The 57,471-nt window shown below is 58.0% G+C and carries 40 protein-coding genes and 1 pseudogene (1 of these 41 cut by a window edge); 26 read left to right on the top strand and 15 right to left on the bottom strand.

Annotated features, from left to right (window positions below):
* Window positions 1–8 precede the first annotated feature (8 nt).
* The 3 genes from CA85_RS20845 to CA85_RS20835 all read left to right on the top strand — a co-directional run bounded on the left by CA85_RS20845 (window position 9) and on the right by CA85_RS20835 (window position 3,233).
* Window positions 9–1,127, top strand: a complete 1,119-nt coding sequence (locus CA85_RS20845; protein ID WP_246113032.1) for an ISAs1 family transposase — start codon at window positions 9–11, stop codon at window positions 1,125–1,127.
* Window positions 1,128–1,342: 215 nt separating this feature from the next.
* Window positions 1,343–1,996, top strand: a complete 654-nt coding sequence (locus CA85_RS20840) for a hypothetical protein (protein WP_186775096.1) — start codon at window positions 1,343–1,345, stop codon at window positions 1,994–1,996.
* Between the two features lie 109 nt (window positions 1,997–2,105).
* Complete coding sequence (locus CA85_RS20835; protein ID WP_246113030.1) at window positions 2,106–3,233, top strand: glycosyltransferase family 4 protein; 1,128 nt, start codon at window positions 2,106–2,108, stop codon at window positions 3,231–3,233.
* Window positions 3,234–3,509: 276 nt separating this feature from the next.
* Here the strand turns inward: CA85_RS20835 and CA85_RS20830 are convergent, their stop codons facing one another.
* A complete protein-coding gene (locus CA85_RS20830) occupies window positions 3,510–4,163 on the bottom strand; it encodes a hypothetical protein (protein ID WP_146393288.1) in 654 nt (217 codons plus the stop codon).
* A gap of 96 nt (window positions 4,164–4,259) precedes the next feature.
* On the opposite strand from CA85_RS20830, the gene CA85_RS20825 reads away from it, so the two are divergent.
* The 3 genes from CA85_RS20825 (at window position 4,260) to CA85_RS20815 (ending at window position 6,606) form a co-directional block, all read left to right on the top strand.
* A complete protein-coding gene (locus CA85_RS20825; protein ID WP_146393287.1) occupies window positions 4,260–4,994 on the top strand; it encodes a hypothetical protein in 735 nt (244 codons plus the stop codon).
* A gap of 318 nt (window positions 4,995–5,312) precedes the next feature.
* Entirely contained in the window at window positions 5,313–5,651 is a 339-nt protein-coding gene (locus tag CA85_RS20820; protein ID WP_146393286.1) for a hypothetical protein, read from the top strand.
* 64 nt (window positions 5,652–5,715) lie between these two features.
* Window positions 5,716–6,606: a PEP-CTERM sorting domain-containing protein gene (locus CA85_RS20815; protein ID WP_146393285.1), complete on the top strand. Its 891-nt coding sequence runs from the start codon at window positions 5,716–5,718 to the stop codon at window positions 6,604–6,606.
* Window positions 6,607–6,747: 141 nt separating this feature from the next.
* Here CA85_RS20815 and CA85_RS20810 read toward each other — a convergent pair whose 3' ends face one another.
* The 5 genes and pseudogenes from CA85_RS20810 to CA85_RS20795 all read right to left on the bottom strand — a co-directional run bounded on the left by CA85_RS20810 (window position 6,748) and on the right by CA85_RS20795 (window position 12,161).
* Window positions 6,748–8,328, bottom strand: a complete 1,581-nt coding sequence (locus CA85_RS20810) for an ISKra4 family transposase (RefSeq protein WP_146393284.1) — start codon at window positions 8,326–8,328, stop codon at window positions 6,748–6,750.
* A 127-nt stretch (window positions 8,329–8,455) separates the two neighbouring features.
* The gene (locus CA85_RS20805) at window positions 8,456–9,316 is read right to left on the bottom strand and encodes a class I SAM-dependent methyltransferase (RefSeq protein WP_146393283.1); all 861 of its coding nucleotides are present in this window, start codon (window positions 9,314–9,316) and stop codon (window positions 8,456–8,458) included.
* Entirely contained in the window at window positions 9,313–10,452 is a 1,140-nt protein-coding gene (locus CA85_RS20800; protein ID WP_246113029.1) for an FAD-binding oxidoreductase, read from the bottom strand. Before CA85_RS20800 ends, CA85_RS20805 begins: the two co-directional genes overlap by 4 nt.
* Window positions 10,453–10,467: 15 nt before the next feature.
* Window positions 10,468–10,935 (bottom strand): annotated as a pseudogene (locus CA85_RS26190) (FAD-binding protein); the annotation flags it as partial.
* A gap of 350 nt (window positions 10,936–11,285) precedes the next feature.
* Window positions 11,286–12,161, bottom strand: coding sequence for an N-acyl amino acid synthase FeeM domain-containing protein (locus CA85_RS20795; RefSeq protein ID WP_146393281.1), 876 nt, complete (start codon window positions 12,159–12,161; stop codon window positions 11,286–11,288).
* A gap of 1,439 nt (window positions 12,162–13,600) precedes the next feature.
* Between CA85_RS20795 and CA85_RS20790 the strand changes: the two genes are divergently transcribed.
* From CA85_RS20790 to gltX, 3 genes are all read left to right on the top strand, one after another.
* The gene (locus CA85_RS20790; protein WP_146393280.1) at window positions 13,601–14,932 is read left to right on the top strand and encodes a nucleotide sugar dehydrogenase; all 1,332 of its coding nucleotides are present in this window, start codon (window positions 13,601–13,603) and stop codon (window positions 14,930–14,932) included.
* Between the two features lie 204 nt (window positions 14,933–15,136).
* A complete protein-coding gene (locus tag CA85_RS20785) occupies window positions 15,137–15,706 on the top strand; it encodes a hypothetical protein (RefSeq protein ID WP_246113028.1) in 570 nt (189 codons plus the stop codon).
* Between the two features lie 651 nt (window positions 15,707–16,357).
* Window positions 16,358–17,902 (top strand): glutamate--tRNA ligase, encoded by a 1,545-nt coding sequence (gltX, locus tag CA85_RS20780; RefSeq protein WP_146393301.1) that lies wholly within the window; start codon window positions 16,358–16,360, stop codon window positions 17,900–17,902.
* Between the two features lie 689 nt (window positions 17,903–18,591).
* Here gltX and CA85_RS20775 read toward each other — a convergent pair.
* Together CA85_RS20775 and CA85_RS20770 are read right to left on the bottom strand one after the other, a co-directional pair.
* Window positions 18,592–19,461, bottom strand: a complete 870-nt coding sequence (locus tag CA85_RS20775) for a hypothetical protein (RefSeq protein ID WP_146393279.1) — start codon at window positions 19,459–19,461, stop codon at window positions 18,592–18,594.
* Window positions 19,462–19,594: 133 nt separating this feature from the next.
* Window positions 19,595–21,379 carry an NADPH-dependent assimilatory sulfite reductase hemoprotein subunit gene (locus CA85_RS20770; RefSeq protein ID WP_146393278.1) on the bottom strand — a complete coding sequence of 595 codons (1,785 nt, stop codon included), beginning with the start codon at window positions 21,377–21,379 and terminating at the stop codon, window positions 19,595–19,597.
* A 235-nt stretch (window positions 21,380–21,614) separates the two neighbouring features.
* On the opposite strand from CA85_RS20770, the gene metH reads away from it, so the two are divergent.
* Window positions 21,615–25,301, top strand: coding sequence for a methionine synthase (metH, locus tag CA85_RS20765; protein ID WP_146393277.1), 3,687 nt, complete (start codon window positions 21,615–21,617; stop codon window positions 25,299–25,301).
* Between the two features lie 50 nt (window positions 25,302–25,351).
* Here the strand turns inward: metH and CA85_RS20760 are convergent, their stop codons facing one another.
* Window positions 25,352–25,828 (bottom strand): hypothetical protein, encoded by a 477-nt coding sequence (locus CA85_RS20760; RefSeq protein WP_246113027.1) that lies wholly within the window; start codon window positions 25,826–25,828, stop codon window positions 25,352–25,354.
* 360 nt (window positions 25,829–26,188) lie between these two features.
* On the opposite strand from CA85_RS20760, the gene CA85_RS20755 reads away from it, so the two are divergent.
* A complete protein-coding gene (locus tag CA85_RS20755) occupies window positions 26,189–29,596 on the top strand; it encodes a WD40 repeat domain-containing serine/threonine protein kinase (RefSeq protein ID WP_146393276.1) in 3,408 nt (1,135 codons plus the stop codon).
* A gap of 39 nt (window positions 29,597–29,635) precedes the next feature.
* Here CA85_RS20755 and CA85_RS20750 read toward each other — a convergent pair whose 3' ends face one another.
* Window positions 29,636–30,004, bottom strand: a complete 369-nt coding sequence (locus CA85_RS20750; protein ID WP_146393275.1) for a hypothetical protein — start codon at window positions 30,002–30,004, stop codon at window positions 29,636–29,638.
* Between the two features lie 112 nt (window positions 30,005–30,116).
* Here CA85_RS20750 and CA85_RS20745 point away from each other — a divergent pair, with 112 nt between their 5' ends.
* Window positions 30,117–31,169 (top strand): L-threonylcarbamoyladenylate synthase, encoded by a 1,053-nt coding sequence (locus CA85_RS20745; protein ID WP_246113026.1) that lies wholly within the window; start codon window positions 30,117–30,119, stop codon window positions 31,167–31,169.
* On the opposite strand, the gene CA85_RS20740 is transcribed toward CA85_RS20745, so the two are convergent.
* Window positions 31,135–32,913 (bottom strand): potassium/proton antiporter, encoded by a 1,779-nt coding sequence (locus tag CA85_RS20740; protein WP_146393274.1) that lies wholly within the window; start codon window positions 32,911–32,913, stop codon window positions 31,135–31,137. The two genes, CA85_RS20745 and CA85_RS20740, sit on opposite strands and share 35 nt — an antisense overlap.
* A 161-nt stretch (window positions 32,914–33,074) precedes the next feature.
* Here CA85_RS20740 and CA85_RS20735 point away from each other — a divergent pair, with 161 nt between their 5' ends.
* The 3 genes from CA85_RS20735 (at window position 33,075) to CA85_RS20725 (ending at window position 35,357) form a co-directional block, all read left to right on the top strand.
* The gene (locus tag CA85_RS20735) at window positions 33,075–34,115 is read left to right on the top strand and encodes a FemAB family XrtA/PEP-CTERM system-associated protein (protein ID WP_315852726.1); all 1,041 of its coding nucleotides are present in this window, start codon (window positions 33,075–33,077) and stop codon (window positions 34,113–34,115) included.
* A gap of 133 nt (window positions 34,116–34,248) precedes the next feature.
* Window positions 34,249–34,830, top strand: a complete 582-nt coding sequence (locus tag CA85_RS20730; protein WP_246113025.1) for a YdcF family protein — start codon at window positions 34,249–34,251, stop codon at window positions 34,828–34,830.
* Window positions 34,831–34,865: 35 nt separating this feature from the next.
* Window positions 34,866–35,357: a hypothetical protein gene (locus CA85_RS20725; protein WP_146393273.1), complete on the top strand. Its 492-nt coding sequence runs from the start codon at window positions 34,866–34,868 to the stop codon at window positions 35,355–35,357.
* A 440-nt stretch (window positions 35,358–35,797) separates the two neighbouring features.
* Here CA85_RS20725 and CA85_RS20715 read toward each other — a convergent pair whose 3' ends face one another.
* Entirely contained in the window at window positions 35,798–36,832 is a 1,035-nt protein-coding gene (locus CA85_RS20715; RefSeq protein ID WP_146393271.1) for a hypothetical protein, read from the bottom strand.
* Between the two features lie 416 nt (window positions 36,833–37,248).
* Here CA85_RS20715 and CA85_RS20710 point away from each other — a divergent pair, with 416 nt between their 5' ends.
* From CA85_RS20710 to CA85_RS20700, 3 genes are all read left to right on the top strand, one after another.
* Window positions 37,249–38,268: an exosortase/archaeosortase family protein gene (locus CA85_RS20710; RefSeq protein WP_246113024.1), complete on the top strand. Its 1,020-nt coding sequence runs from the start codon at window positions 37,249–37,251 to the stop codon at window positions 38,266–38,268.
* 85 nt (window positions 38,269–38,353) lie between these two features.
* On the top strand, window positions 38,354–40,702 hold the full coding sequence (locus CA85_RS20705) for a polysaccharide biosynthesis tyrosine autokinase (RefSeq protein WP_246113023.1): 2,349 nt from the start codon (window positions 38,354–38,356) through the stop codon (window positions 40,700–40,702).
* Window positions 40,703–40,928: 226 nt separating this feature from the next.
* On the top strand, window positions 40,929–45,944 hold the full coding sequence (locus CA85_RS20700; protein ID WP_146393270.1) for a tetratricopeptide repeat protein: 5,016 nt from the start codon (window positions 40,929–40,931) through the stop codon (window positions 45,942–45,944).
* A 223-nt stretch (window positions 45,945–46,167) separates the two neighbouring features.
* Here CA85_RS20700 and CA85_RS25850 read toward each other — a convergent pair whose 3' ends face one another.
* Entirely contained in the window at window positions 46,168–46,872 is a 705-nt protein-coding gene (locus CA85_RS25850) for a hypothetical protein (protein ID WP_246113022.1), read from the bottom strand.
* A 128-nt stretch (window positions 46,873–47,000) separates the two neighbouring features.
* On the opposite strand from CA85_RS25850, the gene CA85_RS20690 reads away from it, so the two are divergent.
* On the top strand, window positions 47,001–47,372 hold the full coding sequence (locus CA85_RS20690; protein WP_146393269.1) for a SpoIIAA family protein: 372 nt from the start codon (window positions 47,001–47,003) through the stop codon (window positions 47,370–47,372).
* 81 nt (window positions 47,373–47,453) lie between these two features.
* Window positions 47,454–47,933: a universal stress protein gene (locus CA85_RS20685; RefSeq protein ID WP_146393268.1), complete on the top strand. Its 480-nt coding sequence runs from the start codon at window positions 47,454–47,456 to the stop codon at window positions 47,931–47,933.
* Window positions 47,934–48,256: 323 nt separating this feature from the next.
* On the opposite strand, the gene CA85_RS20680 is transcribed toward CA85_RS20685, so the two are convergent.
* Window positions 48,257–48,628: a SpoIIAA family protein gene (locus tag CA85_RS20680; RefSeq protein ID WP_146393267.1), complete on the bottom strand. Its 372-nt coding sequence runs from the start codon at window positions 48,626–48,628 to the stop codon at window positions 48,257–48,259.
* Between the two features lie 218 nt (window positions 48,629–48,846).
* Here CA85_RS20680 and CA85_RS20675 point away from each other — a divergent pair, with 218 nt between their 5' ends.
* The 6 genes from CA85_RS20675 (at window position 48,847) to CA85_RS25130 (ending at window position 54,527) form a co-directional block, all read left to right on the top strand.
* Entirely contained in the window at window positions 48,847–49,119 is a 273-nt protein-coding gene (locus CA85_RS20675; protein ID WP_146393266.1) for a FliM/FliN family flagellar motor switch protein, read from the top strand.
* Between the two features lie 99 nt (window positions 49,120–49,218).
* Window positions 49,219–50,208, top strand: coding sequence for an adenosine kinase (locus tag CA85_RS20670; RefSeq protein ID WP_146393265.1), 990 nt, complete (start codon window positions 49,219–49,221; stop codon window positions 50,206–50,208).
* Window positions 50,209–50,211: 3 nt separating this feature from the next.
* Entirely contained in the window at window positions 50,212–50,595 is a 384-nt protein-coding gene (locus tag CA85_RS20665) for a response regulator (RefSeq protein WP_146393264.1), read from the top strand.
* Window positions 50,580–52,205 carry a TrkH family potassium uptake protein gene (locus CA85_RS20660; RefSeq protein ID WP_146393263.1) on the top strand — a complete coding sequence of 542 codons (1,626 nt, stop codon included), beginning with the start codon at window positions 50,580–50,582 and terminating at the stop codon, window positions 52,203–52,205. The genes CA85_RS20665 and CA85_RS20660 overlap by 16 nt, the downstream gene beginning before the upstream one ends.
* A gap of 1 nt (window position 52,206) precedes the next feature.
* The gene (locus CA85_RS20655; protein ID WP_146393262.1) at window positions 52,207–53,715 is read left to right on the top strand and encodes an NfeD family protein; all 1,509 of its coding nucleotides are present in this window, start codon (window positions 52,207–52,209) and stop codon (window positions 53,713–53,715) included.
* 650 nt (window positions 53,716–54,365) lie between these two features.
* On the top strand, window positions 54,366–54,527 hold the full coding sequence (locus tag CA85_RS25130; protein WP_186775094.1) for a hypothetical protein: 162 nt from the start codon (window positions 54,366–54,368) through the stop codon (window positions 54,525–54,527).
* On the opposite strand, the gene CA85_RS20650 is transcribed toward CA85_RS25130, so the two are convergent.
* A protein-coding gene (locus CA85_RS20650) for a family 16 glycoside hydrolase (RefSeq protein WP_146393261.1) crosses the window boundary here: on the bottom strand, window positions 54,515–57,471 show its 3' portion. Its footprint extends 832 nt past the window's final position; the window shows 2,957 of its 3,789 coding nt (coding positions 833–3,789); the start codon falls outside the window, past its right edge; it ends in the stop codon at window positions 54,515–54,517. The two genes, CA85_RS25130 and CA85_RS20650, sit on opposite strands and share 13 nt — an antisense overlap.

Raw genomic sequence — 57,471 nt, 5'->3', positions numbered from 1 at the left:
TCGATTCGATACTCACTTGTTTTGACGAACTCAACGACCCTCGTTCCCACGTTAATCGACTCCATATCTTCGGCGATCTACTCGTCATTTGTATCATGGCGGTCATTGCAGGAGCCGATGGACCGCAAGCAATCGGCATCTGGGCGGACACGAATCAAGCATGGCTGAAAAAGCATCTCAAACTCCCCAACGGTATTCCGTCTCACGATACCTTGGGACGCTTGCTTGCAGCCCTCAAGCCACTCGCATTTCAGAACTGTTTCCAGGCATGGATTCAAAAGGTTGCACCGTTGGAGGAAGATGCCGCTATGAATCAGATCGCGATTGACGGGAAGGCTCTCCGACGCAGCCATGATCGGTCAAAAGGACTGGGGCCTTTGTGGTTGGTAAGCGCCTGGGCAGTAGATCGCTCGATCAGCCTTGGACAACTCGCCACCGAAGAGAAATCTAACGAAATCACTGCGATTCCTGAACTTCTGGACAATATTGAAATCAAGGGTGCGGTGGTCACGATCGACGCTGCAGGGTGTCAGCGAGAGATTGCTAGGAAGATCATTGATGGCGAAGGTGACTTTGTTCTTGCGCTTAAGGGCAACCAAGGAAAGCTGCATGACTCCGTACGGGACTATATCACCGAGCATATGGAAAATGACTTCGCGGACATCAAGGTACGCCGCTACGCTGAGACTCTCAAAGGACACGGTCGTGTGGATGAAATCACCTACTACCATATGCGGGCCCCGAAGGAACTTGCGAACTTCGACAGATGGCCAGGACTACGCACGATCGGTGTCGCTATCCGGCAAAGTGAGAGTGGCTCAAAGTCCTCAACCGAGGTTCGATTCTTCATCGCTTCGATTGTACCGGGAGTAAAGAAGTTTGCTCGCTACGTACGCGGTCACTGGGCGATCGAGAACACGCTTCATTGGTGCCTCGATGTGACATTCCGCGAGGATGAAAATCGAGTCCGCGAGCGAAACACTGCGAACAATATGGCGTGGCTGAAACGCTTTGGTCTGAGCATGCTGAAGCAGCAAGACGACAAGTACAGCGTTGCGATGAGGCGACGAGTCGCTGGTTGGAACCTGGACTATCTCGCTAAAGTACTGGGAATTCCCGTGCTATAGTGTGCGTTTGCCGTGGCAGGAATACATGCCTTGGAAAGTCCGCCACGTTGGAACGGTCTGGGCAATCTGTAGCATGCCACCAAATTCCGAGAAGAACCATTCCGCAAAAAACCGAAATACTAGGCCGTAACGGATCGGCTTTCACCGCAACACGAATTAAAGATATTGGAAATGATGGATTTTGACCACTATATACCCTTGAACAGCGAGCGGATATGAATATTTTTATTCTTAGCACTGGCCGGTGCGGGTCGACGACATTCGAGCGTGCATGCAGTCATATTAGCAACTACACTGCTTCTCATGAGTCGCGTGTGAGCAAGCTTGGTGAAGAACGGCTAAACTACAAAGACAACCACATCGAATCGGACAACCGTCTGGCGTGGTTTCTCGGTCGTCTTGATAAAACATATGGTGACGACGCGTTTTACGTTCATCTGAAGCGAGATGCAGAAGCCACGGCCAGTAGCTACGCGAAGCGGTTAGGGTCTGAGAATATTATCCCGGCCTACGCGAGAGGAATCTATATGTCTTTGCCCGCCGACATTGAGGCGTGGTCACTTGAAATATCACGTGACTACGTTAATACCGTCACGGAGAATATTGAGTTCTTTCTCAGGAATAAGCACAGTGCGATGACCATTGACCTGGATGAAGTCAGGTCGGGTTTCGCTGTCTTTTGGGAGAGGATTGATGCTGAGGGCGACCGAGACCTGGCGTTGGCAGAGTTTGACGAACTTTACAATGCGAACGACTGCAGTTCACGTCCTAGCGAACGTCCAGACAGCATTTTTACATTAAGCCGGAAAGCGGTCTCGAAACTCGGCAGGGCGGCTCGTAAGATTCCAGGCGTAATTAAAACCGCGTGAGAGCATATTCGTACAGCTTTGCACTCCAGTTCGTCAAATGGAGCCGTGTTTTCCACGGGCGTCAACGAGTTCACTGAAAAGATCAATCTCTGACTTAGTATTGTCTACAATGCCCGAAAGCCCACTTGTCATGCATGCCCGTGTCGTCAGCGGCACCGGTGGCGGTCCGGAAAAGACGATTCTGAATTCGCCTCGGTTTCTGAATCCACTGGGGTATCGTTCGGTGTGCGTGTATTTGCGGGATCCAGCCGATTCAGAATTCGCGGCGATCGAAGATCGCGCCGCCGCCAGTGCTGCCCCACTGATCGCTGTCGACGACTTTGGATTTTCAGACTGGCGGATTTTGGGGCGTTTGCGAGAGATCGTTCAAGAGCATCAGCCCGCGATCTGGCATGGGCATGACTATAAGTCGAACCTGCTGGGATTGATGTTACGTCGCGATCATCCCATGCGGCTGGTGACGACTGTCCACGGCTGGGTGCAGAAGACCTGGAAGACTCCGCTCTACTATTACATCGATCGACAGTGTCTGCCCCGGTATGACGAGGTGATCTGTGTTTCCCAGGATCTCTACGACGATTGCATTCGGTTGAAGGTGCCGAACGAGAACTTGTCGTTGATCGATAATGCAATCGCCCTCGATGACTACGAGCTGGATATGACTCGCGACGACGCGAAACGCGAGCTGGGCGTCCCCCCTGACCAACAACTCGTCGTCGCTGTTGGGCGTTTATCGCAGGAAAAGGGCTTTGATATCTTGGTCCGGGCGGTTGCCAACCTGATCGATGGCGGCGTCGACGTCGGCTTGGTGATCGCTGGGGGAGGGGCAGAGCAGGGACCGCTTGAACGACTTATTGCCAGCACCGGGCATGGCGACCGAATTCGATTGCTCGGTTTTGTGCAAGATCCACGGACTCTCTACCGCGCCGCGGATTTGTACGTGCTGAGCAGTCGCCGCGAAGGGTTGCCCAACGTGGTGCTCGAAGCGATGGCGATGGGCGTGCCCGTGGTCGCAACCGAGATCGCAGGGATGCCCAAGCTGATTCAGCATGACGTCAATGGCCGCCTCGTCGCACCAGACGACCTCCCGGCCTTGCAGGGTGCCATTGCCGAATTGCTCGGCGATGCCGAGCTACGTGACCGGCTAAGCGAGGCGGGCCGGACCACTGTCGAGGATCGTTTCTCCTTTTCGCAGCGAATGCAGAAAGTCGTCGGTGTCTATGCTGCGACAACGTAGGCAGTGTTGCGATTGGAGTGGGCACTGGCCCGTGCGACAGAGTTTACCGATGTGGCCAGCACGTCTTCGGCAAAGAGTTCAAACCCTCAACCGAGATCAGAGTCGGTGACGTTCGGAACTAATCCTGCAACAAATGTCGCTCGGCTCTCCGAGCCGATAGCGTAGGTCCCCTGAACGATTTAACACGCAAACCCGGGCGACAATCTTCGCACCGCTTCTGACTAGCGTCGCGAATCCCAGATATGGGCCTGACCCCCGCCGCTTTAGAAGCGTGATTCACTGTTTCTGAATGCGGCGTCGCACCGTACCGGTTGCGGCAACAAAGGCAATGAATCCATAAATCGCGAGCGACGTGGGCTCAGGCACGGTGACAACGTTCCCCTCTAACTGAAAAAAATTATCGCCTCCTGCATCCGCGATTCCAATTTCCAAGTCGTAGTTTGAGTCAATTCCGACGGCAACATAACCATCGCCCCAGTTGCCGATCGCTTGAACAAGATCAAAATCGACCCCAGTCATGTAGAACCAATAGTTGCCGGTAGGCAAGTAAGTGGGTGAGATTGACGCGTGCTTTCTCGTCAGCTCGTCATTGTTCAAAGTGGAGAGTCTGTCGACCGCGTCAATGGTCGTCCTTGACTGCACGACGGGAGCGACGCCTGGTCCTACCGTTGGCAGGACAACAAATTGCACGGTATCGCCAACTTCACCCGCCCAATATGCCGAGAAGATCGAACCGCCTGTAAGCACACCTCCTTCCCACGAAAAGTACTCGCCAAGATACTGACCGCCTTCGCCAAAACGATTCTCATAGTACCCAATTGTCTTAGCACCAGTAGCATCCGGACTCCGATCGACCATGATTCCCGCATACACGCGGCTCGTGGCACCAGTCAAGGCTAAGATGGCTAGCGTGAACTGGATGATTTTCATTGTTGGTGCGCATCTTTGCTCTGTTTGGGATTCCAGAGCGAAAAAAGTGAAAGAGATTTTGACTGACGTCCGCTCACATAATAGATCAGTATAGTTGTGTCGAGACAGGTTTGGCAAGACACGTACAAAGTGACGCGAGCGTCTCCGATTCGTTCGCGAGTCGCCTCGGCAACCGACGCCGTATTCCTTGTTCTCGGCTCGATCGCGGGGGCTTTGTTTGCCGTGGCAGTCTCTGGGGGGCGTCTTCAATCCTTCGTGCCGCGTTGGCAGCAAACATGTCGGTCGCCCGGCTTTTGGTTCGCCTTGGTATGCTTGCAGGCTACCGTAATCTGCTCGTTGGCGTGGCTGCCGATGGAGTTCAACACCGATCCGGAATTCTTGCGCGAGCGATGGCACAGCTTTACGGACTCACCGCTGCGGGATCCCGCTGGAAGCGACACGTACAACGTACTGACGCTGTTCCGCTCGTGGATGTTGGGTGCGGTCCTCGGCGGACTGGCGGCGATGTTTCTGAAGTGTCTGCCGCGTGAGGAGCACGCGGCGCGTGGCGCAATATACCATCCGTCCGACATCCTCGTCATCGGCGTACTGGAACTGTTTGTCGTCGCCGTTGAGTTAGGGCAGTTGCTCGAGCCCTCGCGGACATGCAGCATGCTGAGCGCCCTGGTGCAGCAGGCTGGGGTGGTCGTTGGCTACCTTATCGTGCAGAACATCTCGGTTGCCCCAAGTGTCCAGCGAGTCCCGAGGATGTGTCACCGCAGAGAGCGTCCGTCGCGACGAGGACCGCGTGGGTCGAAGAGGGTGGGCAATGACAGGGGTGGCGTAAGATAAGCGGACTCGGGTGTCAGCTGCGGGGTTTGGGACGGTGCGGTTGGCGTACTTTATGTCTGCACCGCCTGCTGCGGCTCAACTGGGGGACTCACCGACGCCGAAACAAAAGATGGGGGTGCGAGACGCGACCCCAAAGACCAACTTCGTCCGTTGACATTCCCAGTGGCTCGGACGTAATATGCTCCCTGAGTCGGCGACATTAGCGGCGGCGGATTGCCCACAAATGGGGGCGAGGCCTGCACGCGCGCCGCGAGAATAATCGACCGTTTCTCAGTAAGCAGCTTGACACCCCTCACATGGATGTTTATAAATAGCCACATGTACGCCCGCTTTCTCATGATCGTGATCCTGATGTGTTTCGGAGCAAACTTTGCTTCGGCGGGCATCATGGTGCGTGCTGAGCAAGTCCCAGAGGCGGTCGTGTCGATGAGTATGCCCGTGGACGACGACGCACCGGCCTTACCGGCTGCGTTCCAGCAAGGCGATCTTTCACTGGACCTGACGGTGACTTCCAGTCACACGAGTGGTTCGAGCGTTGCGATGAGCGTGGACGCTTTCGCGGCCTCCGTTGACGTGCCGATGGCCGAATTCGTCCGGGTGTGGAGTTCCACGCTGCCGACGTGTCCCTTTTTGGAAGCCAAATTGAAACCTGCGTAGTTGAGGATCTTGATCAATCGACCAAGTTTTTCAATGACAGTTTTTCAATTTAGGAAATTTCAATATGTTACGTAAATTTTTGTGCGTTGCTGCGCTGGCAGTTTTCGCGGTTCCTGCTCAAGCTGGTCTTCTCGGGTCAGTTCTGACTTTCAATGGTTTGGAAGACCTGATCTCAACGACCAGTCCTGCGGGCTTGGCGGCTTATGTTGACTTAGGTGCCACTGGTTATTCAGACGGAGATATAATCTACGGGTTCGTCGTGGCTGGAGTTGGGCTGAATGACTCGGCGACCGGACAGGATTTCATGGGCGGTCATGCGGTCGCGATGTTTTCTGCACAACTTATGCAGGGGAGTGGAGGGTACAATCTAGTTGCTCCTGATGCTGTTTCCGGGTATCGGCTTGGGGACTTAATAGATCCTGTGTTTGCCGCAGAGATTGCAGGTGTCGCCGACGATGTCGTGGCAGTGATGTTGTCTGGCGGTAGTGGGAGTTTGCTCTCGTCCTACGCGAGTGCTGACAATTCTTCGGGTGATGGTTTAAAGCATTTCGGTTCATCAGATTATGACTTGGAAATCGCAGCTGGTTTGCAAGATATGGGTCAAGGCGCTGGTCCTGGCTTCTTTCAGTTTGAAGGAGGCAGTAGCGGAGGTTCAATTGGATTGCAACGTGGTGGGTTTAATGTGCTGAGCGGAGTCGGTGACCTCGGTTCACTGACATTTAAGAATGTCGCGAGTAATTCGCTTTTCTCGCCGCCAGCGACTACCGAAGCAAACATCGCGCTGGATACCACGTTTGTCAAGCTTGCTGGTACCACACCGTCCAATAACGGCTGGACATACCAGACGACGAGCGATGGTATTAGATTAAATGCCGTGCCTGAACCTGCCACAATCCTCGCCTTCACCGGGCTCGGCTTGATTGGTCTGTGTTCTCGGCGACGCCGTCGCTCGTAGGTCGGGAGTCCTATGTGACGGCTCGAGTAGTTTCCCGATGGTTGCACATGGTACATCGTTAGAACGTTGTTATTATAGCTAATAGCAGCGTTCCTTGGTGCAGAGGGTGAACTTAAACGGGTGTGACCGGCGTTCCGCCGGTCAACACCCGAGTGCTGGTGGTCTGTGGGGTGCGATAAGAGATCGGTTGGTGTGTGTGCGGTCCATGATCCTTGCTTTGCGTTCGTCATGGAATTGGTTCCAGTAATCGCTTTGATATGCGGCTCGAACATGCAGCATGCTTCGAGCACCCTCAAGAGACCAACGCATCCCACTGCGCTCCATTCGATCTTTCACTAAGTGCCGACACGCGCCTTCAATCACGCCAGAGCAAATGGGGTAGCCCATTGCGAGGTACTCATCGTACTTCATTCTCGCTGCGTGCTTTTCAAGATACCCCGTGATTCGTGCGCAATCCTCTGCGTATTCTCCGGTGAGCTTGTGGAGCGAACCCATGCGACGCAAGCCCCGGATGACGCCCTTGACGTCGCCAGCAAGTAACCGTGCCAGACGATCGTAGGTAAAAGCCTCTTTCATCTCACTGCTCTGGTGAAACAACGCTGCGGCTGCCCAAACGTAAACCGCTACGTGCAAAAAATCGAGTATCTCGACGGTTTGTTCATCACAAAAGTGCATCGCTGAGGTGTCCCACGATGCCTCCTGCCCATCCATCAAGACAATCAATTTCTGATCTTTGGCTCGACGTGATTGCACTTCGCTGTTGAGCCAGCCCAAACCCTGATGAATTCCGCTGATCTGAATCTCCTCATCGTCTTCCCCGTCGATCGCAACCGTTGGAAAGTGTGCCGTCGTGTGCTTGAACTTCGGTTCGGGACGAGCCGTTGAATCTGTCGATGCATCGAGCTCAGTGGGCTGTTCTCGAAAGAGTGCGGCCAGCAGATCTTCGGCCGTGCGATGATAGGGATCGACACTGTAAAGACTCGTGACAGTTGCCATACGTCGATTGCCAGGACGTTTCTTGGCGGTTTGAAAGGCTTTCACTTTTGCAGCATCCTTTTTTAGCAACGGGACGCCTTTGCAGTCCGCCGTCGCGACGAGGAACTCCGCTTCTTTCTGTGGGTCGGGTTGAGGAAGCTGGTCCAAGAACTCGCCAGCGTCGACGCCCATGCTGAGATTGACCTGCTCCATCGTGTCGACCGAGAACTTGCCACCGAGAACCAGTTCCAAATGGTCGGCTGCTTGATTGAAGGCCGCCTCGGCACAGAATGCCTGTGAAATCTCTTGAAGCAAGAAAGACCAGCGAGTGGGCGGTAGCTGCATCCGAGCACTCACTGGTCGCAGTTGAATTGCTTTGTTCGTTCCAAGGGCGTAGGTGAACTCGTCGAAGGTGTGCATCCCAAAGATGGACCGAATGTGGGTGGTGGAGGTGTGCTCGCTGCGTTTCAAAACTCGGCCACTGTCAGTGGCGACTTCGTCACCCAGATCCCCGTTTCCCTGCATTGAAATGAAGAACTGCATTGCCTGGCAACCGATCTTCCTGAGCGTCTCTTGAACGGATCGCTCGGTCTGATCGAATGACTGTCCTTGCTTGGCAGCCTCACGAACCCCAGCACGCAGTTGATCGCCAAGTTGCTGCAGTTGCTCGGCAAGCTGCTCAGGTGATTGCGGAGTATTTGTCGTGGAAGTGGGGTTGCCATTTGTATTTGACTGCTCGACGCTCATCTTAGCGGCCTCCTGCCTATGTGATTCGGATGTTCAGAACCCAGATCATGGCAGGTTGGCCGCTTTTCCGTTACCCAGATTGCCAATCGCTTAAAAAGTGACCGGCGGAACGCCGGTCACACCCATCTTAAACCAGGCGGCTGAACAGCCGCCACTGTGACTGTAGCGTTTGGGGAACTGGTGGTTGATCGATCCTCCATGGAGCGTCGCCACGCACTTGTCGCGGGGATCCGTCAGTTGGGTAGCTAGCGAGGAACTGAACGGTCGGAATTATTCGTTGAACAATTTGCTCCCAAGTTCGATCAGATCGGTTTGGCATCACATGCGACAATTCGGACGGGAGCCATGCCGCTTGCATTGAATTGCAGAAATCCTGCTGAAACTCGTGTAAACCTTTATCGGTGTAATCTCGGCCAATTGCATCGGTGTACCAGTTGGTAACTTGAGCATTCTTCATACGCACCAAGTCCGTTAGCAACGTGACGCCATCTTTGGAGCACAGCCGGCCCATTTCTGTTAGTAATCGACCAACGATTTCTAGGTTGGGCAAGTGGTGGGCAGCGTCGTTGCAGCTAACCAGAGCAAACGACGCATCGTCAAATGGCACACTTGTCGCATCCGCGTGAATAAAGCGAACGCGATCGGCAAGCCCCCATTCCTCTGCGTTTGTATTTGCCGCTTCTATCATGGTCCCTGACAAGTCCAATCCAATGACTTCGTCAAAATCAAAATACTTGGCAAGTTGAAGCGTGAAGTGACCCGGACCGCAGCACAAATCAAGGGCTCGGCCTCCCTTCGTACGACGCATCTGGTGGATCTTCAGTAGTGCACCAGCATACACAATCGAGAGTTTGCTCTGGAGTGCCTGGTTGTACTGTGCGACGCCGGTGGCCGAGTCCATGATCTGCGGTTCAGGGGTGCGAGCCAAGGTCTGCGGCATGAGCAGTTGGCCGAGTGCAACCCTTAACAACGGTAATGATTCAATCATCGCGTTTGTCCTCCGTCGATGCTGAGTGGGTGATATCGCTCTGGGGAGATGAGTTGGTGAGGGTCGAAATGGCGGCTCAGACGGTTGATGATATCGAAATGGCCGGGATCTGCATCAGCCAGAACGGCAGCGGCGGATTGATTGTTCAGTCGGTACGGTAGGCAGCCCATCTCGCGACCTCCTGCTGTCAAAGCTTCATAGCATGCGTGAGCGCGATCGGATGCACCCGGTTGCTCGGGGCGAAAGAGAATGGGGACGGTCGAGTCGAAGAGCCGTGGTGAGAGGCTCGTCAGGGTAATTAGCGGTTCGATGCCGTGGGCGGTGCAGACATGTCGGGCCATGGTGACAAAGCGGGTGGCGATGTCACGCTTCATCGGCACGAGCGGGCTGTACCAAATCAAACCGCAGCCGTCTCGTGCTGGATTGAGTTCCGCCTCGGTGTCGACTCTCTGACCGCGTAGCCAATAGGCCAATGCGAGCGCAACTCGGCGGGGGATTCCGTCGGCAAGATCTAGCAGCGCATCAATGGAATCGAGCTGCCGTGTGATTCCAGTCGCGGGAATCGGAGTCCAGCGGAGAGCCTTGCGAGCGACTCCGTGCCGGCGTCGATTGAAATGAATGGGCCGTCCGATTGAGGCTGGGAGCGACTGACGCAGGTGCTGTCGGATCACGCGGCGCATCGATCGGGGGCAGTGAATTACACCCGCTGCTGTCCATTGGCTGATCCCTGCTTCCTTCGCCATGGATCGACACAACTTGTCACTGATGATTTCACCTTCTGCAACCTGATCACGCGGATAGGGGCGGGACATCGACAGCATGCGGCGGTCATTCATCAGATTGACTCCCGTGATGATCCCGGGCAAGCCATTGAGGATGCCACGCAGCGAATCGACCAGCTCGCCAAATTCTGCTTCGTTGCGGATCCGCAGGAAGAAGGCTTCGGTATGTTCGGCGCGGCGGCGTAGAGCGAATGTGGCGCTGGTCACAATGCCCAAATTTCCTTGGCTAAACAAGCCTTCGGCGTACGGTCCGACACCCCAGCGATGACAGGCACCGATCAAGGGGGCGCCCATTACCTGGAATGCGGAGCGGTAGAGGGTGCCATCGGCAAGAACGGCTTGGAGCGAAGTCAATGCTTCAAAATGATCCGTGGTTGGCGTTAAGCCATAGCCCCTCTCAAGCGCATTGCCAAGAATAGAGCAATCTGGGCCTCCTCCATGGACTGGCGTCAACCACTCGCTTCCCTGAGAGCAGAGAAACTGATGCAGCATGCCTTGAGTAACGCCTGGTTCAAGATCGACTACGCCGAGTTCCCGATCAACGAACTCGATTGATTGCAGTTCAGAAAGGTCGAGTACCACAGCGCCGTCGATCGCTGGGCTGCTCGCACCATAGCCCCAATTTCGACCTGTGCTGATCGGAAAGAGTGGCGTACGAAAACGTTCTGCTATCCGAACCAGATCGGGAATTTTTTGAGCGTTCGGGGGCCTGAGCAGAACAGACGCTCGGTTGACTGAACCAATGGCGTTTTGCCCATGCGACTGCAATCTCTCTGAATCCGTGATGACGCGCTCACTACCGATCAGGTTCCGCCAACGCTCGATTGCCCGCGGCATTTCAGGAAACGACTCTGCGTCGCTGGTGGGAGAGGCTACTGTCCGTTTGCGACGGTGGTCCACTCCGCCCTCGCCTGATGCGTCTGTCATCGCTACGATTCTCAATACTACTGAATTGCCGTGCTGGCATACTATCAGTGCATTGTACCCTCAGAATGAGGGGGCGTGAATGATTTAGGTGCGGGATTTGCCAAGAGTTGCTTTGCCGTGCTCTGCAACCTCCAGGAGCGAGTGGGGGGCGCGTCACTTCTCAGCACTGCTATTCGCAACAACCAGTCCCCCTCCGGTCAGGCTGTCAAATAACGCCGCATGAATCGCCTCGTAAGGGCAGCCTCGCTCCGGCTTGGCGCCTACGCAACCTCGGATCTGGTGATGCTTCCTGTGTCCAGAAGTGCTTGTTCAGTCATCGCTTGGCATTCCCGGAACTCGTTCACGGCCATCGGGCGGGCTTGCAGGTCAGTCTCGCCGAAACTACCTGAGAAGTAGTAATCTCTCCAGCGTTTTCGGTATTTGGATTCGTCATTGACGCTCCCCAGGACGGCGACACCCGGGTTCCCGGCGACGTGATGGCACTGGACTTCTTCGCCGATGAGCTGAAACCCCATCGCGTTGCAATAAAACTTGGCATGCCGAGGGTGCACGGTTGCTGCCAAGAAGTCCATTCTTTGGACTCTGGCAAAGAACGTCAGTAGCCGCGTCAGCTGGCCAAAAATCTCTGCGGGCTTGGGGTGCACTGGATCGACGGCCAGCGATGTGATTTCGCCGACGCGGCCCATCTTGCGAGCGGCCTTGATCTCGTCGCGATAGTGCTGCGCGATCGGCAAATTGTACCGGCCATCGCAAATCAGCGTGACGGTTCCGACAATGCGATCACCCAGGGCAGCGATAAAAACCTGCGATTGTCGCCAGCCGTGGAAGGGCATCATGCGAATACGCCGCTCGTCCACACAGTTGGAGGCTGGCTCAGCAAGCCCAGCCGATTCATAGCGCTCTTGCAGCAACCCGAATGCACCGAGCAAATCAGAGCGTGATTGTACAGCGCGATAGCAAATTTGATCCTGCCGCAATTCGACGGGTGCGGCCGAGAGGCAAGTTAAATCCGCTCTCAACCTTCCTGGCTCGTCAGCGATAGTGGCGTAGCGGACGCCCTGGGCCGAGACCCTGTTTCGAGGTTCCCATTGATTGCGAGGTGGATTGACATCAGTCCCAAGGTGAAGGGATCGCATTGGCAACGTTCCGAAAAGAAGAGAAGGGGCTATTACCAGGTCGCATGCAGACTACCGCTGGCCTCACCCAATCCCCCTGGCTTGTATGGAAAAATAAGAAGTAGCAGGGAGTTGGGTGGGAAAACCGATAAGACCGAACCAACCATGAAAGATGGAAGAACTGTAACTGCCAGTAATCGTGGTGTCTACCAGCTGTTGTCGAAACTCTCTGTATCGACAAGTTACGGGAGACATCGCTCCGTTAGTGAGCAGGCGATACTCTCCCGGATTGACGCTGCGCTTTCAAGGGCAGAGACGAGGCGGTTTATGACCTACTGATGGGCAGTGTAGCCAGACGGCTCCGCCCGTCTGAGCTGGCTTGGGGGCAGGACTTCGTTCGTCTGGGTTGGTGGGTGGGTGCGCTTGATGCTCGCGACGGTCGGAGCCGTCGGTCGACTATGTAGCCAGACGACTCCGTTCGTCTGAGCTGGGAGGGAAGGTGCGCTTGATGCTCGCGACGGTCGGAGCCGTCGGTCGACTTTGTAGCCAGACGACTCCGTTCGTCTGAGCTGGGGGTGGAGGGGGTGCTTGTTGCTTGCGACGGTCGGAGCCGTCGGTCGACTATGTAGCCAGACGGCTCCGTTCGTCTGAGCTGGGAGGGAAGGTGCGCTCGATGCTCGCGACGGGCGGAGCCGTCGGTCGACTTTGTAGCCAGACGACTCCGTTCGTCTGAGCTTGATTGGGAGCAGGATTCCGAACTCTGGGCTGGTGGGGAGGGTGCGCTTGTTGCTCGCGACGGGCGGAGTTGTGGGGTGACTTTGTAACCAGACGGCTCCGCCCGTCTGAGCTGGTGGGGAGGGTGCGCTTGTTGCTCGCGACGGGCGGAGTTGTGGGGTGACTTTGTAACCAGACGACTCCGTTCGTCTGAGCTGGTGGGGAGGGTGCGCTTGTTGCTCGCGACGGGCGGAGTTGTGGGGTGACTTTGTAACCAGACGACTCCGTTCGTCTGAGCTGGTGGGGAGGGTGCGCTTGGTGCTCGCGACGGGCGGAGTGGTGGGTGACTATGTAGCCAGACGGCTCCGCCCGTCTGAGCTGGTGGGGAGGGTGCGCTTGTTGCTCGCGACGGGCGGAGTTGTGGGGTGACTTTGTAACCAGACGACTCCGTTCGTCTGAGCTGAGGGTGGAGGGTGCGCTTGATGCTCGCGACGGTCGGAGCCGTCGGTCGACTATGTAGCCAGACGGCTCCGTTCGTCTGGGCTGGTGGGGAGAGTGCGCTTGTTGCTCGCGACGGTCGGAGCCGTCGGTCGACTTTGTAGCCAGACGGCTCCGCCCGTCTGAGCTGGTTTGGGGGCAGGACTCCGTTCGTCTGGGCTGGTGGGGGGAATGGGGGTGGTGGTCTCGTGTGGGGGCTTGTGCGATAGTTGGAACCGCACTGTTCATTCCTTCTGGTTGATATCGAAATGACCGAAATTTCTGCTGATTCACTCTGCCAATCCATCGATGAACGCACGGCCCGCGTGGGTATCATTGGGCTGGGCTACGTTGGGCTGCCGCTGATCGATGCCTTCATGGCGAAAGGGTTTGCCTGCATTGGCTTTGATGTCGACCAGAGCAAGGTGGATGCTCTGCAGGCTAAGCGGAGCTATATCAAACACATCAGCGATGCCAAGATCGCGGCCTGGTTCGATCAAGGTCGCTTCGGTGCGACTTCCGATATGTCGCGGTTGGCGGAGGCCGATGCGTTGTTGATCTGCGTGCCGACGCCGCTCGATGATGCTCGCGATCCGGATTTGACATATGTCGTGAGTACGTGCGAACAGATTTCGCAGCACCTACGGCCAGGGCAGTTGATCGTGCTCGAGAGCACGACCTACCCGACGACGACTCGCGACGTGATGGTGCCGATTTTGGAGAAGTCGGGAATGAAGGCGGGAGTCGACGTCTTTGTCGCCTACAGTCCGGAGCGTGAAGATCCGGGGAACCCACAGTTCTCGGCAGCTGGGATTCCTAAAGTGGTTGGGGCGATCAACGAGGACAGTCTGTCCGTCGCCACGACGCTTTACAACGCGGCCGTCGCGGGCACGGTGCCGGTCGGCAGCTGTGAAGTTGCCGAGGCAGCCAAGGTGCTTGAGAATATCTATCGGGCGGTCAATATCGCGTTGGTCAACGAGCTGAAGGTGCTCTTTGATTCGATGGACATCGACGTTTGGGATGTCATTAACGCAGCCAAGACGAAACCGTTCGGGTTTCATGCGTTCTACCCCGGCCCCGGATTGGGCGGGCACTGCATCCCGATCGATCCGTTCTACCTGTCGTGGTTGGCGCGAAAACAGGGGCTCAACGCACGATTCATCGAACTGGCCGGTGAAGTCAATCGCTCGATGCCGGCGTATGTGGTTTCGCGGACGGGCGAGTTTCTCAATGATGTCAGCAAGCCGGTCCGTGGCAGCAAGATTTGCATGCTCGGCGTGGCTTACAAGAAGGATGTGGACGACCCGCGCGAGAGTCCGTCGTTCGAATTGATGGAGTTGCTGCTCAAACAGGGTGCTGAGCTGACCTATAGCGACCCGCACGTGGCCGTGCTCCCCTCGATGCGGCATTTTGACTTGCCCACGATGACGAGCCAAGAATTGACCCCGGAGTTTTTGGCGCAACAAGACGCCGTGTTGATCGCGACGGACCATTCGGACTTCGATTACGACGCGATCGTCGAGCATGCCCCGTTGGTGATCGATACACGCAATGCGACCGCCAGCGTGAGCCAGAATCGGGACAAGATTCGGAAAGCATAGTAGCCAGACGGCTCCGCCCGTCTGAGCTGGAGGGAAGGTGCGCTTGGTGCTCGCGACGGTCGGAGCCGTCGGTCGACTATGTAGCCAGACGGCTCCGGCCGTCTGAGCTGGCTTGGGGGCAGGACTCCGTTCGTCTGAGCTGAAACCGCGCCTCAATGCTCGCAACTCGCATTCTCGCGGCGTACAATGATCAGCAGAGGTGCCATGATGATCGGCGAACTGTTTGATCCAAACGCGGAGTTCTCCATTCGCGAAACTTGCAAGCCGCATTGGTCTCAGGCGGGCGCCGTCGTCTTCATCACTTTCCGCACTGCGGACTCGATTCCGAAAGAGGTGATCCATCGCTGGCACCGCGAAAAGTGCGACTGGCTGGTGCGGCGAGGATACATGCGTCCGGAACAAGACGATTGGAAACAGGTCGTCGAAGAAATCCCATCCGAGGAAGCCCACCAATTCCGCCGCCAATTTCTGAAAGCACGCGAGAGCTGCTTGGATGACTGCCATGGTCGGTGTGTGCTCCGCGATCCGCAGTGCTCTGGGGCTGTCGCGGACTCTTTGCTGAAGTTCGATGGTGATCGCTACTCGATGGGCGACTTTGTGGTCATGCCCAACCATGTGCACTTCTTGGCAGCTTTCGCGACTGAGCAGACGATGGGCCGGCAATGCACGTCTTGGATGCACTATACCGCCCACATTATCAATGGTTTCTTGGACCAGTCCTGTCGATTTTGGCAACCTGACCCCTTCGACCATCTCGTCCGCAGCCCTGAGTAGTACGACTACCTGCGCCGGTATATCCGTGAGAATCCTACGAAAGCCAAACTGCGCGAAGGGGAGTATCGGTACTACAGATGCTCGGATTGAGCATCGTAACCAGACGGGCTGGGGGGGAAGGTGCGCATGTTGCTCGCGACGGTCGGAGTTGTGGGGTGACTTTGTAGCCAGACGGCTCCGCCCGTCTGAGCTGGTGGTGGAGGGAGCGCTTGTTGCTCGCGACGGGCGGAGCCGTCGGTCGACTATATAGCCAGACGACTCCGTTCGTCTGGGCTGGGTGGGGAGGGTGCGCTTGATGCTCGCGACGGTCGGAGCCGTCGGTCGACTATGTAGCCAGACGACTCCGTTCGTCTGAGCTTGTGGGGAGGGTGCGCTTGATGCTCGCGACGGGCGGAGTTGTGGGGTGACTATGTAGCCAGACGGCTCTGCCCGTCTGAGCTTGTGGGGAAGTTGCGCTTGATGCTCGCGACGGGCGGAGCCGTCGGTCGACTATGGCCACCACTAGCGGCAGGGCGGGAATCCGTGCATGTTAACGCTGCTGAGGCAGTACTCGATTGGGTCGCTCCTGCTCTGGAATGACGACCGTCGGCCTCTCTCTTTTCCTCCGCCATCCTCGTTTTTCGTTGACTCCCGTTTCCTCTGATGACTGCTATGATTCGCACGCGTTTTGCCCCCAGCCCCACCGGATACCTTCACATTGGTGGCGTTCGTACCGCTTTGTTCAACTGGTTGCTTGCCCGTCAGAGTGGTGGCCAGTTCATTCTGCGTATCGATGATACAGATGCGGGACGCAATGTCGAAGCGGCTTTGCAGCCGATCCTCGATGGTTTTCGTTGGCTCGGCATGGATTGGGATGAGGGGCCGGAGGTGGGTGGCCCGCACCAGCCTTACTTCCAGTCCGAGCGTGGTGATCGATATCGCGCCGCGACTGCCGCGCTGCTCGAAAGCGGACATGCGTACCGCGATTTTGCCAAGCCTGATGAGCTGCAGTCGCTCCGTGAGGAAGCGCGCCAGAGCGGTGGGGCGTTCGTCTATGACCGGCGTTGGATGGCGGCCGATGAAGCGGACGTGAAGCGGTTCGAGGCGGAGGGGCGTGAGGGAGTCGTGCGGCTGAAGATGCCCCGTGAAGGCCAGTGTGTGATCCACGATTTGGTGCGTGGTGAGGTCGTCGTCGAGTGGGCATCGGAGCAAGATCATGTGATCGCGCGTGCGGACGGCAGCCCGCTGTACCACCTCGCCAGTGTCGTTGATGACCATGATCTCGAGATCACGCACGTCGTTCGTGCGGCGGAGCATCTGCCTAATACGCCACGTCAAATCTTCATCGCCGAGTCGCTCGGATACGAACTCCCGCAGTACGCGCACTTGCCTTACGTCGCCGAGCCAGGCGGGACGGCGAAGCTGAGCAAACGTAAGCTGGACAAGTACCTGAAGAATCGCGATTTCGCGAACCTGATGGCACGCGGTCAGGCGATTGCCAAACGCTGTGGGCTGACGACCGACGTGGATACGTTCAATCCCGTACTCGTCGATTTCTACCGCGAAATCGGCTTCTTGCCCGACGCGTTGCTGAACTATCTGATGCTGTTGGGCTGGTCCCTCGACGGGGAGCACGAAAAGTTCACGCTGCAGGAGATGATCGATCTGTTCACGCTCGATCGCGTCACGAAGTCTCCGGCATCGTTCGATCCAGCCAAACTGACGTCGTTCCAGGCGGATGCGTTCGCGGCCCTTCCGGATCAGGAGCGAACTGAGCGAGTGTTGCCCTTCGCGGTTGCCGCTGGGTGGACCGAAGCAGGGGACGCTCAGTCGCAGCAGTTATTGGCTGACGTGGTCACGGCGGCGGGCGATCGGTTGAAGATGGCCGGCGATATCATCGATTTCGATTACTGCTTCGTCGACGATTATGAGGTCAATGCGAAGGCATTCGAAAAGCGAATCAACAAGCCGGCTGCCGCCCGTGAACTGCTCGGCAAGGTGCGAGATCGACTGGCGAGCTGCGATGATTTTTCCGCGGCGGGTGTCGAAGCGACAGTGAAGGGGTTTTGTGAGGACGAGTCGATTGGCCTCGGCGAGATCATTCATGCCCTCCGCGTCGCCACCACCGGTGCGGCTGGCGGCTTCGGCATGTTCGATACCCTGGCGATTGTCGGGAAAGAGCGTGCGGTCGCGCGGATCGACCGAACCTTGGGGTGAGCGTTCCCGCGAGGGTTCCCCAGGCGATGCCTGGGGCTGTCATAGGGCTGCCCCGTTGGGGCGAAGAATTGGTGCGCTTGCTGCTCGCGACGGGCGGAGTTGTGGGGTGACTATGTAGCCAGACGGCTCCGCCCGGCTGAGCTGGTGGGGAAGGTGCGCTTGTTGCTCGCGACGGGCGGAGCCGTCGGTCGACTTTGTAGCCAGACGACTCCGTTCGTCTGAGCTGGAGGGGAGGGTGCGCTTGTTGCTCGCGACGGGCGGAGCCGTCGGTCGACTTTGTAGCCAGACGACTCCGTTCGTCTGAGCTGGTGGGGAGGGTGCGCTTGTTGCTCGCGACGGGCGGAGTTGTGGGGTGACTATGTAGCCAGACGACTCCGTTCGTCTGAGCTGGTGGGGAGGGTGCGCTTGTTGCTCGCGACGGGCGGAGCCGTCGGTCGACTTTGTAGCCAGACGACTCCGTTCGTCTGAGCTGGGGGGGGAGGGTGCGCTTGGTGCTCGCGACGGGCGGAGTGGTGGGTGACTTTGTAGCCAGACGACTCTGTTCGTCTGAGCTGGTGGTGGAGGGTGCGCTTGATGCTCGCGACGGGCGGAGTGGTGGGTGACTTTGTAGCCAGACGGCTCTGACCGTCTGAGCTGGGGGGAGGGTGCGCTTGTTGCTCGCGACGGGCGGAGCCGTCGGTCGACTTTGTTTAACGTCGGCGGCGGGATTCCATGTAGTCGGCGAGCTCTTCGGCGGTGACGAAGTTGTCTTGGTTGACGTCTGCGTTGCGGACCGGGGCGAGCTTGTCGTCCCATTCGCTTTCGTCGAGACGATTGTCACCGTTTTTGTCAAAACGCTGGATCGTCGCGAGCGCGAACTTCATCGAGTCGCTGTTGTTGCGGACGAGCAGGTCTGCGTCGGTGCCTGCTTGGGGCAAGTCCATCTGGTTGATCGCGTCGACCGCGGCGTACTGCAGTCGCACGTCACTGCCTTTGGCGGCTTGGATCAGCAGCGGCAACAATTCTTCAGAATCGGTTTCCAGCAGGTTGGCTGCGGACACGAGGATCCAGTGCGGGCGTTCTTCGGCCAGACGCACCTTGAGTTCGTCGAGCAACGCGGGTTGGTACTGCTGGACCAGCGACGCCAACGCGACGATGCGCGCGGGCGTGTAGCGTTTGTTGGTCAGGTCGATCTCGTTACCGCGGCTAGCGGTCAGGAATCCCAGTGCATCCCGGCTGGCTTCGAGTTGGTCGAGCAATAGGTCGACGCGTTCTTGCGGTGGGATCGTGCAGTAGGGCATCAACGCCTGGACTGCGGCCATGTCACGGTCGGTCACCAGGCTGTCTTGCTTCTCGAGATTCAACGTATCACGGATGAACGCGTCGAACTTTCGATCGTGAAAACGTTGCTTTTCAACAACCCGCAAAGAAAGCTCGTGCAGCGGCGAGTCCACATCGACGGCAGCGCTGCACACGATCTGGTGGAACGCGTCCAAACCTTCGCTGGCGTCTTGCGCAGACGCGGTGGAGTGCACAAAAGCGGCAAGTGAGAACGCAAGCGGAAGTAAGAAAAGACGCATGGGGATCCCGACCGTTGAGTAGAAAAGGAGCGTGAATCTTATGGAGAGTGCCCCGCTTGGGGGCGCCCGCAAGGTCCACGGCGCGAGCCACGCCGTCCAGTGCGTGGTCGCTTGGTATGGGAGGGTTGTGGGGCTATTCGGCAACCGCTTCGGCGATCTGCCCCAATGCTTCGACGCCGACGCGATGGCAGAAGTTGCCAAAACTCTCACCGGGCTCACGATTTTCTTTGAAATGGATGAACGTCGGCCGGAGGGTCGCGAGGAGTTCGGTCCTGGGGACTTGGTCCTTGTAAATCTCAGCCATTTGATTGCCGAGCAAGTTTCCGCCGAGGAACACCGTGTACCGGCCTTCGCCGGTCTTGCCGATCACGCTCCGACCCACCAAGCCGATGTCGGCGTTGTACGGCCGAGCGCAACCGTTCGGGCAACCTGTCATGCGGATGGTGAACTGTTCGTCGGCGAGCCCCAGACTTTCCAGTTCGGCTTCGATCTCGTCGATCACGCCGGGCAGTGCTCGCTCACTCTCGGTCACCGCGAGCCCGCAGGTCGGTAGGGCCGGGCAGGCGAACGCGAACCGGCGTGCGTTGCTGATCTGTTCGATTCGGACCACACCGTGCTTGGCCAGAATCGTTTCGATTTGACCGCGTTGGTCGGGTTCGATGTCGCAGAGGATGATGTTCTGTTGCATGGTCAGCCGCGCGTTGCTGATGTGACCGCTGAAGAGTTCGCGGAAGCAAGCTTTGAGTTGCAGCGGCCCCTCGTCTTTGACGCGACCATTTTCGATCGGCAGTCCTAGGAACCACTTGCCGTCGCCTTGTTCGTGCCAGCCCATGTGGTCATTGTGCCCACTGACGTCCGCTGCGTGCGGTTCGGGGAGCGGCCGCGGGACGGTGCCCTCGGCAATGCCACAGATCGCTTCGGCTTGCGGCAGGTACTCCTCGACCTTTTGGCGGAAGGCGGGGACGCCAAGATTGTTAATCAGGTACTTCATTCTCGCTTGGCTGCGGTCGGCGCGGTTGCCGAAGTCGCGTTGCACGAGAATGATTGCCGTGATGATGGGCAGCAGGTGCTCGGTTTCGACGAAGGTCAAACGTTTTGCCAGCGCGGGGAAGCACTGCTTCTTGCTCGGCGTCGTGCCCATCCCGCCACCGGCGAGAATATTGAAACCGATCAGATTGTCGCCCTCGGTCACACCGAGCAAGCCGAGGTCGTTGTCGTAGATGTCGATGCAGTTGTCATCGCAGAGCGCCAGGGCGATCTTGAACTTTCGTGGCAGATAGGTTTTGCCGTAGATCGGATCTGGTTCGGCTTCTTCGGGTGGCCCGACGACTTGTTCTTTCTCGCCGGTGTCCGGGTCTTTGACCCAAATCTCGTGATAGGCCTTGGTCGTCGGTTGGACGTGGACCGCAATTTTGTCAGCCAGGTCCTGGAGTTGATCACGGAGTCCGTTGTGCCGCAGTGGGGCGGGGCAGCAGCAGACGTTTCGCGTCACATCGCCGCAGGCCGACTTGGTCGAGAGCTTGATCTCATTGATGCGGTGGATGACGTCCCACAGGTTGCCTTTGACAACGCCGTGCAGCTGGATGCTTTGGCGGGTGGTGATCCGCATCGTGCCGTTGCCGAGTTCGTCGGCGATATCCAATTCGCCGAGGATTTGGGCAGCGGTGATTTTACCACCGGGGATGCGGTTGCGGACCATGAAGGAGTAGGCCTTGCCCAATCCTTCTTTGCGGCGTGATTTGCGGAGATCCCGGTCGTCTTGCTGGTACGTGCCGTGAAATTTCAGAAGTTTGGTAGTGCCGTCGGCAACTTGGTCGGTCGCGGGATCGGCGAGTTCCTCCACAATCGAACCGCGCAGCCCGATGCTCTGTTCCTTGAGCACCTCGATCTTGGACTTTTTGGGTTCTACTTCGCTCATCGACCAATTTCCTTCGTCTGAATACGACGCGGGTTAACGAATATCTTCAAAACAGCTATACAGGGGTGATGGTTTCTAGGTTTAACTGGATTCCCTGTCAAGATCGCACGGTGTGGCAAGATGTTCTCATTGCGACAATGATTCGTGCGAAATGCTTGCGGCCGCGCAGGCAGGCAGCGTTTGTGGCTGCCTCTCCCTCCGGTTTCCTCCCCACATCTTCCAACGCTCGAACAACATGCCCCACGAAGCCTCTGATTCCATCCTGCCTGACCTGATCCGCGAGCGAATCCTGTTGCTCGATGGCGCCATGGGGACGATGATCCAGCGTTTTGGGCTGAGCGAAGCGGATGTTCGAGGCGAGCGTTTTGCCGACCACCACAAGGACCTCAAGAATTTCTCCGATATTCTTTGTCTGACCCACCCGGAGAAGATCACCGACATTCACCGCGAGTACTACGAAGCGGGCAGCGATATTGTTGAGACGAATTCGTTTGGTGCCTCGCCCGTCGGGATGGTGGAGTTCGATCTGCCCTTGGATTTGGTTGACGAGATCAATCACGCGGCCGTGCGTTGCGCTCGGATCGCGGCCGACGAGTGGACTGAGCGAACGCCGGACAAACCCCGTTTCGTCGCTGGATCGATCGGCCCGACGACGAAACAACTCGCGATCAGTACCGAGGACGACCCGGCTCACCGCGGTGCGACGTTCGAACAGATGGTCGATAGTTACCGCGCCCAAGTCGATTCGTTGGTCGCAGCGGGCGTCGATATTCTATTGCCTGAAACGGCCATCGATACACTGAATCTGAAGGCCTGTCTGTTCGCGATTTCGGATTTCTATCAGGCCGGCGGCCGCCGCGTGCCGGTCATGGCCAGCGGAACGTTTGGTGATGGTGGCCGAACGTTCGTCAGTGCCCAGAGTGTCGAAGCGTTCTGGACGGCGATCAATCACTTCCCGCTGTTGTCGGTGGGAATGAACTGCGCCCTCGGCCCGGACGTGATGCGGTCACATATCGAAGAATTGTCGCACGCAGCTGAAATCCCGGTTTCCTGTCACCCCAACGCGGGGTTGCCCAACGAAATGGGCGAGTTTGATCTGGGGCCACGAGCGATGGCTGACAAGGTCGGCGAGTACGCGGACAATGGCTGGGTAAACATTCTCGGCGGTTGCTGCGGCACCACCCCAGACCACATCCGTGCGATGTCCGAGCGGATCGCGGGGCGCAAGCCGAAGCAGGATACCGTCGGTCCCGTCTACACGCGGTTGTCCGGCCAGATGCCGATGGTGATGCGGCCGGAGATTCCCTTCACGATGGTTGGCGAACGTACCAACGTGATGGGCAGCAAGAAGTTCGCGCGGTTGATCCGTGACGAGAAGTACGAAGAGGCGGTCGAGATCGCACGCGAGCAGGTCGAGAATGGGGCGACGATCATCGACGTCAACTTCGACGAGGGCATGCTCGACGGCGTCGAAGCGATGACGCGGTTCCTGCGTCTGATCGCTGGAGATCACGTGGCCGCCTCGGTTCCCGTGATGATCGACAGCAGCAAATGGGAAGTGCTCGAAGCCGGACTGCGGAACGTCCAGGGCAAAGCGATTGTCAACTCGATTTCGCTCAAAGACGGCGAAGCCGAGTTTCTGCGGCGGGCCCGTTTGATCCGGCAATACGGCGCCGCGGCGGTGGTGATGGCGTTCGATGAAGAAGGTCAAGCGGCGGACGAGGACAGCAAGGTGCGGATCTGCAAACGCGCCTACGACCTGCTCACCCAAGAGCTGGATTTCCCGACGGAAGACATCATCTTTGACCCCAACATCCTGACCATCGCGACTGGGATGGAGGAGCACAACAACTACGCGGTCGATTTCATCAACGCCGTTCGGCGAATCAAAGTCGAGTGTCCCGGCGCGAAGACGAGCGGCGGTGTCAGCAATATCAGCTTCAGCTTCCGCGGGAACGATCCCGTCCGCGAAGCCATCCACAGCGCGTTTTTGTATCACGCCGTGGCGGCTGGATTGGACATGGGAATTGTCAACGCCGGGCAATTGGAGGTCTACGAGGAAGTCCCCAAAGATCTGCTCGAACGCGTCGAAGACGTGCTGCTGAATCGGCGGGCCGACGCGACCGAACGGATGCTCGAGTTTGCCGAGACGGTCAAGAGCGGCGGTAAGAAGAAGTCCGGCGAGGATCTCGCTTGGCGAGAGCAACCGGTCGCGGAGCGGATGAAACACGCCCTCGTCAAAGGTATCGACAAATACATCACCGAGGACACCGAGGAGGCTCGCCAGTTCTTCGATCGCTGTATTCAGGTGATCGAGGGCCCGTTGATGGACGGGATGAAAGTCGTCGGCGATCTTTTCGGCCAGGGCAAAATGTTTCTGCCGCAGGTGGTTAAGTCAGCCCGTGTGATGAAGAAAGCCGTCGCCTACCTCGAGCCCTACATGGAAGAAGAGAAACGCTTGGCGGGGACGCAGGACCAAGCCGCTCGCGGTAAGTTCTTGATCGCGACCGTCAAAGGAGACGTGCACGATATCGGCAAGAACATCGTCGGCGTCGTCCTGCAGTGCAATAATTACGAGGTCATCGATTTGGGGGTGATGGTTTCGTCCGAGAAGATTCTCGAGGAGGCCGTCAAGCAAGGTGTCGACATGATCGGGTTGAGCGGTTTGATCACACCCTCGCTCGACGAAATGACCCACGTGGCTAGGGAGATGAAGCGGACTGGGTTCGAGATGCCGCTGTTGGTTGGTGGCGCCACGACCAGTGCCAAGCATACCGCCGTGAAGATCGCCCCCGCCTACGATGGGCCGGTGATCCACGTGCTCGACGCAAGTCGCAGTGTCAACGTCGTCGAGCGGTTGCTCAGCAAGGAGCATCGCGACGGATTCATCGCCGAGAATGTCGAGACGCAGAAAAAGTTAGTGGCGAGTTTCCAGGGTCGCAAGCAAACGCTGATCCCGTACGCGGAGGCTCTTGAAAAGCACTTCGAGACCGACTGGTCCACGGTGCCGATCAGCAAGCCTTCCTTCACCGGCACGCGCGTCCTGAAAAGCATACCGCTGGCCGAGATCCGGCCCTACATTGATTGGTCGCCATTCTTCAGTACCTGGGAATTGAAGGGCAAGTATCCCAAGATCCTCGAAGACAAAGTCGTCGGGGAGCAAGCCAAGGAACTTTACCGAGACGCTAACGATTTGCTCGACGAGATCATCGCTGGCGATTTGCTGACCGCCAATGCCGTGTACGGGTTCTGGCCAGCTGCGAGCACGGGTGAAGACGTGATCTTGTACACCGATGACACGCGGAGCGAGGAGCTCACGCGAATGCATTTCTTGCGCCAGCAATGGGAACGCAAAGGTCAGAAAGACTATCGCTCGCTCGCCGACTATATCGCGCCGCTGGATAGCGGCCGTGAAGATTACCTCGGTGGGTTCGCGGTCACGACCGGTATCGGCGCGATGGAGTTGGCGATGAAATACAAGGAGGAGCTCGACGACTACAAAGCGATCATGGTGCAAGCCGTCGCCGATCGGCTCGCCGAAGCACTGGCCGAAAAACTCCACGAGCAGGCCCGCGGCGATTGGGGGTTTGGCCAAACCGAAGGGTTGTCCAAGGACGAATTGATCGGTGAAAAGTATCGCGGCATCCGCCCCGCTGCTGGCTATCCTGCCTGCCCTGATCACACGGAGAAGCGAACTCTGTTTGATCTGCTCGATGCCGAGAAGCAGACCGGGATCGAGCTGACGAGTAGTTTCGCGATGACGCCGGGGGCCGCGGTCAGCGGGCTGTACTTCGGCCATCCTGAATCACGCTACTTCACCGTCGAGCGGATGACGAAGGACCAAATCGAATCCTACGCCGAGCGGAAGGGCTGGCCTCTCGAGAAGGTTGAACGCTGGCTCGCCCCGAATCTGGGGTACTGAGCAGGAGGCGTTTCCGGTGGGGTTCGCGGCGTTCAAACGACCGGCCGTTGCTACGGTCGGTCTTGGTTCAGGAATTCGTTGACGGTAGCGACCCGTTCTTCTGGTTCGGGGGTCATGGGCGCGAGAAGGGTGCTAAAGAATCCCGGCTTCTTCTCGTCGGTAGACTGGTTGGAGTCCCCTGCAAAGAGGTTCATTGGGTTCAAACGGGCTGGATTGAACGTGTCTTTTGTGCGTTGCCAAGATTCCGACGCGGTTGTTTTGATATCACCGACAAGGGTGTTCTTGCGTTCGACAATGCGCTCTTGATCGTCGTTGCGGACGAGGAAATCGGGCAGGCGAAACGAGGGCATGCTCCAGTTCGCTGGGTTGAGCTTGGCCGCCGCCGAGGTCGGAGCTGTTTCGTCAGGCTCTTGAGCTGGAAGCGATCCCATGTTGGCGAGGGTTAGTCCAGCGAGCATCGCCACCGAAGTGAGGATGCGAGACGAGAACATCCATTGCGCGGTAGCGCCCCATGTTCGGTAGGACATATTCGTTCGGTAGGACATGTTCAATGAAACCTCCAAAGTCGGTTTTTACAGATTTTTGGGTCGAGATGGGACTCTGTCGCCAGAGCCAGGGTGACGGTGTGAGACGGGTGCGAGGATGTTGTTGGGTATTTTCGCCGCACCTGTTTCCGTATTCAAAAGCGTCAACGGAATTTCGGTATCGCTAGAGCGGCCCCCCCGCCGCAAGAGTAATCTGCGAATTTTCTCTGAACATTCTGCCGTTGGGGGTGGTAGCTAATGGGACGAAGTGGGGTCGACGCGTGAACGGGGTGATTTTGGTACACTCAGGATGTGCGTGGACGCTACTCTTTTCTTTGTGTTCTCTCGTTGATCTGAATTGGTATGAGTGATCGCGACTCTCCCGCAGAGCGGATCCAGACTGGTGGGGCCGATGAATCCCGCCCAGTTTCTCAGTCGGTCGACGGAAGTCAGCGGGAACCCAACGATGGGGGGACGCAGGCAGGCTCGACGACGCGAGATGAAGGTGGCCGCGTTGCCCTGCGTCGCTCGCTGCGGCCCGGCGAGAGGCTGGACCATTTCGTGCTGATTGAGTTGCTCGGAGAAGGTGGTTTTGGCCAGGTTTGGCTGGCGTCGGACATCCGGCTGGGACGGGAGGTGGCTATCAAACTGCCTCACCGCCGCCTGCGGCCTGGAACGCTCGAGGCTAGGCGATTTCGGCGTGAGGCGGAGACAGCAGCGAAGCTGACACACCCCAACTTGGTGCCGATTCTCGAGGCTGTGATCGACGATGATCGAGCCTACATCGTCTCGGAATACTGTCCTGGGCCGACACTCAACCAGTGGCTGAGGGAACGCAGTGCACCGGTGCCGCCGCGGCTCGCGGTGTTGATCGTCGCTCAGTTAGCCGACGGTATCAGCATCGCCCATGACCGCGGATTGATTCACCGTGACATCAAGCCCTCCAATATTATCCTGACCAATGCGGAAACAGATTTACCGGTGCCACGGTTGGCTGATTTTGGTCTCGCGCGTGCCAAATCCGATACGTCCGACACCCATGTGGGAGCCTTGATCGGCAGTGGCCCGTATATGTCCCCCGAGCAGGCATCGGGTAACACGGACGAGCATGGGCCGCATTCGGATGTACACGCGTTGGGGGTACTGTTGTACGAAATGCTGACGGGGGAGTCTCCCTTCGCGGCGGTCAGCGAGCTTGATACGATTCGGCGAATCATCAGCCAAGACCCGCCCTCGGTACGCCGGCGGCGGCCGTCGCTGTCCCGTGATGTCAGTGCCATTTGCCAGCGCTGTCTGGAGAAGCAGCCCTCACGTCGCTATCGAAATGCGGGCCAACTGCACCGCGATCTGCAATTGGTGCTCGACGGCCGCCCTCCCACCGCGAGGCCGGTCGGGAAGCTCGGGCGGACCTGGAGATGGACGACCCGCAATCGAGGTTTGGCAGCGATGGCCGCAGCAGCGGCGATCAGTCTGTTGGTGGGAATCGTGGCGCTCTCGGCGCTCGCGATTCAGTCCCGACGCCACGCTGCGGTGAGTGAGGCACAGTCGGAATCGCTACGCCGCTCGCTCGAACGCACCCAACAGCAGCGTGAGTATGCCGTCACGCAGCAGAAACGAGCGCAGGACAACGAGCGGCAGGCTCAGCGAACGCGAGACCGATCCCGGCGGACGAGCTATATGAGCGATATGTCGCTGGCGTTCCTACGATTCCACCAAGGGCAATACGGTGAGGCGCGGCGGTTGCTCAATCGGCAGGTCCCGCAGCCCGGGGAAGTCGATCTGCGGTCGCTCGAATGGTGTTTGCTCGATAGTGAGGTGAAATCGCGTTATGGCGTTTGGGGTGGGCATACCGGACGTGGCACCGAGGTCGCGGTCATCCCTGCCGGACCCCACGGACCGCAAGGCGATACCGTGGTCACGGCGGCGCGAGATGGGAACCTGATCTTTTGGGACGCCGACAGCGGCCTCGAAAAGCGTCGTCTCAGCGGGCTGGATGGGCGGCTCGACGCCCTCGCGGTCCTGCCGTCGGGCAGGTTAATCATCTCCCGTCCGAAGTGGCCCATCCTCGGTCCGATGGTGATCACGATCGATCCGCATAGCGGCGAGACTCATTCGGTCATCCATTCGCACTCCACCACGGTGGAGTCGATTCGCGTTAGCGCCAACGCAGAGGTGATCGCATCGGGGAGTCGGTACAAGAACATTCGGTGCTACTCACGGGAGAACCAAAGTAGCATTAGCATCGCGAACGGCAGTCGAAATATGGGGTTCGGTTTATCCACCGACGGTAGCTTTCTACTGACAGCCCGTCGCGACCCTGATGCGCTGCAGGTCTGGGATACCCGATCAGGGGCATTGATCGATCAATGGTTGGTGGCGTCCGCGGGGCAAGTCGCTATGGCGCATCAACATCCCTATGCCGCCTATCAAATACGTGATTCAGTGGGCTTTGGGCTGGTTCGAAACGATGACCTGAGCCAACGTCGCTGGATCGAGACCACCTCACATCCTCATGTGATCGAGTTCTCCGGTGATGACCGGTACCTCGCCGTCGCCGATCGACGATCGGGTGTGGAGCTTTTCGAGCTTGTTTCCAGCAAAAACGCAGGCTCCGATACGGAGGCGGTGGGGCCACCGCCCGAGTACCGCTCGATCGCCTATGTTGCTGGGCTCGGTGGACGTATTGAAAGCGTCGCCTTTACCGGCTCCGCCGAATTCACGACAGTTTCCAGTGACGGCGCTGTGGAACGCTATGCACCGACGCGAGCGAGTCATCGGCTCGACGTATTTCCTCAAGTGGACTCTTACGAGATGGTGAGTGTTCAATCGCCGCCGGGAGCTCTGAGTCTTCAGCACGATGGGGAACTGGTGTACCTTCCAATCGAGGCTGATCAGCAGGACGGAAGGGTGAGCCAATCGGTGTTCCCATCCCATACTTCATTGCGGTCTTTCGCTATCACAAGCGACCGCAAGACGATCGCTGTCAGTGACCGGGACGGCAATCTGCATCTCTTGACGCATTGGCGAGATCAGGCGGGCGAACTGCAGACTCCCCGTGTTCGCACCATTGCGATGCCATTGGCATCCCAATCGACGGATCTCGGCATGTCGGAGTTCTCCATTAGCGGGCGATTCCTGGCCGTGATGAGCGACCCGGCCGAACTCGCCGTCTACGATATGAACTCCGATTTGAGCGCTCCTTTGCTGCAGCGAAGCTACGCGAACAATCAAGCCTGCATCGCGTTTGCACCAAACGAACAGCGGCTATTCGTATGCGGCTATGCTGGCATCGAGATGATCAATCTGGAGACGGGTGTCTCCGATTTCCGTTTGCCAAGCGAGGACCTGGTCCGCACAGCGTGTTTTTCGCCACAGAGCGACCGGCTCATCGTGGGGTTGGAGAACGGTTCGATCACCTGTCTCGATCAGCAAACGGGTCGGGCCCAGTACACGCTACACAGCGTCGATATCACCGGCGACCATTCCACGCGGTCGGCCGAAATGCATTTCATTGATGATGCCAAGCTGATGACGATGGGGCGTGATGGGATTGCGCACTTTTGGAACGTCGACCAACGGGTGCAGTTGGGAAGTTTCGCGGTGTATTCGGGCGATGCGAACTGCCAGGAATGTCAGTGCGTTGAGATCTCCCACCAGGGAAATACCTTGATCGTCGGTTTGGATCAGGGATCGCAGACTGCGATTTATCGTTGGACGTGGCCGACGACCCCCCTCCCCACCCTGACGCCCGCTGAAAAAAAGCTGCCGTAAGCGGAGTCGGCAGCCACCCGGTCGGCTCCGAGGCAGAGGTCAGGCACGCGATTTCGCCGGCTCGCTGCGGCCATGGCGTTGCCGGCGTAGAATCCCGCGGAGCGTGTCGATCATCATCCACTGGATAATCGTGAGGCAGATCGGCCCGGAGAACAAAATAAACTGTCCAGCCTGTTCATTCTCGACCCACTCAACTCCCGCCGCCGCCATCGCCGCTAAAATGGCCATGACCAGGGCGCCGTTGAGAACGAGCAAGCAGCAGGTCACCACGGCCGAACTCAGAATAATCACGCCCGCGCCAGCCAAGCCGAAGAACTTCAGCTCTTTGGCACCGATCCAAGGCTCGGTGTCGGCGCCCGATGGCTCCGGTGGGTGGTCGAATCGAGAAACGGGGTTCTTGGTTTTCATATTCGAATTCAGGGCAGGCGCTAGCAGGTGATCCGCGTCGATTGTACTCTTTTGGCAGGCATTGATCACGGCAGGAAAAGTTTGGCACGGTGCAAACTCGATCGCTACGGGCATGAATGAATCGAGCATTTCCTTGGCAGGAACAATCACACCAGCGACTGAGGAGGCAATATCTCGCGCGGCTAGCTGTTTGCTCCACGGCCAGTTGATCGGATTGCCAACGGAGACAGTTTATGGTTTGGCGGCACGCGGAGATGACGCCGAGGCTGTGGCTCAGATTTTCGCTGCCAAGAATCGCCCTCGAAATAACCCGCTGATCTTACACACCGCCTCGGCAGCGGATGCGTTCACTCTGTTCGCTGATGACTGTTCGCCGCAGCTTTGGCAGCGTGCCAGACGGCTGAGTGGATTCTGGCCGGGACCGCTCACGCTCATTGCACCACGACACCGGTCGATTTTGGATGATGTGACCGCGGGCGGGGACACGGTGGCGGTCCGCGTGCCGAACCATCCTGTCGCGATCGCGGTGCTCCAGTCACTCGCGGGTAGGGCGGGGCAGGTGGTGCCGGTAGCCGCGCCAAGTGCCAATCGTTCGAACTACGTCAGTCCCACGACGGCGCAGCATGTCGCGGAGGGGTTGGGCGATCAGGTCGAGATGATTCTCGATGGCGGGCCATGCCATGTGGGTCTGGAGTCGACGATCGTTCTACTGCCGGCAGACGACTCGCCGCTGTGTGTTCTTCGTAGCGGCGCCATTTCGCCCGCCCAATTGAGCGAGGCTGTCGGGGAACCTGTCGAAAGTCTGCCCGCCTCTCCACGCGGTGCTGCCGTCGTCGCGGCGCCGGGGCAATTCGCCAAACATTATTCGCCACAGACGCCGCTGTCTCTTTCGAGCGATCCCACTCCTGGTGGAGTTCGGTGCGATCGATCCGGACGAGTGCTGCAGATCGTGTTTGGACCGATCGATGCTGTGCCAGGCGGCGACTGCGGTCATATGTGGTCGTTCAATCCCGATGGCAAGCTGGAAACGGCTGCGGCGCAGTTATATGCGACGCTGCGCCGCGCTGATGATGCACAGTACGAAGCGATTCAGGTCAGTGGGTGTCCCGAAGTGGGGCTGGGGGTCGCGATCATGGACCGTCTCCGGCGGGCGAGTCAGAAGTAGCGTCTTCGGCAGGACTGGCGGTGGCTGCGGGCAAGATCACCATGCCGACATAATCGATCGTGCCGGTTTCGGAGACCTCGCGGACGAACAGCTCGATTTCCTCAAAGCGGACCGAATCGGCCAGTTCCACGCGTTCCTTGTCCAAGCGATCTCGCATCAGTTCGTCGAGTGTTTCCTCGGGCGGCCCATTGAGGTTCAAGTCATAGAACCGTTCGACTTCACCCACGGTAATCGAGCCCCGTAGCGGAAACTCCAGCGCCGTGGGGAGATTGGTGGATTCGATCTGTAGACCCATCCTGAACACGCGATCAACCATCGGCCGCACTTGAGGACGCAGCACCACGATGACGTGGTCGCCGGACTCGATCCGAGTGCGACCCTGGGGCGGGATGATTTGTTCGGCGCGGACGATCAATCCGACCACGACGCCCGCGGGCAAGGCGAGGTCCTTGACCATGCAACCCGCCGCCCGACTGGCGTCATCGACAAAGTATTCCACGATATCGGCTTCCACATTTCGCAGCGAACTGATCTCGAGCGTTACCGGGGGAGGTTGCCTTGCGGGGACAACCAGTCTCAGGTAGCGTGCCACCGCCGGCAGTGACCAACCCTGAACCAGCGCGGAGACGAGTACGACAAAGAACACCGTATCGAAGATCACTGCCGCGCCCGGCAGTCCGGCGAGCATTGGGAAGGTCGCCAGGGTAATGGGAACGGCACCCTTGAGGCCCACCCAGGACATGAAAACGAGCTCGCGAAAGGCGAACTGGAACGGAGCGGCGCAAAGGAATACCGCTACCGGGCGAGCGACGAAAATCAGGACAGCGGAAATCGCGAGAGCTTGCGGGGCCACATCGAGCAATCGACTCGGAAACGACAGTAGGCCTAACGCGATGAACATCAGGATTTGGCAGATCCATGCGGCGGCGTCATGGAACAGCAGGATGCCACGGAAGAATACCGGACGCCGGTTTCCGATTACGATTCCTGTGAGGTAAACCGCGAGGAATCCGCTGCCTCCGAGTGCCGCCGCGGTACCAAAGGAGAGAAAACCCAAGGCGGTAGCCATCACGGGATACAGTCCCGCCGTCTCCAAGCGAATCTGTTGGAGCATCCAAACTCCGGCGACTCCCACAGCCACACCGGCTAGAGCGCCAAAAGCGATCTGACTGACGAACAGATTCAGCAAGCCAAAACCAAACGGCACCGCTCCGGAGAGCACCTGGATGAGCCCCACGGTTAGAAAAATCGCCATCGGGTCGTTGGATCCACTCTCGACCTCCAGTGTCTCGGCTAGCCGGCGACGAATGTTCACCCCACCGCCCCGGAGAACGGTAAAGACCACCGCGGCATCGGTGGAACCCACGATACTGCCCAGCAGTAGTCCTTCGGCGAGGGAGAATTCTAGGAACCAGGCAGCGGCCAGCCCCGTGATCATCGCGGTGATGAGCACACCCCATGTCGCCAACATCCCAGCGGGCTTCCAAGCCGAACGGATCGTGTGGAAGGGTGTGCGGAGCCCGCCATCGAAAAGAATGAGGCTGAGAGCAAGCGTACCGATGGCGTGGGCAAGCGTGTAGTTTTCGAACTCGATGCCGCCGATGCCTTCGGAACCCGCCAGCATGCCAACGAGAAGAAAGAAAACTAGAACGGGCACGCCCAATCGAGCCGAGAATTTGCTCGACACAATACCGAGCAACAGCAAGATGCCCGTTATCAGGATGCCTGTTTCGACGCTGGCCATCAACAACTCCAATCAGGAAAAGTTAGCAACATAGCAGCTTCGAGCCGATCCGAACACGAAGCATCTCGCCGTTGTGGTAGTGGATTGCAGCAATTGTCAGTAAGATTGGCACGGTTTGATTTGGTTTCCAAGATTGAGCCAAATTTACCCCGGAGAGTTTTTTGGAAATCCAACGTAGCACTTGGCCATGTCAGTGGCCGTCGGCCGAAACCACCTTGCCCGCGGACGGCGACTGCCCACGATTGGCGGGGCACGACCCCGGTTGGATGGCGAGTTTAGCGGATGGGTTCGGTCACAGGATCTATCTGCTCGAGGCGAAAGACGGTGCCACGGTGACGGGGGTGCTCCCGCTCGTTTTCGTCAAGGGCCCACTCTTCGGCAGGTTCTTGGTCAGTTTGCCTTACCTCAACACGGGTGGGGTTTGGGCGGCCTCCCACTCGGTGGCGACCCGATTGATCGATCATGCTTGTGAACTGGCCGATGAACTCGACGTGAAGTATCTCGAGCTGCGGCACGAGCTGCCGGTCGAGCATGAAAAGTTCAACCTGGTGCGAACGGACAAGAAGCATCTGCGGTTGTCATTGCCCGCGACGGATGAGGAATTGGAAAAGTCCTTCAAATCGAAACTACGCAGTCAGATTCGAAAGGCGGGGGAGCATGAACTGAACGTCTCTTTCGCCGGCATGTCGTTGCTCGATGAGTTCTATGCGGTGTTCGCGCGTAACATGCGCGACCTCGGTACCCCCGTCTTTTCGAAGTCACTATTCCGAGCGATTATCGAACACTTTGAAGGCGATGCTGAATTTTGCGCTGTCTCGAAAGCCGGACAAACGATTGCTAGTGGATTGTTGGTCCACCGTCGCGGCTGCAGCGAGGTCCCCAGCGCCAGTTGTTTGCGTGAGTTCAATCGCACGAATGCCAATATGCTGATGTACCGACATCTGTTGCGGCGGGCGATCGAACGATCAAGTCACACGTTTGACTTCGGTCGCTCCAGTGAGGGCAGTGGCACGTTCAAGTTCAAAACGCAGTGGGGAGCCAAACCCTTTCCGGCATGTTGGCAGTACTATGTTCGCCACGGAGACCCCAACGACATGCGCCCCGACTCGGGTGGCAATCAGCGCCTCATTCAAACGTGGCAGCGACTGCCGGTCTGGGTGACCCGGTGTATCGGTCCCAGTATCGTGCGTGGCATTCCTTAGCCGGACAAAGTTGGTTGGTTTGTATTGTCCGGTCCCCTTCTTCCGTCCTCCGGTTGCCCACACTGTGCCTGAAAACGATCTTGAGCACTCGCATCGATCACCATCGGATTTGCGCTGGCGGCGACGCTTTTGGGTGCTGTTCGCTGTCACCTTAGCGGGCTTCCTGGCATCGTCCTCGGCGACGGTTCGTGGTTGGGTCATCACGCCTCTGTACGTACATGATCCAGATGCTGCCGGAGAGATTGCCTATGTCATGGCCGATGGGCCGGCGACATGGGAGCGGCTGCGGGCCGCAGCGGATCTGTTTCACATGCACCGGATCGAAAAGGTAGGTCTGCTGAATGAACAACGAAGTTCGGGCTACAACTTTGTTCGTAAGGCCAGCGACACACGCCTGCAGCGTGAGATTGATTTTCTCGCCATGCTCGGCGTGCCCGCTTCGGCGATCGTTGCCTTTGATGCAGATTCGAGCGATTGGTTGAGTTCACGCAGCGAGGCGGTGGCCGTGCATCGCGAGTGGCCCGGTGTCAAACGGCTCGTTGTTGTCACGTCCCCGCCTCATACTCGTCGCAGTCGACTGTGCTTTGAGCGGGTCTTCCCGGCCGAGACGAGTGTTGTCGCTTATTCCGCCACCGCACCGGCTGAGAGTGCCGAAACGTATTTACCGATTTGGGTCGAGTACGTCAAACTGACCGTTTACTGGCTACTTGTTTGAGTGCCCGCCTCCAACGCCCTTACGATCGAGAGAGAATGATGAAACGCGCACAACGCTTGCTCCTGATGACCATGTGCGTTTGCCTCGGTCTAACGGGGCTTTCGCAGACCGATATCGGCTTTGCCCGCGCTCAGGAGAAGAGTGCCGCTTCGCCGCAGCGTCTTGATGACGGAGTTCCTCCAGCTGCCCTCCTGACCGATCGAGGACGAGCTCTCGCGGAGAATTTGCGGAACTTACGTCGAACCCGAGCGAATCTGGGATCAAAACACCCCACCCTACCTGTGATCGAAAAAGCGATCTCGGAGACGGAGCAGCAGTTGCGCGCGTGGCTGCCGGGAGACCCCGTGGAGGAGAACCCGTTTGAAAGCCGCGACGCACCACCGACTGCCAAACCCCCTGCGGCTGAATCGTCAGCTGCGAACGCAGGCATGAACGACACCGATCTGAGCCAACTCGTCCTGCGGCTGCACGTTCGGATCGAAAAACTGGAAAACCGAGTCCGAAAGCTCGAACAGGCTCAGCAGTAGCGTTTACCGTTCTCGCGGGAAGGCCGTTTCTCACGACCGCTTCTACGACGCTGCCGGTCGCGGTGAGCGTGGCGGTCTCGCGGTTGGGAACCACGGTCCGAATTCCGCCCTTCACTTTGACGAGGAAAAGGTTCATCCGCGTCGGAGTCCTCGATTGTCGGCGCCGACGCCATCAGCCGCACCGTGATCGCCGTGCAGACGGCGAAGACCAACGCGGTCACGATTGCGACGATCCCAAAGCCAGACATTAGTTCACCTACCGTTTTCTCTCGGTTATGTCGCTAATCCATTGCTGAAAACTTGTATTTGCCCCTGTTCCTCATTGATCACTGGATTGTAGCCAAGGCGGCCAATATGAGAGGCGAAAGGGGAGCTAACGCGCGTTAGCGTAGCACAAAGGTACTAACAGTGGGCGAATAACGTTCCAAAAGCCCGCTGCGTCAGCGAAATAGCCAGGTAAGAAACACGATTACCGCTACGAAGGTAACGGAACTGGCAGCGATTTTGAGCAATTTCGCTCTGGTAAATCGAGAGTGGTTGATTGAAACCAACCGGCCCGTCAGGTGGGAGGTGAACGTTTCCGGACAATCGAGGCCCGCCCGGGAGGCCGTATTGGTAGCCGGTGCATTTGTGGCGATGACCTGCTCCGCAGTGGTCACAGCAGGCCCTGATTCCACGCCGGTTGTCGTCATTCCCGCCGCTGTGGTTGATTTTTGTTCAGCGGTGTCGTGTCCAACGGCAACCTGCGAACGGGCAGCAGCCTGAGAAACCGACAACTGGTGCCGGCGACGCGCCAAAGAGGGTTGCGATTCGGTAGTAGCGGGGCCGAGAGAGAACCGCATATCTCCGATCTGGTAGTATTGCTGGTTGGGTAGCAGTTCGTACGCCGATCTGGGGAGACCTGGCTGGGGAGCGGGCTGGAGGTCGACCAGCCAGACACGGTTCTGGGTGCAGATAATGGCATGGTCACAGGCCTGCATTCCCCGTCCATGGGTGCGCCAGACACTCGGGTGTTGGGACCCGAGGATGGTAACGGTCCGGGCAATCTTTTTGGTAACGGATTTCTGGTTCCATGCCATGGTCAGCTCAACGTCGCTCGCGAAGGAGTTGGCGTTCTCAATTGCCCCTTCTTCGTTCGTGTTGTTTGCCCCCTCATTGCTGCCGCCCGGTCGGCCGGTTCGCTCGAAACGCAAACGCAGGTGTCCAAGCAGCACCTCGATTTCGCTGGGAATAACGCCCCAGACGGGGAAGGCGATCGCGCAGAGCGGCCAAACTTCGATCCGGTCGTCAAAGCAACAGGCAAAATACGCGGTTTTCAAGCCATCCTGGACAGGCAGTTGTAGATCGCAGTGCGTGCCCGCTCCAATTAATGCAAAGGGCAAACGCTGCTCCAATCGCTGGCTCTGGTTGGCCGAACTCGATATGACAGCCCATTTCGATTCGGTCCAGTACGCCATGTCTTTGTGAAATCCCATCCTGCGAAGCTTGTCGCAGTCCTTCAATTCAAGTCGGTAAAAACTTCGGCGGTAGGCAGCGGGAACGCATCGTAGTCAGAAAGACTCCGCCGTGCCTGTAGAATAGTGAGCCGTTGGCATCGACAGGTTTTGTTTTCTGCTACCTGCGATATGATTAGGGGCATCTCCTGTGATTTTCAGACAATTCATTGGAATTTTGGATACAGCCGACAATTGGCCGCGTTCAATGAGTGCGGACCAGCCTGCCGGCTTGCCCCCACCACCTGAGCGGATACCATTTAGTTCGACAGGATTCTGTCGCACACGCCTTGCGAGGCGTGTACTGAAGAATACCTGAGTGCAAGTCTGCTTTCCTACCCCACCCCCTCTCTGTGAACAGCCCCGGATGCACGTGGGCAGAAACTGGAATTTTTTCTGTGGCGCAATCGAGACGAAAGAATCGGAAACGACATCCCGCTCGGGTGGTGACGCCCTCGGCAGTTCAGGCGGGCCGAGAGGATCGCTCCACTCCGCAGTCATCGATTCGCGTCCCGCAGTCTGAAGCGTTGGTACCGATGTCTTCCCTGGGTGGCGTGGGATGGTGGCTCGTTCGGTTCCTGCCCATCTTGGCGGTGCTGATCTATGCGTTCTGGCCAACTCTCGTGTGGGCGGAGTCGACCTGGCGAAATGAACCGGATTATTCCCATGGTTATTTGGTGCCGCTGTTGGCTTTGTTGCTGCTGGCTAATCGCAGCGAGAGTTTTCCAGGCGTTCGGGAACGACCGAGCTACGGGGGCGTTTGGTTAATACTACTCGCTGTGGTGATGCGATTCGCCGGGCGTTTGTTGTACATGGATTTCTTCGATGGCTACGCCATTTTGCCATTGGTAGCGGGTATTGTGTGGGTGATGTTGGGGCCAGCGGCAATGCGTTGGAGTTTGCCGGCGATCGGTTTTCTGTTCTTCATGATCCCACTTCCCTACCAGGCCGAGACGTTACTGAGTTGGAAGTTGCAGGGGATTGCGACGGGGTTGAGCACGGCGATCCTTCGCGTTCTGGGGCAACCGGCGGTTTCGGAAGGGCATGTGATTTGGATTGCCGACCAACGATTGATGGTCGAGGAAGCATGCTCGGGCCTGCGGATTTTCATCGGAGTCGCTGCGTTGGCCTGTTTTTGGGCGGCGAGTATTCAGCGTTCCTGGTGGGACCGACTCGTTTTGCTGGCGTCGGTCATTCCGCTAGCCATTTTTGTCAATGCGATGCGGATCGTAGCGGTGGGATTGCTCTACCAGTGGTTTGGCAGCGAGGATAAGCGAGCGTTGATCCATGATTGGACAGGCTACCTGATGATCCCCGTCGCGTTCGGCCTGCTATGGTTGCTGAAATGCTATTGGCAGGCGGTTTACCGCCCGGTGGAGCAGGTCACGGCAAGAGATTTTGTTCATGGACTGAGCTAATCGGTTATAACTACGAGTTTGTTGTTTCATTCACCCGCTAGTCGACGTCCTCCCAACGGTAGGAGCGCCAAGGAATTCACCACTTATGACACAGCATTTGAATCATCAAGGTTCGCGGACCAGCATCGTCGGCCCTCCTCGGGCCAAAGCGGCGGCAAACTCACCGAGCAATGACGCAGCCAAGGCCTTCGATCCATGGATTATCTGGGTGACGTTCCGCCGCTGCTGGCCATGGGCGGTTCCGGTCGGAGCAGCCTTAGCCGGGATTGCTGCGTTTGTAGTAATGCAGGGATTCGTGCCTGAGTACCGCGCCTCCTATCTGCTCGAATCCAATGAGGATTACGTGGTTTTCAAAGGCGTGATGCCGCAGGTAGAGAACTTGGCGAGGACAGAGAAGAGTCTCTTTCAAAATTCGATCGTGCTCGATCCGGTGCTGGCTGATCCCACGCTGCGTAGCGCCCCCAGTTTGTCGGATCCTAATAGTGCCGAGGGCAAGCTGCGCAAGAATTTGTCGATCAGCAGCGGTGGTACGGACTCGCGGCTCGTCGTCAGCTATACCGACACCGACCGCGAAGCCGCTGCGATGGTCTGTAACGCGATTGTGGATTCCTACCTCCGCCAACGCGACTCGTTCGACGACACCCGCGTCAATAATCTTGAACGCTGGCTCGAGCCTGAGATTCAGCGATGGGAACAGGAGGTCGACGAACGGCAGAAGCGTGTCGCGGCACTTAGCCAGAAGACGCTCGGCTACGCCCCTGGGCAGTCGGTTGATCGCAATGACAGCGAAGCCCACATGTCGCGTGTCGCGGCATTGAGGTCACAGATTGGCGATTTAAAGATTGAGTTGGCGTTGTTCGATGCGATTGTGGAAGCTCCCCTGCCGTTGGATTCCGACGAGTCGCTCGCCGCTGCAACCCCGGCGATTGCGCCCACGGAAATTCAAAAGCAGGTCATTCGTGAACGGGATATCGAGAATGGCATCGACGCCGACGCGAAGGTTCGCGCCGCGAAGGCAGTTGTCAATCGGTACACCTCGATCATCTTGGACATTGAAGTCAAGGACATGGTTCGGATCAGCCGCGACTATTACAACGACATGAAGAAGAATTTGGAGGATGCTCGCGATAAGTTGCAGGACGAGCGTGATCTGGCTCGCACGCGGGTGGAGGAGGAACTGCAACGTGTCGTCGACGAAGATTATCGACAACGCAAAGCCGTGGCTGAGCGCACACTGGCCTGGCAGGAGGAACAGCAGAAGAAACAGCAGGATCTGAGCAAGCAGGAACGCAAACGCGCCCAGGAACGCAGTCAGAAAGCTTTTGCCAAAGAACGTGAGAAGTCCCGCAAGGCGATGGTAGCGAAGCTCGATGTTTTGCAGACCCAGTACAATGAGGAACGTGAGCGTCTCGAACAATATGGTGGTATGACGGCCGAACTGCGGTTCGCCAACGATGAACTAGTCGTGGCCTCAGGCGTTTTGACGAAGTTACGCGGTCGCGTTGCCGCCATCCGGACCGAGCGGCGGCAAGACGGGGCGGTTCGCACGCTCGCTGCGGCGACCCCGCCAAAGGCTCCCGTCGAGTCGAAACCCTACAAGAAACTCGTCATGGCATCCGCAGGCGCCTTCGTGATCCCGTTCCTGCTCGGACTGCTCTGGGAGTTCAAGGTACAGCGGCTCACCGATGCGGAATCGCACGATAAAACAGGGCTGCTGGCACCGGTCGTCGGCGAAGTGTCACGCCTTCCCGCTGGGTCGGGATCTCGCAAGGCGAGGCGCGTCTTTGAGGAGAGTATCGACTCCCTCAGAGCCAATTTGTTCCTGTCGGTCGACACCCGGCACACCCGTTCCATTGCCGTCGTTAGCAGCATGTCGGGCGAAGGCAAGAGCAGCGTCGCGTCCCAGCTCGCGCTGTCGATGGCCAAGTCAACCGGAGAGACCGTATTGTTGGTCGATGGTGACTTGCGTCGTCCCGACCAGCATGAGATTTTCGGACTCGAGATGGGGCCCGGTCTGACGGGGGTCTTATCAGACAAATCGACCCTTGACGACGCCGTCGACAAATCGCTTGGAAGCCTGATCCATGTCCTTCCTGCCGGACCGCTTTCGGCAAGTCCTCACCGTCTAATCAGCCCGAAGAAGTTTGAGACCTTCGTGAAGGAGGCGCTCGAGGTCTACCAGTACGTCGTGATTGACACCGCCCCCGTGTTGGCCGCCGGTGAATCACTCGCGATCGCCTCCGCGGTCGACTCGACGTTGATCTGTGTGATGCGAGACGTGAGCTTGAAAGAGAATGTGGTGCGTACGACCAGACGACTCGAAGCTGCCGGAGCCTGCGTCGCGGGCACTGTCTTCTCAGGCGTTTCGGCGAGACAGTACGGATATCGCTACGGCAATTATCACTACGCATTACCCGACACGATGGCAACCTAATCGGCAGCGAACGATCGCGAAATGCATATCGTAGTCGGCGAGGTGACGAGTTTGTTCCTGCTAACTCGCACGATCACGACGCACATCATTCTTTCACGCCTGCCTTGAACGGATGTCTTTGTTGCTAGAGTTCGTGATCAACTCTCGTCGTCTCCCCCCTGTTTTAGAAACGGTCGTTTGGATCTCCTTGGACCGTCCCACCGCTGACTAGCAATCGTATATTTCCATGACCGAACATCAGACCAGCAGCAGCGACGACGAGGGCACCAGTGAGCCGTCGAGCCATGAGTCAGGATCAACCGTTTCCCGGCCTGCCTCGGCCGCTCAAGAAACGCATGCACAATCTCCAGACCTCACCGCAACGCGTGAGGCCATCACAAAGTCGCGCCGATTCCGCTGGCAGTGGAATGGGAAGTTACTCGCTGTCACGGCTGTGCTGACGATCGTCGTTTTGACGGCTGCGACGGCGTCGTACTTCTATCACTCGAAGACGACGGCCTCGACATTTCTCGATCTCGCCAATGCGGCTGAGCAGGAGCAAAATTACGAAGACCAGTCGAAATGGTTGCGGCGATATTCGATGCTCGTTCCAGACGACTTGGATACGACCTACCAAATGGCGATCGCGGCGGACAAAGCTGCTGATCAAGAGGACCGCGAAACGCGGGGCCAGCGGATCGACCAAGCCCGTCGATCGCTCAGCGGAGCAATCGGTCAAATCGGCAGCGAGGATGACGAAAGAGTGGCGGACCTACGCGTTCGCCTGATCAACCGTCTCGTACAGCTAGGGGGGCCCTGGAACCGTGAAGCTGAACGGCAGATCGGAGAACTCGATGCACCGGAGAATGACGCCCAGGCGATGACGTTCCTAGCGTTGGCCTTGGCAGGTGAGATCGCCGATGGCAGCTACGCTCTTCGAGATCCCCAGACGATTGCGAAGATCGACGACTATTGGGGGTGGCTCGCCAATCAACCTGCAACCTTCGTGCTCGGGTCGGCACTCAGAGAGAACCCCAAGAACCTAGACTTGATCACTCATTTCCTATTCACCCGTGTCGAGAAGGCCGAACCGTTCCGCGGTTATCAGGGTGGGGCGACGCTACCAGCGAAGGAAATTGCAGCCATTGAGGAGCAAGCCGTTCAGACGCTTCGCGATACACCGACCAGCCATTCCCAGCTAGTCTACTATCGATATCTGCAGTCCAAGGGAGACGAGGACGCGGCTAAGTCAGTTGTCCATGGCGCCGCGGTTCCGGCTCGAGAGCGGCTCGAGGCCGCTGCTCTCGAAGGAGCATCCGAGGACACGGGCGTCGGTAGTTCTTCCGAGTCGAGTGACGGTTCCCAATCGTCCTTGGTGACGGCGAACCCCATGCCAACTGCGTACTGGGATTTTCTCGCGATCTACGACGATGCTCGTTTGAATCAGGCGTCCGACGCGGAGAAGGCGCTCCAACAGTATGCGTTTTTGTCCGAGATCGATGTGCCGTCGATACCCAATCCGTTGCTCGAAAGCGTCGCCTTTGAGTACGGGAAACTATTGGTCAACCTGGATCGATCCGATGAGGCTCTCGAGATTTGGCAAGCCGCCGCCGAAGACATCGGCGAGAACGGGATCGTACTGCCTCGCGCCATCGCGACGATCTACATCAACCGGGCTGACTGGGACGCAGCCGAGGAGATGACCCAACAATTGTCCGATGCAATCGATGCATCGGAGGTGCGGTTGTCGCGTATCACCGAAGCGCAGCTCGCCCGCTCGGAGCGGATCGTGCAAGCCCGCCAGCTCGCCGCGGCGCGTTGGCAACTCAACGTTCTCAAGAGTTATCTCGCGGCGGGACAAGGGGATGAGGTCAAGGCGATCGACCTGCTTCGAAACGCAGTCAATTCCGATGTCGATATCACACCGAAAGATCGTATTGATGCGCTCGTCCACCTGGGCGGTTACTATGCCAATCAGGGCATGTGGGACAACTCAGCGGTGGCGTTGGAAAAAGCGGTTACACTGGATCCAGAAAATGCGAATTTGCGAAAGCTAACCGCCGATGCATGGGCTCGATCGGGAAACCAACTCAATTCGGTGCGCCAGTTGGATCTGATCGATTCCAGCGGTTCGTTGGCGGGCGAGGTTTCGGAGATGGAGTCGCGATTCAACTTCCAGCTCCAACTGCCTCCTCAACAGCGAAATTTTCACGAGGTTCACGCTGTGGCATCTCAGCTCCAGCAGCAACTCGAGCAACGGCTCGAGACGGCAGACGAACTGTCCGAAGCGGAACAAACAATTCTGCGGTCGAGTCTCCACTATGTTGAGGCGTTTGAGCTGACGATTCCTCCGGACGATGTCACCGCGGAGGACCATTTGAAATCGGCCGAGCTCGCACGCCGGATCGACGAACTGGCTCAAGAGAATCTGGACGAGGCCAACCTGCAAGCCTTGGCTGCCGAGCGACTCGCACATGCGGGCCTGAAAGAGGAAGCCATGGCGGCTTTGGATCGCTTGGCGAAGGTTGCCGATCCAGGTTCGCACTCGGAAGCGGTCGCTCGCGCCCGCACGCTCTCGGCGATGGGCCAGTATCGTGATGCTGCCACGCTTCTGATGGAGAAAGCTCAGTCGGACGACGCGTCGGCGGATTCTGAGGCTGATAAACAGGCGAATGCGACGCTCTTGCGAGACGCATCCATGTTTGCCTCGCGTGGCCAAGACAACGAATTGGCGTACGAGGCGCTTGCGTCTATCGACGAGGAGCAGCGCAATTTGCAGACGCTATCGGTGATCACTCAGCTTGCACGGACATTGCCCGAAGGTTCCTCTTCGCTCACGCTCGATGGCAAATCGGTGTCAGCGGATGATCTCTATCGACATTGGTTCGGTCTGCTGAAAGAGCGGGAAGGCGATAGTGGCACCTTTTGGCGATACCTGAAGGCTAGCGAGTTGCTCGGTGAGTTACAGGAGAGCTCTCAGCCGATGGAATCCGACAATCCAAAACTTGTCGAGGCTCGCCGATTGACCAATGCGATCGTGTCGCTGCGTCCTCGCTGGGGTGATGCGATTGCTCTGCAAGGTCGGATTTCAGCTTTGGCGGGCGATGCCGATACCGCCGTCAGCCAGTTGCAGCGAGCGATCGCATCGGGAAGCAATGGTCTGCAGACTCGCCAGGCTCTTTGGCAGCAACTTATCGCACTGGGACGCACGGCTGAGGCGGAGCAAGAAATTCGCAATGCCGAACTGAGTGTCACCGGTCAATCCGACCGATTCTCTGCCACCCGGATTAGTCTGGCGCTACGTCAGGGGGATTACAGCAAGAGCATGCAGGTCGCCAAGGAAGCCGCCGCCAGTCGTCCTGACGATGTCAACGCGCAATTGGTGGTAGCTGCGACCGGGACCACGGCGATCGCGAACGTGACGGACTTGGACCGCCGTGATGAACTCACCGAGCAGATCACGTCGGCCATCGCACGGGCTGAGGAGCTAGCGAGCTCTGATGACCCACGAGTGATTGCTGCCAATTTGCGGCTGGCTATCGCTAGGGACGACAGCGAGGCGGTTGATGCCGTGATCGAAACGATTCAATCCAGCAACGTGCCTGAGTCCGCTCAAAATCAATTGCTCAGCCAGGCCTATGTGGCGCAGGAGGACTATGAGCAGGCCCTGACCTTCCTCATCAAAGCGGACCAACTCGATCCGACATCGGAGTCCCAACTGAGACTCGCCGAGATCTACCGTCGCTTAGAGCGTCCCGAAGAAGAAACTCATGCACTGCAGGTCGCCCTCCAGCGGGAACCGTCGAACGATCGCCTACGCAATATGCTTGCTCAGAAGATGGTCGCACGTAGCGCCGAGGGCGACCCGGTGGACTGGCAAGCGGTAGGTGACCTGTTGGCTGGTTCGGGTGGTGCTGCGAGTAACCAACTGATGCACGCTATCTTGCTCGGCAGCGAAGCCATGCGAGAACTCAACTCCGATGCGAGTTCCGAGGAAGCTCAGTTGCGGTTGAGCCAGTCCATTACGATTCTTCGTGATTTGGTGAAAGACCAGCGTGGGGACTGGAAGACGCCCGCGCGGTATCTGGCGACTTTGCTTCGCCAGGAACCACACGTCCTGGAAGACCTTTCCAAACCGGAGCTGGCTCGGATCCACACCGAGGTTCGGTCTCTCTACCAACAACTCATCAACGATGGCTCAGTCGAAGCCAGCGATGTCTATCAATACGCTAGCTACCTGTTGAACGAGAAAGACTCCAGCGATGATGCCAAGATCAATAATCTGATTGAAAAGCTGAACTCTCTCGCAGGAAGTTCTGTCGAGGCGCTTGAGCTGTCGGTGCGGTTTGCGGATCGCCAAGGAAAGCGAGACCAGACTGCAGAGGTCGTCGCCGTCTGGGCCAACCGTGGACTCGATCGCCTCTCGTCGAATGCCTCGCCTGAGGATGAGCAGGCGGCGGTTCGGGGGTTGATGGTGATGGGGGCAGCGGGGAACGCGCTGCGGAACCTGGGGTTCTCGGAAGATTCACTCGCTTGGTTTGAACGTGCGTATCGGGAACATCCCACCCGTGCACTGGGGCCGTATGTCGTGGCACTGGGGCAAGCGGAAGAGCTCGAAAAAGCGGTCCAGGCCTGTGCCGACCATTTCAACGAACATCATGATGCCCAATCGGCCACGCTGCTCGTCGAGGTGCTATTGAATTTCGAAGATCGATCCAAACAGGCTGAGTTGACGGCCGCGCACCAGGAGATGCTCGATGATGCGGGTGAGCGCTTCAAAGACAACGCCGCGTTTCTCGAGGGACTCGGAACGCTCCGGATGGCTGAGGGACAGTACGACAAAGCGGTCGATTGCTTTGTTCGGGTGCTGAAGATCAACCCCGATTCGATTCGCTCGATGAATAATCTCGCAATGTCCTATTCCGAGATTCCCGAGCTCGCATCGAAGGGGCTCGCTCCCATCAACTCGGCGCTGCGACTGACCAACCAGAATCCTGAACTGCTCGACACAAAAGGTGTGGTGCTGATGGCATCGGGGCGACTCGCCGATGCCGAGGCGACGTTTGCCGACGCGTTCTCCGCATCACGTGAGCCACGTCACCTTTTCCACGTCATTGTGGCGCAGCTCAATCAGCAGAAGGATTCGCAGGCGGCGCGGAACTGGAAAAAACTTGATCTCGACAAGCTCGACCCCACCGGGCTGACTGCCAGTGAACGAGAAACACTCGAAGAGTTGAAGACGAAGTTCGAGGCATCCTCCTGAGCGATGCTCGCTGCCTCGGCTTCGACGTGAGAAGCAAACGAACCGGCAACGACATCGTGGTTTTCAGTCGAGTCTGAGATGGACTGGGGCTCAGCGGGAATGCGAGCGGAGAAGTGGTGCGAGGGGAACGCTTTCTCGATTCTATTAACGTTCTCCGCTCTAAAAATCTTCTCCGCAGGTGCGGTTGCACACCGCCCAGGCGTTCTCCTGGTCGATGTCGCGTTTACTCACGTGGCGTGTTCATTCTGTTGCGGTATTTCAATCGCTCACGCTCCAGCGTTGACTGCGATGCGTAGCCAAACCATCCTGCCAGCGCGGGATTGCCAAATAGGTGAAACCAGAACGTGCCCAGTACAACAAATACGACTGCGTGAATGGCGAAAATAGGGGAGTTATGGCCAATGGTTGCGTCGAAATAAACCAGCGAGAGTAAACAGATCGCCCCTGTAATCGTGGACAGTGAGCTCGCTCTCCACGAGCTACGCATGCGGATTCGGTGACGGCAGTTTTTGCACTTCGCGGCGGGGAAAACCAGACGCAGACGACTCATCGGTTGATCGCAAACCGGACAGCGTACGGACCCGGTGCCACGCTGTGCTTCGGGTTCGGCCGCAGCGGGTTGGTAGGGGTTGGATTGGGTGGTCATGGATAACAGCATATCGGAAAAGGAGGCTGCCCCTGGGCTGTCGAATATGCAGACGACGTTCTCAGTCGTGTTCGCTTGCTCGCGTTTCAAAGTGGCGTGAGCATCCCGCTTGCCGATTCTGCCGACCGCAAGTTGGAAGTTTGCGCCGCCTGTTATTCTCTCGCTGCCTACCGGTATTCGGCTCACCACCGCGGCGCCGCTAGGGACGTCGATTGCTGGTGATGGTCTCAGTTCGAACCTGCTTGCCAAGGGCGTGCGTGTGCAGGCAACTCGGTTCCTCATGATTGCTCCCGTGATGCGGCATGCTGTAGAATGGTGAAACATTCGTTCACGCGGCGTCCCACTGGACATCGCCTCGCTGCTTCCGCCGTCACGGCGTCCACCCAGGTTCCTCTGTAAGGTTAATGTCAATGTCATTCAACATCGTTGAACACGCCGCCGGTAAGGTCATCGAAGTTCAACTCAGCGGTAAGCTGTCCAAAGAAGCCTACGAGACATTTCTGCCGGCGATCGAAGCGAAGATCAAGGAGTTTGGCAAAGTCCGCATGTTGGTCGTGCTGCATGACTTCCATGGCTGGGACGCCGGTGCACTGTGGGAAGACCTTAAATTTGATTTCAATCACCACGGTGACATTGAGCGACTCGCTATTGTCGGGGAATCGAAGTGGCAACAGGGGATGTCTGCATTCTGCAAGCCTTTCACTTCCGCGAAGATTGAATACTTCGATATCGCGAAGGTCGAAGAAGCGAGGCAGTGGATTGTGGCTGACCTGTCGAGCTAGGCGGGGTTTCTCGTGGATCACCCCAGGTGAAATTCACCCAAGACTGCCACGCGACTCTGGATTCCCAAATGGACCGAGGCCATGAACTACTTTCAACACTCCAAGATTCTAGCACCCTACGACTTTTCGAAGTTCTCACTTGATGCTGTCGAGACCGCGATGAGGATCGCCGGCAGCAACGAGAACGTTACGGTGCTACACGTGGTCGATCCAGTGCCGTTGTATGGCTATTCCGGAGACACGGGGCTGGGCATGGCCGGCGGCGCCGATTGGGGGCTACCCGGAATCGGCTTGGCCTCGCAAATCGATGAAGACCATGTCCAACGCGCTTTGAAGATGTTGCGAGCTGAGTTCAATGACGCTCGTCATGAAGGGCTGCACTACGACACCATTGCCAGTGACCCGTCGCATGGGATCACGGAGTATGCCCAACAGAATGAAATGGACTTGATCGTCCTGCCGTCGCATGGGCGCACGGGCATGACACGACTGCTCATCGGTTCAACCGCCGAACGCGTCGTGCGGTTTGCACACTGTCCCGTGATGGTGCTGCGAAGCTGAGAGCGAGTCGACCGGCAATTCGCGGAGTGAACGGAGGGCACACGGGAGCGACGTGTCCGGAGAACTTCAATCGTCCGCGACGACGTTGGGGGGAGGGGCGAACCGACCGAAGCAAGGTTCGGGGAAGGGGGCACACTGGTTCGAGACTTTCCGCTGGGCTATTGACCCCCCAGAAGACTCGCGAAATGCTCGACCGCCGACTCTCCCGGCTTGGCCGGGCGGGTGGAGTGAATTGTTGAGTCACGTTCACATAGAAAACGGCACGGCTCCACCCTTGGAGCGTGTGTGCGGTGACGCTTCACCGAGCTAGGGTTTCCGGGTTTTCAGCCCTGCTGCTCCTCGAGCCAGGTGGACGCTTCGTCGTAGGCCGATTCGGCGAAATGCTGCACCTCCACGTCAATCAGGTGACCAAGGATTGTGGGGATCTCGGTCAACAGCAGGCTATCGCTGACGACTGCCAGTCTGCCCACCTTGGCATGGTGAGTTTCGACGAATCGCATGTGCGCGGTCGCGGCCGAGAGGCTTGCCCACCCAGGGAAGGATTGGGCATGGATCAAAATGCCGGGTAGTTTCCCACGCTCGGCGATGTAGGGATCGATCTCTGCCGCGACCCGCTCAAAGTCGGATGCCTCGAGCGGTTCGGTGGGTTCGAGCAGCAGGATCCCCTCCGGGAGGATCAGTTTGTGTTTCAACATCGTTTTAACTCCTGGTGATCGATTCAAAGAATACGCGGTGGAGCCAGCAACGTTCTTGGGTGCGGGCCAGCCGCGAATCAGCCGGTCACTGGCGTCGATGCAGGAGCAACCGACTTCGGTGCCTTCGCAAACTCAGTGATCTGCCGATTCCTCTATTTTGGCTCAAGGCCCGAATCCCTGCAACTCGATACCAGATTGTGGAGGAACAGGTGGAAAAAATGGCACAACCCGCAGAATCATCGCAATCGGCCTATCAGCGTCGGTTGCTGCAGACGAAAACCTCGGTCCAGGTGGTATTGGGGGAACGCAAGCACAGCTTGGGAGACATTCTCTCGCTCGTTCCGGGTGCAATTCTTTCTCTGGACGGCCATTGTGGCGGGCCGCTGGGGTTATCGATTGGCGACCGACCGATTGGGACGGTCGACGCTGTCAAAGTTGGCGACCGGTTTGGTGTTCGCGTTCGGGAAATCCAGGGTGTGAAAACGGGCTAGCCCCACTTGCCCTGGCCGGGCTGAGACCGCATTCTGTGCCCGAGTTATCGATCTTGGCATCGAATGGTCCGTGATTTCCTCCATCTTCAGTCAGTCAACATGTCCCATGACGTTTACGCAGTCGGCAATGCCCTCGTCGACATCCAAGCTCAAGTCAACGACGAGCTACTAGCACGCCTGGCCTTCGAGAAGGGCATCATGACGCTGGTCGATGACGAGCGCCAGGCTGGCGTGCTTTCTCATTTTGACCTCCCCTCACTGCACCGCTGTGCGGGTGGATCGGCTGCCAATACGGTGGCGGCGATAGCGGATTTTGGCGGACAGGCCGCTTTCGTGGGAAAAATCGGCGATGATGAAACGGGCGAGTTTTTTCTGAAGGATTTGAGAGCGCTCGGCGTGACGATTGACGTCGCACCGTTGACGGGCGCGCCGACAGGGACCTGCGCCGTTCTGATTACCGAAGATGCCGAGCGCACGATGCTGACCAACCTGGGCGCATCGAGCCAGTTGTCGGCTGAGGACATCGACGAAGCCGCGATCGCAACGGCGAAGTACATTTATATTGAGGGCTACCTGTTCACCGGCGAATCGACGAAGGCGGCAGCCTATCGAGCGATCGAATTGGCTAAGAAAAACGACGTGAAAATCGCCTTCACGGCGTCGGATCCGTTCCTGGTCAATATGATCCGCGACGAGATTTGGGAGTTGATTCGTGGTCCCGTCGACCTCTTCTTCTGCAATGAAGAGGAGGCGATGAGTCTAACCGGGCTGACCGATCCGGTGGCGTGTGCCAACAAGATTCACGAGTCGGCCGAAAACGTCGCTATGACGCTCGGCCCCAACGGTTCGATCTTGATGCACGGTGGCGATGCCATTCCGATTGAAGGCGTCAGCGTGAAAGCGATTGATACCACGGGGGCCGGAGATATGTACGCCGGTGGTGTTTTATATGGGATCACCAATGGATTATCATGGAAGCAATCAGGGCACCTCGCCTCGCACGCCGCCGCTCGCGTGGTCGGACAACTTGGTGCTCGACTGGCTACCCCGTTCACGAACGACGAAGTTCGTCAGCTGACCAACGTATGAACTATGATTCCGAACGTTCTAATCACCGACGATGACGCAGGGTTTCGCAGTGCCCTGTGCGATGCACTCTCGGACCGTGGCTTGACCCTCTATCAAGCCAGTGACGGAGATGAGGCGCTTGAAGTGATCGGCCAGGAATCCATTCACCTCGTCTTGGTCGATGTCCACATGCCACGTGTGACCGGAATCGAGGTCATCCGCGAGATCGCTGGCCGTTCGCTGCGGATTCCCACGATTTTGATGAGCGCGATGATGGACGAAGCTATCGAACGGGAAGCCGCTCGGATGCGCGCCTACCGGATTCTGCATAAACCGATTGGGCTGCGGGACCTCCGTCAAATCGTCTCGGGCTCGTTGGCCGAGACGTACGGGTGGCGCCCCTCTTGAACTTTCCACTGCTGCTAAGATTTCTGGGGACGATCTGTTTGCTCATCGGTGCGTCGATGAGTTTCAGTTTTCCCTTTGCGTTCCCCGTCATGGCCGAACGCACCCACTTGCCGCCGGCCGCCGAATTTGAGCAGCGAGCGAGTTATGGGTTGATCGCCAGCATGGCGGTGTGTTTTGGAGTGGGGTTGCTGTTCCGGTTTCTTGGCCGCAGCCATCGGCAAGGCAGTCAACTGTTTCGCAAAGAGGCCATGGCAATCGTGGGTCTGTCATGGGTCTGCGCAACGATCCTGGGGGCCTTGCCGTATTACTTCAGCGGCACGCAGACGGCCGCAGGGATGCCGATTACCTTCATCGAAGCGATGTTCGAATCGCAGTCCGGATTCAGCACCACGGGGGCGACCGTCCTGACGGACCTGGAGTCCCCCGGGCTCGTTCCCCATTGCATCTTGTTTTGGCGTTCGTGGACGCATTTCCTGGGCGGCCTGGGGATCGTTGTGTTGTTTGTTGCGATCCTCGGTCAGGGGTCGGCAGGCAAAGCCATGATGCGAGCCGAGATGCCCGGGCCGACCAAGGACGGCAGCATGCCTCGGATGCAGCACACGGCGCTCGTGTTCGCAGCCATCTATGTCGGACTCAATGTGCTGTTGACGATTATCTATTTCTGTGAAGGGATGAGCGCTTTCGATTCGCTCTGTCACGCGTTCGGGACGATGGCGACCGGTGGATTCAGTACCTACAACCGATCGCTCGGCGGTTTCGATAGTCCGCTGATCGAGTCCACGACGATCGCTTTCATGGTCCTCGCCGGTACGAATTTCACACTGCTTTACTTGAGTTTGATCGGCCGGCCTCGGCGAATGTTTCGCGACGCAGAATTTCGGGCTTACGTGGGGATCATTGGTGTCGTCACCGCAGGCGTGGTTTTTTTCGGCATGCGAGCTGACGATGAGGGCTTCACGACGCTGCTCTCGGCGGTTCGCAACGGGTTGTTCCAAGTCGTTTCGGTGATGACGACGACGGGGTACGGCACGGCCGATTTTGACCATTGGAACAATTTTGGACGCGGGATTCTTCTGCTGCTGATGTTCGTGGGAGGGTGTGCCGGCAGCACGGGAGGCGGTCTGAAGGTGATTCGGATCGTTTTATTCTGTAAAATCTTGCGTTTGGAAGTGGAGCGCGCCCACCGCCCCCGGGTAATCCGGCCATTAAGGATTAGCGGCCAAGCCGTTGACGATCCAACCCTTGCTCACAATATCCTGCTGTACTTTTGTATGGTGCTCGCGATCTTCTTGGCCTCCTGGCTGGCTTTGGTCACCCTCGAGCCGAATTCGACGTGGGGCGTCCTCGAGAGCACCGTTGCGAAACAGTCCGAGCAGGGAAAGGAATTGCTCAAGGGCACTCTCGATGACAAACTCGTTGATTGCGCGAGTGCGGTCGCAGCCACGCTCAATAACATCGGCCCCGGCTTGGGCGTGGTCGGAGCAACGCGAAACTACGCGGGATTCAGCCAGGGTGCTAAGCTACTCTTTGTCTGGTTGATGATGCTTGGCCGGGTCGAGATTTTCAGTGTACTGTTATTGTTCGTACCGTCGTTTTGGCGAAGGGCGTGAGATGTTGAATTCAAATTTCCGATTGCAGTCAGTCCTGATGGCACTGTTCCTGTTGATCTGCACGATGCCAGGTTCGACGCAAGCGGAAGTTGAAACTCAGCAAGGAGATGCGGCCTCTGCCCCGACTCGGCGTACCGCTGTCATTCTCCCGCTGAAAGAAGATATCAACCCACTCAGTGGCGCGCTGTTGAAGCGGAAGTTCGAGGCGGCGATCGAGTCGGGGGTTGATGTGATTATTTTCGATATCCACTCGCCCGGTGGTTTCACCATGGTCACCCTGGAACTGATGGATATGGTGCAGGATGCCGACCAGGTGGAGACGGTAGCCTATATCGGCAAAGACGCGATCAGCGGCGCGGCCCTGCTATCGTTGTCCATGGACACGATCCTGATGAAACCCGACGCGCGGATCGGCGATGCGGGAGAGATTGTCATGGGAGAGGATGGTGCGTATCGCTACACCCAAGCCAAGAGCCGCAGCGTGCTCGCTCAACGGGCTCGTGATACCGCCGCGGCGACCGGACGCCCGATCGCGCTGGCTGAAAAGATGACTGACAAGGATATGGTCGTTTTCCGTGCAACGAACACGGATACGGGCGAGACCCGGTTCCTTTCGGACAAAGAAATCGCAGCGATGAAGGACGCTGACGACTGGGAGATCGGCAAGCCCATTCGCGAGGCGGGAAAGGATATGTTCTTTATCGCCAACGGTCGCCGCGCCGTCGAGCTCGGTGTCGCCGACCAGCTCGTTTCCGGCAAAGATGATCTGGCTCGTGTACTCAACGTGCAGTCCCCCATACCTGAGGTGCAGCGAAGCTGGGTCGATACGTTGGTGTTCATACTGAACATGAAATTCTTCACGTTCCTATTGGTGCTCGCCGGTCTGGTCGCGTTGGCGGTCGAGTTCAGTGCCCCTGGGTTGGGTGCAGGCGGTCTGGTCAGCCTGCTCTGTTTCGGGCTGTTCTTTTGGAGCCGTTTCTTGGGCGGTACCTCCGGATGGCTGGAGGTATTGCTCTTTGCAATCGGTCTGCTCTGCATCGCCTGCGAGATCTTTGTGATTCCTGGTTTCGGCATCGCTGGAATTTTAGGCCTCGCCCTGACGGCCGGATCACTCGTGATGGCATCAGGGCGCCTGACCATGCCGAGCGGCCAAATCGACTGGACCGGATTGGGGAATGATCTCGTAATCGTGCTCGGTGCGTTTCTGGGATTCCTCTTTGCCGTCGTCTTTCTAACCAGCTACATGGGGAGTATTCCTGGACTGAGTCGATTGACCTTGCAAGCGGAAATTTCCCCTGAGAGTGCGGTGATTGACGAGTCCGCACCGACTTGGCAGCGTGTGGAGATTGGGCAAACCGGCACGACGGTCTCACCGCTGCGACCGGGGGGACGCGTCGAGGTCGACGACATGCTGGTCGATGTGGTCAGCGAGGGCGACTATATCGACGTCGGAGAACCCGTGCGAGTAATCGCCAAGCAAGGCTCTCGAGTCGTCGTGCGGGTTACCTAAACGAGGCTCATCCGACGGCAGCGTGCGGCCGAGGTTTTCAAGGCATGGCTCCAGTATCGAAGGATTGATTTGTGGGATGTGATTATCAATGTTAGACTGGCACTTCCGGGAGAAACGGAGCCGAGCTCTGCAGAGGTGCGGGCTTGGCAAGGGATATCTCGGTCGCCAGCGTTTCCCTGCAAAAGCGGTACGCCAATGGTGTTGTCGCTCCCTGGCGAGCGTTTGTTCGTCAGGGACGCATTTTTGAACGATCATTGGATCTAGAGCCATGCCTCAAAAAAAAACCTTCCGCGGTGCTCTGCGCACGCTTCCGTCGGATGAACCCTAAACGAGACAGACTTTCGTTAACAGATGGAGAGATCCGGGACAGCCAGAAACGCTGAGGTTACGCTGCGTGACCTACGGTGGTTCGTTGGCCGTGGAACGTCGACCCCGAAGTGGGTCGCAGATCCCGTCGTGACTGATCTTCCACCCCATTCGGGGTTGGCGTTTGCGTTTGGTGACCTGTCCGGTGGTGTTCGCTTACGCTCAAACCACCGGCTTTTTCCTTCAACGCCTTCGGCGTAGGAAAAGTTGTGGGAGAGCTACAGCTCGTTGCCTCGTCTACGACAGAAAAGATCTCGCAAAATCCGCCACTCATTGATCACGCGATGCTTAATACTCCCCCGCTTCGCAGCGGCCGGGTGGATGGCGGCTGGGTGGATGGCGGCCGGGTGGGCGGCGGTACGTGGTGCATTCGCGGCACTCGGTCCGACATTGTGGCCCCCGGCGTCGATTCAAGCGACCGCCCGCTGGCCGCCTATTGGCGGTAGCGTTTGTCGTTGGCGTCTCCGCCCGATAAGAGGTATGCGATAAGATCGCGAACCTCTTCCGCGTTGAGATCATCGAGCAACTCCGTCGGCATCTGTGAGACTGGCGAGGCGATGACCTCCTCGACATCATCGGCTGCGACCTCGATTGCTTTGGCATCCGGCTGAGGGGGATAGACTGTCAGCCCACCGCCGGCATGCTCGATCACCAATCCGGTCAGCAGGTTGCCGTCAGCAAGCAGGACATTCGATGAGCCATATTGATCAGAGATCACCTTGCTCGGATCGACGATCGCCTCAACCACGTACTTCCGATCAAACTTGTTCGGGATGCTCGTCAGATCGGGGCCGATGTTTCCGCCGAGGCCGGCGAAGCGGTGACAGGATGCGCACTTGGCACTGAAGTACAGCGAGCGTCCCCTCTCAAAATTGGGTTTCCCTCGAGCGGCAGCGGCTCCCGCCGAGGCGACATCCCATGTTCGGCCCGGTCCTTGGATCGGAGCGATATCGAAATCGGGAACCGGATTGAAGTCCTCACCCGTGATGTCCTCCAATGCCTTTCTTTGTTCGTCAGTGCAGGCAGCAAGAGCTTCGTCTCGAATACGGGTGAGGTACCCGGGGAAGCTCGAACCGCCGGAGGTTTGAGCGGCATCATTGAGAAACCGAAAGTACGTGCGGCGAAGCGGGAGCGTCCAGCCCTGGCGCAGATTACGGAGCATGAATGCATAGTGAATCTCGCGTGAGGGCGGCGGGTTGTCGAGCATTCTTTGCACGCCGCCTCCGTATCGGCTGTTGCGTGATGCGAGCGTTGACCAATCCGGATACTCAGGGGCCGGGCGGTGTTCGATCAATGCCATCGCTTTGGCCGCTACTTGGGTGCTTCTCAAATAGGTCAGCAAGCGGATCAGTTCCACGTTCACGTTGTCAAACTCGCTGGGCAGCATCGGTTCCAACTTGTTTAACAATTGCCGGCGTTGTGCGGTGTCCGGTTCTTGGAGTTGGGTGAACACCAACGCCATCGCGCGGAGGGCACCGAGCTGTTGGCCCTCGGGAAGGTCGCCGATGGGGAGGTTGAGAAGATGATCGATCAGCGGGGACGCGTGAGCTGCCTCGCCCATCCGCGCCAGAGCGACGGCAGCGGTAATCGCGGTCTGCGGGTTCGCTGCGAGAAACACTCGCTCCGCCCACGTCTCGACATCCTGGCTCTCGATCGCAATCCGGGCGGCATTTCGCAGAAACCGATCTTGGCTGGATAAAAATGGCCAGGCCGTCTCGACCGCTGCGGCGTCCTCGACGCCATGGAAAGCTTCGAGCCTGTGCCGATCGGCGCGAGCGGCAGCGTGTTCTGGTGCGGGGGCAGCGGGCGGCGCGGTGGACTCATCACCGATGTAGTGCACTCGGAACAGAGCCGATTCGGTGCCCCGACCGCCGACGGCAAAATACAACGCTCCGTCGAGACCGACGACAGCATCCGTGACGGGCAGTGGCGTGCCATAGACAAACGGCTCCGCAGTCCCCTCGTAGCTCGACCCGCTGGGCTGCAGAGCGATGGAATAGATCGTGCCGAAGGTCCAATCCAGGGCGAACACCGCCTCCTGGTACCGTGTGGGAAACCGCGTGCCCTGACCGGATACCATGCCCGTCGGTGAACCGGGACCGATATCCACGACCGGCGGCAGGCTGTCTTCATAGTACGCGGGCCATTTCCCGCTCCCACTTCGCCACCCAAAATCGGCGCCACTGACCACGTGACAGATGCGAGTGGGGCGGTACCAAGGGGTGCCCATGTCCCATTCCATGTCCGCATCAAAAGTAAACATGTCCCCAAATCGATTCAGGGCCAAGTCATATTCATTGCGAAAACCGATCGTCTCGAGTCGTTGAGTTTTTTCGCTCACATCGAGGCGAGTGACCCATCCACCGGGCGCCATCAAACCCCGCGCATGGCCGTTGGAGTCCCACATCCGCGGTAGTAACAGACCTTCGTACCACGTCGGTACGTTACTCCCGGCGAGGGTACCCAGCTGAGCATGGTTGCCGCCGGCCATGTAAATTCCGGTGCAATCTTCGGTCACGACCACGGCGTGATTGCCATGCTCGCCACCGCTACGGCCACCGGGAATCACTTCGGCATGATCGAGGGCATCGTCGCCGTCAGTATCGGTCAAGCGAACCAGATTGCCGCCGTTGCGGTGAAACCACAAACTGTCAAATGCCCAAACCAAGCCCTGGGCACCGGATAGATCACTCAGTTCGCCGACGGAAACTTTCTCTACATCGGGCTGTTGGTTTCCGTGCATCGTAATCCGGAATAGTCCCTGCCCGCCTTGATCACAGGCATAGATCCGGCCCTGGGGATCGACAGCCATCGCAACCCAACTGCCTTGGTTCTCGGGGATGCGATAGATTCGCTCGATTGCGAAACCCGGCGGCACGATCACATTCTTCGCGTTGAGCGGGTCCGCGCCACCCGCCGCGCCGATTGCGTGGTTGGGGATCTTCCAGGGATCTTTGCCAAGCTTCCCTAGCTCGTGCGACGACTGCCATTGGGACTCAACGACGGCAGCCTTGTTCCAGTTCTCGCCGGGCTCTTCACTCAACTTCCAATCGCCATTGGTGAGAACCAATTGCTCTGTGCCGTCTTCGAGTTGGATAATTATTTTGCAGACGAAAGCGGCGACACCGGTTTCGTTCTGGCACTCGGCCGCAATAAGGTTGGTTCCTGATTGGAGTAGCTTCGAGACATCTTGCTCGACAGGCTTTCTCCAATCGCTAGAACTGCCGACCTCCTCGCCATTGATGAACAATTTCAGCGAGTTGTCACAGGTCGCGTACACGCGTGCGGATTGGATCTTGCCGCCGACTTCCACGCTGCGTCGAAACCACACCTTTTGCTTCGGCTGCGGATTGGGAGTCCAGATCCAGGTAGGCATCGGTTCCGCGGTCA

The sequence above is a fragment of the Allorhodopirellula solitaria genome (genome assembly GCF_007859855.1).
In the GTDB taxonomy this organism is placed as follows: domain Bacteria; phylum Planctomycetota; class Planctomycetia; order Pirellulales; family Pirellulaceae; genus Rhodopirellula; species Rhodopirellula solitaria.
The sequence above is the reverse complement of the archived record's forward strand: the minus strand, read 5'-3'. Positions and strand labels throughout refer to the sequence as shown.

Excerpts from the sequence above, each read along its gene's own strand:
- CA85_RS20840 (WP_186775096.1), top strand. The coding sequence starts at position 1,343 with ATGAATATTTTTATTCTTAGCACTGGCCGGTGCGGGTCGACGACATTC.
- CA85_RS20835 (WP_246113030.1), top strand. The coding sequence starts at position 2,106 with ATGCCCGAAAGCCCACTTGTCATGCATGCCCGTGTCGTCAGCGGCACC.
- CA85_RS20830 (WP_146393288.1), bottom strand. The coding sequence starts at position 4,163 with ATGAAAATCATCCAGTTCACGCTAGCCATCTTAGCCTTGACTGGTGCC.
- CA85_RS20820 (WP_146393286.1), top strand. The coding sequence starts at position 5,313 with ATGTACGCCCGCTTTCTCATGATCGTGATCCTGATGTGTTTCGGAGCA.
- CA85_RS20815 (WP_146393285.1), top strand. The coding sequence starts at position 5,716 with ATGTTACGTAAATTTTTGTGCGTTGCTGCGCTGGCAGTTTTCGCGGTT.
- CA85_RS20810 (WP_146393284.1), bottom strand. The coding sequence starts at position 8,328 with ATGAGCGTCGAGCAGTCAAATACAAATGGCAACCCCACTTCCACGACA.
- CA85_RS20805 (WP_146393283.1), bottom strand. The coding sequence starts at position 9,316 with ATGATTGAATCATTACCGTTGTTAAGGGTTGCACTCGGCCAACTGCTC.
- CA85_RS20795 (WP_146393281.1), bottom strand. The coding sequence starts at position 12,161 with ATGCGATCCCTTCACCTTGGGACTGATGTCAATCCACCTCGCAATCAA.
- CA85_RS20790 (WP_146393280.1), top strand. The coding sequence starts at position 13,601 with ATGACCGAAATTTCTGCTGATTCACTCTGCCAATCCATCGATGAACGC.
- CA85_RS20785 (WP_246113028.1), top strand. The coding sequence starts at position 15,137 with ATGATGATCGGCGAACTGTTTGATCCAAACGCGGAGTTCTCCATTCGC.
- gltX (WP_146393301.1), top strand. The coding sequence starts at position 16,358 with ATGATTCGCACGCGTTTTGCCCCCAGCCCCACCGGATACCTTCACATT.
- CA85_RS20775 (WP_146393279.1), bottom strand. The coding sequence starts at position 19,461 with ATGCGTCTTTTCTTACTTCCGCTTGCGTTCTCACTTGCCGCTTTTGTG.
- CA85_RS20770 (WP_146393278.1), bottom strand. The coding sequence starts at position 21,379 with ATGAGCGAAGTAGAACCCAAAAAGTCCAAGATCGAGGTGCTCAAGGAA.
- metH (WP_146393277.1), top strand. The coding sequence starts at position 21,615 with ATGCCCCACGAAGCCTCTGATTCCATCCTGCCTGACCTGATCCGCGAG.
- CA85_RS20760 (WP_246113027.1), bottom strand. The coding sequence starts at position 25,828 with ATGTCCTACCGAACATGGGGCGCTACCGCGCAATGGATGTTCTCGTCT.
- CA85_RS20755 (WP_146393276.1), top strand. The coding sequence starts at position 26,189 with ATGAGTGATCGCGACTCTCCCGCAGAGCGGATCCAGACTGGTGGGGCC.
- CA85_RS20750 (WP_146393275.1), bottom strand. The coding sequence starts at position 30,004 with ATGAAAACCAAGAACCCCGTTTCTCGATTCGACCACCCACCGGAGCCA.
- CA85_RS20745 (WP_246113026.1), top strand. The coding sequence starts at position 30,117 with ATGAATGAATCGAGCATTTCCTTGGCAGGAACAATCACACCAGCGACT.
- CA85_RS20740 (WP_146393274.1), bottom strand. The coding sequence starts at position 32,913 with ATGGCCAGCGTCGAAACAGGCATCCTGATAACGGGCATCTTGCTGTTG.
- CA85_RS20725 (WP_146393273.1), top strand. The coding sequence starts at position 34,866 with ATGATGAAACGCGCACAACGCTTGCTCCTGATGACCATGTGCGTTTGC.
- CA85_RS20715 (WP_146393271.1), bottom strand. The coding sequence starts at position 36,832 with ATGGGATTTCACAAAGACATGGCGTACTGGACCGAATCGAAATGGGCT.
- CA85_RS20705 (WP_246113023.1), top strand. The coding sequence starts at position 38,354 with ATGACACAGCATTTGAATCATCAAGGTTCGCGGACCAGCATCGTCGGC.
- CA85_RS20700 (WP_146393270.1), top strand. The coding sequence starts at position 40,929 with ATGACCGAACATCAGACCAGCAGCAGCGACGACGAGGGCACCAGTGAG.
- CA85_RS25850 (WP_246113022.1), bottom strand. The coding sequence starts at position 46,872 with ATGAGGAACCGAGTTGCCTGCACACGCACGCCCTTGGCAAGCAGGTTC.
- CA85_RS20690 (WP_146393269.1), top strand. The coding sequence starts at position 47,001 with ATGTCATTCAACATCGTTGAACACGCCGCCGGTAAGGTCATCGAAGTT.
- CA85_RS20685 (WP_146393268.1), top strand. The coding sequence starts at position 47,454 with ATGAACTACTTTCAACACTCCAAGATTCTAGCACCCTACGACTTTTCG.
- CA85_RS20680 (WP_146393267.1), bottom strand. The coding sequence starts at position 48,628 with ATGTTGAAACACAAACTGATCCTCCCGGAGGGGATCCTGCTGCTCGAA.
- CA85_RS20675 (WP_146393266.1), top strand. The coding sequence starts at position 48,847 with ATGGCACAACCCGCAGAATCATCGCAATCGGCCTATCAGCGTCGGTTG.
- CA85_RS20670 (WP_146393265.1), top strand. The coding sequence starts at position 49,219 with ATGTCCCATGACGTTTACGCAGTCGGCAATGCCCTCGTCGACATCCAA.
- CA85_RS20665 (WP_146393264.1), top strand. The coding sequence starts at position 50,212 with ATGATTCCGAACGTTCTAATCACCGACGATGACGCAGGGTTTCGCAGT.
- CA85_RS20655 (WP_146393262.1), top strand. The coding sequence starts at position 52,207 with ATGTTGAATTCAAATTTCCGATTGCAGTCAGTCCTGATGGCACTGTTC.
- CA85_RS25130 (WP_186775094.1), top strand. The coding sequence starts at position 54,366 with ATGCTTAATACTCCCCCGCTTCGCAGCGGCCGGGTGGATGGCGGCTGG.